The sequence below is a fragment of the Sphingobium sp. TB-6 genome, assembly GCF_012927365.1.
In the GTDB taxonomy this organism is placed as follows: Bacteria; Pseudomonadota; Alphaproteobacteria; order Sphingomonadales; family Sphingomonadaceae; genus Sphingobium.
In genome coordinates this window covers 1-57671 of the sequence record NZ_JABBGL010000001.1, presented here as the reverse complement: position 1 = coordinate 57671, position 57671 = coordinate 1, and the positions used below count along the sequence as shown (strand labels likewise).

Genomic DNA, 57671 nt, shown 5'->3' with positions numbered 1-57671 from the left:
CACGAACATCTATCTGAGCAACGCGCCCGCCAACGCCAGCTTCGCCCTGACCGGCCTTGGCATGGACGGGCTGGCCAAGTCGGTGGCGGTGACTGTCGTCGACGGAGAGATCGCGATCACGCAGGCGATCCTCGATCAATTTTCCATCGACCATCGCCTGTCGCTGACGGTCTCTGGCCTGACGAGCGGGCAAACCGTCAGCGCCAGCATCTATGCCGAGGAAGTGCAGCAATATGATCCGGCGGCGGTGCTGCAACAGGTCAGCGTCAGCCGGCAGGTCGCAGGAAACGGCGTGGGCACGATCGTGCTGCCGGCCAGCAATGCCGAAGCCTTCCATATCGACAGCAGTTCCGGCCCGGCGAGCGGCGTCACCTTGCTGCTGACGCCCAGCGGCGGCGCCTTCATCGACCTGACGGGCATCGCCAACGCGACCCGGCTGGCCAGCGGCATCATCGTCATCACCAATATGGCGGCGGATGCAGGCGGCAATTATGCCGTGCCGCAGGCGTTGCTCGATCAGTTGGCGGGGCATGATTATCAGGCGTCGCTGAATGTCGCGGGCCTGACCGCCGGTTCCACCATCACCGGCACGGTCAGCGCGCGCACGCCGCATCTGCTGCCCGAGGGGCTGTTCGTCCAGACCTTCGACGCCAATGGCGTGGCCGGGGTCGATACCGGCCAGCGGCTGGACGGTCCGGACAGCCGGATTTCGGGCGATGACGAGGATAATCCGCTGCGCGTCACGCCCCTGACCGGCGGGGGCTTTGCCGTCAGTTGGGTGGTCGATGTCGATGGCGACGATCAGGCCGATGGCTTGGCGGTGCAGCGCTTCGCCGCCGACGGCAGCAAATCGGGCGGCGTCGTGCATCTGCAGGGCATCGCGTCGCAGCTTAGCGACGCCGACGGCGATGCCGTTTCCTTCGACCTTCAGGCGCTCGACAATGGCGGCTATGCGCTCAGCTATGTGCTGGAACCCGAGGAGGTCGGACGCCAGATCATCTTCACGCCCCAGCTCGCCAGCACCGCGATCGTCGGGCAGCCGGTCGATCTCTATGTCGGGTCGGCCCCCGCCAATGCCAGCTTCGCGCTGGTGGGCCAGGGCAATGACGGATTGTCGAAGACGATCGCCCTGACCGTTGTGGACGGCACCGTCCAGATCGATCAGGCGATCCTCGACCAGTTCGCGCTGGACAACCGCCTGACGCTGACGGTCAGCGGCCTCACCACCGGGCAGAATGCGACCGTCTATGCCTATGCGCTGGAGGATCAGCGCTATGACCCCACGGCAGGGCTGCATGATGTGGCGAGCAGCCTTCAGGTCGGGCCGGGCGGCTTCGGGGTCATCGCGACCGGCGCCGGTCATGCCGAGACGTTCCACATCGACTCCATCGCCGGTACGCCGACCACGCTGTTGCTGCAGGTGACGCCCAACGGCGCGACATCGATCGACCTGAGCGGCATCGCCAATGCGACCACCCTGCCCACGGGCGCGATCAACATCAGCGGGCTGACGGCGGACGCCAGCGGCCTCTATCATGTGCCGCAGGCGCTGCTCGACCAGTTGGCGGGGCATGACTATCAGGCGATCCTGATCGTCGGCGGCCTCACCGCCGGGTCCACCATCACCGGCACGATCAGCGTGCGGGAGCCGGTGGACGTGCCCAAAGGCGTGTTCGTCCAGACCTTCGACGCCAATGGCGTGGCGATCAGCGCCGACCTGCACCTGACCGGCACGGCGGGGAACGACCTGTTGCTGGGCGATGTCGGCAATGACGTGCTGAACGGGCTGGACGGCAATGACCTGCTGGACGGCGGCGCGGGCACCGACACGCTGACCGGCGGGGCCGGAGCCGACCTGTTCATCCTGGAAGCGCCCCATGGCCAGACGCTGTCGGCGGCCGACCTGATCACCGATTTCCAGGCCGGGGTCGATCATCTGCGGCTGCCCGACAGCGTGACCTTCGCCAGCCTCCAGATCGTGCAGGGTGACCCCACGGCCAATGGCGGCGGCAGCAGCGAAAGCCTGATCATCGACGGCGGCAGCGGCGACATATTGGCGCGGCTGGCCAATGTGGATGCGGCCGCGATCACCCAGGCATCCTTCGCCTGACCGGGACCGGCCCGCAGCGTCCCGGCGCTGCGGGCTGGCGCATATTGGGTCCGGCTGTAACCGTCATGGGCAAATGGTCGGGGCAGCCGGACCCGGAAATCGCGCCATGGGGGGATGGCGCGATGCCGCCGCCTCCCCGAACGGTCAGCGGCGGCGCCATCCTAACCCGGCGGCCCGCGCCCGGCATCTGCGCAACATGCTGATCCGCCAGCGATTCAGGGCAAGGGCCGATGCCCCTTTGGAGGCATTGACGAACGCCTTCGCCCGCGCATCGGCCTGGCCCCATGACGATTGGTTATCGGCGCTAAATCTGCTATTCCTTGTCCATTGGATGGCATTGGCCAGACCCGCCGCCCGCCCCAGTGCCGGCATCCTTTTCCGGCACCGCGCCTGACGCCCGGCTGACCATGTCTTCAGGCGTAGGCCGATGGAGGATGTCATGGCGATTTCCCAAAGATTGCGCGGCTATCTGGACCGCTGCGGCACGCGATTCGACGAATGGCCGCATGAGCCGGCCACCGAAATGGCCCGGGCGGCGCAGGCGGCGCATGTCCCCGGAAGACAGGTCGCCAAAGCCGTGCTGGTGCAGGCGGGCGACGAATATATGCTGGCGGTGCTGCCCTCCTCCAAGCATGTGAGCTTCAACTTCCTGCAGCAATGGCTGGCGCGCGACGTGGCGCTGGCGGAGGAGCATACGGCGGCGGCTCTGTTCCCGGACTGCGAGCTGGGCGCGATCCCGCCGGTGGGCGCGGCCTTCGGATTGAAGACGATCATCGACGACGACATGCTGATGGATCAGGATGTCTGGTTCGAGGGCGGCGATCATCACACGCTGGTGCATATGAATGCGGAAAATTGGCGGCGGCTGCAAAAGGGCGCCGGGCATTTCGCGTTCAGTATTTAGTTTGCTTCCTGATCCTCCCCCGCCGAGCGTGGGGAGGATCGGGCGTTCCTCTCATGCAATAAATTCCACACTGTTATCGGAAAAATAACATGGCCTGCCATGTTCCCCCCTCGCCGGGCATGGCCTAGAATCCCGGTCCCGGAGAAGCTGAAAGGAATCGTGCAATGGACGCAAAGACGAGCAATGATCCGCTGGCCTGCCCGATGAAGGAACCGGCCGCGCTGCGATCCCTGCTGGGACGCACCAATCGCGACTGGTGGCCCAATCAGCTCTCGCTCGACATCCTTCAGCAGAACGGCCTGTCGGGCAATCCGCTGGGCGACGATTTCGACTATGCGGCGGCGTTCAAATCGCTCGATTACGACGCGGTGAAGAAAGACCTGACGGCGCTGATGACCGACAGCCAGCCCTGGTGGCCGGCGGATTATGGCCATTATGGCCCCTTCTTCATCCGCATGGCCTGGCACTCGGCGGGCACCTACCGCACCGGCGACGGGCGCGGCGGCGCCTCTTCCGGCTCGCAGCGCTTCGCGCCACTCAATAGCTGGCCGGACAATGCCAATCTGGACAAGGCGCGCCGGCTGCTCTGGCCGGTGAAGCAGAAATATGGCCAGGCGCTGAGCTGGGCGGATTTGATGATCCTGGCGGGCAATGTCGCCATCGAGTCGATGGGCGGCCCGGTCTTCGGCTTCGGCGGCGGCCGCGCCGACGTGTTCGAGCCGGAAAAGGACGTCTATTGGGGCACGGAGGAGCTTTGGGTCAACCAACCCGGCAACCAGACCCGCATCCAGCCCGACAGGAACATGGTGCTGGAAAGCCCGCTCGCCGCTATCCAGATGGGCCTCATCTACGTCAATCCGGAAGGGCCGGGCGGCAATCCCGATCCGCTGCAATCGGCGCGGGACATTCGCGAAACCTTCCTGCGCATGGGCATGAACGATGAGGAGACCGTCGCGCTGACGGCGGGCGGCCATACTTTCGGCAAGGCCCATGGCGCGGGCGACGCATCGAAGATCGGCAGAGAACCGGAGGGCGCCGACATCGCGCAGCAGGGGCTGGGCTGGCAGAGCGGCTATGAAAGCGGCGTGGGCGATCACACCATCACCAGCGGCATCGAAGGCGCGTGGACGCCGACGCCCCGGACCTGGGACCACAGCTTCTTCCACATGCTGCTCGACTATGAATATGAACTCGTCAGGAGCCCGGCGGGCGCCCAGCAGTGGCAGCCGGTGAACCAGAAGCCGGAGGACATGGCGCCGGGCGCGCACAGCCCCGACAGGCGTGTGCCGACGATGATGACGACGGCCGACATGGCGTTCAAGATGGACCCGGAATATCGCAAGATCTCCGAGCGGTTCCGCAACGATCCGGCGGCGTTCGAGGATGCCTTCGCCCGCGCCTGGTTCAAGCTGTGCCATCGCGACATGGGGCCGAAGGCGCGCTATCTCGGCCCCGAAGTCCCTGCCGAAGACCTGATCTGGCAGGATCCGATTCCCGCGGTCGACCATCCTCTGGTCGATGCGGCGGACATCGCCTCGCTCAAGCAGAAGATACTGGCGTCCGGCCTTGGCGTCGCGGAGCTGGTGACGACCGCATGGGCGTCGGCCTCGACCTATCGCGGGTCGGACCATCGCGGCGGCGCCAATGGCGGGCGCATCCGCCTTGCCCCGCAAAAGGACTGGGACGTGAACCAGCCCGAGCAGCTTGGCCGGGTGCTGGGTGCGCTGGAGAAGATCAAGGCCGAGTTCGACGACGCGGGGGCGAAGAAGATTTCGCTGGCCGACCTCATCGTGCTGGCCGGATCGGCGGCGATCGAAAAGGCGGCGAAGGACGGCGGGCGCAGCATCGAGGTGCCCTTCACTCCGGGCCGCACCGACGCGTCGCAGGCACAGACGGACGTGCAGAATTTCGAGCCGCTGGAGCCGAAAGTCGACGGCTTCCGCAACTATCTGCCCGTACCGTTCAACGTTCCGGTCGAAGAACTGCTGCTCGACCGCGCCCAATTGCTGACGCTGAGCGCGCCGGAAATGACGGTGCTGGTCGGCGGCCTGCGCGTGCTGGGCGCCAATCATGGCGGGTCGCAGCATGGCGTGTTCACCGACAGGCCGGGGACGCTCAGCAACGACTTCTTCGTCAACCTGCTCGACATGGGCACGGCGTGGAAGGAAGTGGAGGGGCAGAAGGATCTGTTCACCGGCACCTGCCGCGATACCAACCAGCAGAAATGGACCGGCACGCGGGTCGATCTGGTCTTCGGGTCGAATTCGCAGCTCCGCGCCTTGTCGGAGGTCTACGCCTCCGCCGATGCGGGCGGCAAGTTCGTGAAGGACTTCGTCGCGGCCTGGACCAAGGTGATGGACGCCGACCGCTTCGACCTGGCGGCCTGATGGTTGGGAAGGCCGCTCCTTCGGGGGCGGCCTTTGCCAATCGGACTAGAACTTTCCGCTTAATTGAGCTTGCGTAACTTTCATGCGACACTGCCGCCCGCAGTGATGCGGGAGATTCGCTGTGCATGATCATCTGAAAGACGCTGCCGAAGCGGCCAATCTGACGGACGAACAGCTCGTCGCGATCCGCCGCAAGATCGGTGATCCGAAACATCCGACCGGGTTCGAACAGGCCGTGCTGGACGAAATGGAACGGCGGCATCTGGCCCCTTCCTAACCCTTCCTGCGCTACGCGTGGGGAGGATTCAACTGTTGCCAACCCCCGCACATCCTATTTCAACATCGTCCGCAGCAGCGCGCGCAATTGGGCAGGCTTGACCGGCTTGCCCAGCAGGGGAATGCCCCAACCGTCCAGCTTCGCCTTCAATTCCTCGCCCCGGTCGGCGGAGATCATCACCGACGGCACCACCCGCGCGAAATGGCCGTGCAGCCGCTCGATCACGGTATCGCCCGTCTCGCCGTCGTTCAGATGATAGTCGACCAGGATGACGTCGGGCGCCTCGTCCCCGGCGAAGGTGGCCACCGCCTCATCGAAACCCGCCGCCGTCGTCACCGTGCAGCCCCAGCCGCCCAGCAGGGTGGACATGCCGGTCTGGATCGCCCGCTCATTGTCGATCACCAGCACCTTGAGGCCGCGCATCGACCGATCGCTGCGCGGCAGGCTGCCCCCCTCCCCCTCTTCCACCACCGCCTCGCCCGGCGGCACGCGGATGGAAAAGGTCGCGCCCTGCCCCGGCACTGATTCCAGCGTCACTTCATGGCGCAGCATGTCGCTCGCGCGGCGGACGATGGCGAGGCCCAGCCCCTTGCCCGCCGTCCGGCTATCGAGTCGGCGGAATTCCTCGAAAATCAGTTGCTGCTTGTCGAAGGGGATGCCGGGGCCGCTGTCGGTGACGCTCAGACGAATGCCTTCCGGCCCAGGCGCGCAGATGACGCGCACCGATCCGCGCTGGGTATAACGCAGCGCGTTGGACAGGAAATTCTGGAGGATGCGACGCAGCAGGCGGATGTCGGACCGGACCCAGACCTGCTCCGTCTCCACCGTCAGCGTCAGGCCCGATGAGCGGGCCATCGGCGCGAATTCCGTCCGCAGCGTGCCGAGCAGCCGGTCGATGCGGAAATCGCTGATCTCCGGCTGGATCGCGCCCGCATCGAGGCGGCTGATCTCCAGCAGCGCCTCCAGCAAATCCTCCACCGAATCCAGCGCGGTGGAGGTCTGGTTGACCAGCGCCCGCGTCGGCAGCGCCAGCCGCCGGTCGCCCAGCGCCGCGACGAACAGCCGCGCCGCGTTCAAAGGCTGCAACAGGTCATGGCTGGCGGCGGCCAGGAAGCTGGTCTTGGACAGATTGGCCTTTTCCGCCGCCGTTTTCGCGTCCATCAACTGCGCCTCGATCTGGCGCCGCTCGGCCACCTCCGCCTCCAGTTCGGACGTGCGCTCCGCCACGCGCCGCTCCAGCGTCTCCGCCGTCTCGCGCAGCGCCGCCTGGGCGCGCAACATGTCAGTGACGTCGGTGAAGCCGATCACCTGCCCCCCGCGTTCCATGGCGTTGCTGCGTATCTCGAAGCGCCGTTCGCCCGCCTGCACCAGTTCGCTGCGATAGCGCGCCCCACCCCGGTCGAGGCAGCCTTTGTCGTCCATGCCCAGCGTGCCCCGGCACCAATCCAGCAGCGCCTCATGGGTGCCCCGTCCCTGCGCCCAATCCTCCGGCAATCCCAGCAGACGTTGCAACGCCTCGTTCCACGCCGCCAGCCGCCCCTCCGCATCGAACAGGCACACGCCTTCGGAAAGGTTATCGAGCGTCGCCTGGAGCACGATGTTGCGCTCGGCCAGTTCCCGCGCCCGGTCGCGAGCATCCTCCGCCTTCACCTCGGTTATGTCGGTATAAATGCCGACGATGCCGCCCTCGCTGGTGCGCAGTTCGTTGATCTGCACCCAGCGCCCATCGGACAGCGCCTGCACATGCCCGCCCTCCGCCACGCTATGCCGCGCAAGACGATCCGACACCCATCGGTCCTGCCCGACCGGGCGATGATGGGCGGCGGCGAGCTTGGCGATCTCGTCAAAGGCCATGCCCTCGCGGATGTGATCCGCAATCTCGGGCCAGAAACCCAGATAGGCCTCATTATAGAGGACCAGCCGGTCCTCCGCGTCGAACAGGACGAAGCCCTCGTTGATGGAGTCGATCGCATCGCGCAGCCGCATCCGCGCCGCGTCCGCCAGCGCATGAGCAGAAGCGAGATCAGCATTAGCCTCCGCCAACTTGGCCAGCGCGTCTTCGAGCTGCACCGTCCGCTCGCGCACCATGGCTTCGAGGGAAATCGCCGTCTCGAACATCGAAAAGGCGTTACCTGCCATGTCGCTCGATCGTTCGACGCGATCAATCAGCGCCGCGTTGATCTTACGCAGCTTGCGGTTCTCATGCCTGAGCGCCTCGATTTCGGCGGAAAAGAGGGCTGCGTCGCTCATCGCCCGATGGCTAATCCACTGAAGGTCTGGTTGACGTGCAGCGCATGATATTGCTCGCCATAGGTGTTGAAGCCGATCACCCGATGCCGCCCGTAAAGCGCCGACACGTCCCGGCTGATCTGCCGCTGTTCGGCATCGATGCGGTTGAGCACGCAATCGAAGGCGATGATCCGGTCGACCTGCCCGACATGCGCGGCGATATCCGCAAACAGCGCCTCCATGCCCGCAATCCTGTCCACCGGCTCGCCCACCGTCATCACGATCCCCTCATCGATGGCACAGTAGAAGGTGAGGCTGCCGTCGGGGTTCGCACTCTGGATCGACCGCACATGATAATCGCCTCCCGCCCGCACCATCAGCGGATGCGCGGCATAAAAGGCGACGCCCAGCGCCTCGCCCGCATGGCCCGCGAGCCTCAGATATTCCTGCGCGGCGGGTTCCGCATTGATCTCGGTCACGATCCGGTCCTGCGGGATGGCGCCGGTGACGACCATCTTCGCCTCGCTCGGCCGGTAATGCTGGGCCTTGAACACATGAATGGGGCGCGGCGTCGACAGGATCGCCACCACCGCCGCTCGCGGCTGAAAGCGGCCTCCGTCGAAAATCGCCGTTTCGCGGAACGCCATGCCATCGCCCGACGATCCGCCGATCAGCGCGATGTCGCCCAGCGCATCCTGGATCGTCATGGTCAGCAATTCCTCCCGGTGCGACAGACCGTCGACCAGGAACAAGGCGACGTGATTGACCCTGTCGCCCAGATGGCGGCTTTCCCGTTCGGCGCGGGCGGCAAGGCTGCGCACCGCCTGGCGCGCGGCGGCGGGGTTGAAATTCTCGATATCGTCGAAGCAAAGCGAACTCATGTGAAAGGCGGAAGCGGGAAAGCCGATGACGCTCAAACTGTCCTCATCATAGCCATTTTCGGTGAGCTCTCCGGAACTGGTGCAGCCAATCGCCACCACGCCATCGCCCCCCATATTCTCCTTCTGCCGGTTGACCGCTCGGGCCAACGCCTCCCGGTCGAAGCGATGCGAGCAGAAAAGCAGCATCCCGGCCAGCGGCTCGCCTCCCAATTGCCCGGCCACGTCCGCCATGGCCTTGGCCGGATCGCCCGCATGGCTCGACGCAAAGGCGATTTCCGATGCCAGCACCGTCATGTTCCTCTCCCGCAGATTCTCCTGTTCTTATCTATGCGTAATCAGCCGCCGCGCAAAGGTTCGCCCGCTGCGGCGAGCGCTTCCACCTCCTCGTCGGTAAACACCCGCGAGCGGACGATGAAGCGCATCCCCTCCGGACTTTCCAGCGACATGCCCGCGCCGCGCCCCGGCACGACGTCGATCGTGACCTGGGTATGGCGCCAATATTCGAACTGCGCCGCGCCAATCCACACCGGGATATCGCCCGCGACATGGCCCAGCAGCACGTCCTGCCCTCCGACCTTGAACTCGCCACGGGGGAAGCACATCGGCGCGGAGCCATCGCAACAACCGCCGGACTGATGGAACATCAAGGGGCCGTGGCGCGCGGTCAGCCGGGCGATCAAGGCTTCGGCTTCTAACGTGGCAAGGATGCGGGGTGGAAGGTTCATAGGGTTCACTCCTACCCCTTTCCCTTGAGGGAGAAGGATAAACAAAAAACGGGCGCCCGTTCCCAGGCGCCCGCCGAAAGCCGAAGGCGTGAAAGAGGAGAGGCCCGCCTTCGGCATTGCGACCCGCCGCTCGCCTCAGAAGAACCCAAGCGCCTTGGTCGAATAGCTCACCAGCAGGTTCTTCGTCTGCTGATAATGATCGAGCATCATCTTGTGGGTTTCGCGGCCGATGCCCGACTGCTTGTAACCGCCAAAGGCCGCATGGGCCGGATAGGCATGGTAGCAATTGGTCCACACGCGCCCGGCCTGGATATTGCGGCCCATGCGATAGGCGGTGTTGCCGTTGCGGCTCCACACGCCCGCGCCCAGACCGTAAAGCGTGTCGTTGGCGATGTGGAGCGCGTCCGCCTCATCCTTGAAGGTCGTGACCGACAGCACCGGGCCGAAGATTTCTTCCTGGAAGATGCGCATCTTGTTATGCCCTTCCAGCACGGTCGGCGTCACATAATAGCCCTGCTCCAGCTCGCCGCCCAGATGCGCCCGCGTACCGCCGGTCAGCACCTTCGCGCCTTCATCCCTGCCGATGTCGATATAGGAAAGGATCTTCTCCAACTGATCGTTCGACGCCTGCGCCCCGATCATCGTCGCGGGATCGAGCGGGCTGCCCTGCACGATCTTCTGCACGCGGGCGACGGCGCGCTCGATGAACTTCTCGTAGATGCTCTCCTGCACCAGCGCGCGGCTCGGACAGGTGCAAACCTCGCCCTGGTTGAGCGCAAACATCGCAAACCCCTCAAGGCATTTGTCGAAATAATCGTCGTCCGCGTCCATCACGTCGGCAAAGAAGATGTTGGGCGATTTGCCGCCCAACTCCAGCGTCACCGGAATGAGATTTTCCGACGCATATTGCATGATCAGCCGCCCGGTGGTGGTCTCGCCGGTAAAGGCGATCTTGCTGATCCGCTTGTTGGTGGCAAGCGGCTTGCCCGCCTCGACGCCAAAGCCGTTGACGACGTTCAGCACGCCTTCGGGGATCAGGTCGCCCACCAGATCCATCAGCACCATGATCGACATGGGCGTCTGCTCGGCGGGCTTGAGCACCACGCAATTGCCCGCCGCCAGCGCCGGAGCGAGCTTCCACGCCGCCATCAGGATCGGGAAGTTCCACGGAATGATCTGCCCGACCACGCCCAACGGCTCATGGAAATGATAGGCGACCGTGTCATGGTCGATCTCGGCAATCGACCCCTCCTGCGAGCGAACGCAGGCCGCGAAATAGCGGAAATGGTCGATGGCGAGCGGAATGTCGGCGGCGGTCGTCTCGCGGATCGGCTTGCCGTTGTCGATCGTCTCGGCCATGGCGAGCAGGTCGAGATTCTCCTCCATCCGCTGCGCGATGCGATTGAGCACATTGGCCCGCTCGGTGGCGGAGCGATGACCCCAGCTTTCCTTCGCCTTGTGCGCGGCGTCGAGCGCCAGCTCGATATCCTCGGCGGTCGAACGCGCGATCTTGCACACGCTCTGGCCGGTCACTGGCGAGATATTGTCGAAATAGTCGCCACGGGTCGGCGCCACCCACTGGCCGCCGATGAAATTCTCATATTTATCGCGGATCAGCGTCTTGCCCGCGAACCGCGCCATTGCCTGCTGTAACATCTATCCTCTCCCGGACTCGTCTGAAACTTGAGGGACAGGATGAACCTTTCGGGAGAATGGACAATTAGACCTTGGGTCGGGTCAGCGCACGCCGCCGCTCATCGCGGACGGCAGGCGCCCCCGCGGGACAAGCCTCCAAAGGGTGGCGCAAGCTGCCCGGAAGCGGCTATGAAAGCGCCCCGAAGCATCAGGAGCGCGAACATGCCGAACCCCAGTCCCTGGCAACATCATCGTCAACCCGGCCTGGCCGACGACATCGATTTCGAGATCAAGGGCCAGGAATTGCAATTTCTGGAGATCGAACTCGATCCGGGCGAAAGCGCCGTGGCGGAGGCCGGCGCCCTGGTCTGGAAGGATGCGGCGATCGGCATGACCACCGTCTTCGGTGACGGCAGCGGCGGCAGCGACGGCAGTTTCATGGGCAAGCTGCTGGGCGCGGGAAAGCGGCTCATCACCGGAGAGAGCCTGTTCACCACGGTCTTCACGCATAACGGCCATGGCAAGGCGCGGGTCGCCTTCGCCTCCCCCACGCCGGGCGCGATCCTCCCCATCCGGCTCGACCAATATGGCGGCCGGCTGATCTGTCAGAAGGACAGTTTCCTGGCCGCGGCGAAGGGCGTGTCGATCGGCGTCCATTTCCAGCAGCGGATCATGACCGGCCTGTTCGGCGGCGAAGGCTTCATCATGCAGAAGCTGGAAGGCGACGGCTGGGTGTTCGTCCAGATGGGCGGCACAATCGTGGAGCGCGAACTGGCGCCCGGTGAGCAGCTTCACGTCGATACCGGCTGCGTCGCGGCCTATACCGACACGGTGGATTTCGATCTGGAGCGGGCGGGTGGCGTGCGCAGCATCCTGTTCGGCGGCGAAGGCCTGTTCTTCGCGCGGCTGACCGGGCCGGGCAAGGTGTGGATTCAGTCCCTGCCCTTCTCCCGCCTGGCCGGCCGCATGCTCGCGGCGGCGGGAAGCCGGGGCGGACAGAATCGCGGCGAAGGCTCCGTGCTCGGCGGCCTGGGGGATCTGATCGGCGGCAATAATTAAAGGGGTTCGCGGCTGATCGACCGTCATGGCCCCATGCGTTCTACGGTGGGATCGGGAATGGTCTCGGTGAAACTGGGCGGGACTTGCGGTTCCCCTTGGCGGGTTCCGGCATCTGCGCTAGGCCGAGCGCATGCAACTCTGAAGTGTCTCGCGATCGGGGAACGATCGTCGCGACAATGCCCATTCCATGGGAACAGCCACGATAAAGGGGAAAGTCATGACAAGATCGGTTATCGTCACCGGAGGATTTGGCGCGCTGGGCCGCGTTGCCGCTGACGCCTTCATCAAACAGGGTTATGCGGTTGCCTGCATCGACTATGCTCCGGCGGCCAGGTCTGCCTTGCCGGGCGCGCTGGACATTGGCGGGATTGACCTGACGGACGGCGAGAAGACGACAAACGCTCTGGCGCAGGTTGTCGCCGCCCATGGTGGCATTGATGTCCTGGTCAATGTCGCAGGGGGTTTCGTCTGGGACAAGCTGGCGGGTGGCGATCTGGGCAACTGGTCCCGGATGCAGGCGATGAACCTGACGACGGCCGCGACGATCACGCAATTGGCCTTGCCGCACCTGACCGCGGCCCGCGAGGGGCGGATCGTCAATATCGGGGCCGGCGCCGCGATCAAGGCGGGTGCCGGAATGGGCGCCTATGCGGCGGCAAAATCGGGGGTACATCGCTTGACGGAGGCGTTGGCGGAGGAGCTTGTCGGCACCAGCGTGACGGTGAATGCGATCCTGCCCAGCATTATCGACACGCCGACCAACCGCGCCGACATGCCGGATGCGGACTTCGCGCAGTGGGTTCAACCTTCGACGATCGCCGACGTGATCCTATTCCTGGCCTCCAAGGCCTCTCGCGGCATATCAGGTGCGCTCATCCCGGTCACAAGAAACGGGTGAATCGCCCTGGAAGCAATGTCAGTCCTGAGCCGATGCCAATCCAGGCGGTGATGGAAAGCGTTGCGAAAGACATCTGCTGACTCGGAAAACGCGGCAAAACAAAGGTCTAGAGCAGCCGATCCGATGCAATCGGGTCGGATTCTGCTCTAGAACACGGTTTGTACAATTCGCCTGCGCCTTTGAGCAATCCAGTCAACTGAGGACGGTAAAGACAAGGAATATGCCGGTTGCGGCGAACATGACGATAGTGGCGCCCCAGCCCATGACGGTCGGACCGAAGGGGAGGCACAATCGTCCCATGGCGCGACGATTACGGGCGATGAGCATCATGACCACCATGAGGGGCGCAGCCAGAATGCCGTTGACGACAGCGGCCCAATAAAGTGCGCGGACCGGATCGATGCCAATTCCGTTTAGAGATGCGCCCCCGAGCGTCGTGGCAGCGATAGTTCCATAGAACAGACGCGCCGACAGCGGCTTGGCGTCGAGGCTGCCGCTTAACCCTGCCATCTCGGTCACCGCATAGGCTGCCGATCCTGCCAGCACAGGAACAGCAAGCAGGCCCGTCCCGATAATGCCCAGGGCAAACATGGCGAAGGCGAATTTTCCAGCGATCGGACGCAGCGCTTCGGCGGCCTGTGATGAGGTCGCAATGTCATAAATGCCGTGAGCGTGGAGCGTGGCGGCTGTAGCGAAGACAATTGCGAGCGAGACCAAGGTGCTGAACGCCATCCCCGTCAATGTATCGAAGCGAATGCGCGCCAGCTCGCGGCCGGCCGACTGCGGGGCGATGCAAAGCGGCTTGGCGTGATGGCGATGCTGCTCCTCAATCTCCTGCCCGGCCTGCCAAAAAAAGAGATAGGGGCTGATCGTCGTGCCCAAGATCGCCACGAGGGCCGTTGCGTAAGCGGCATTCCACTGAATTTCCGGCACGACGAGGGATCGGAGCGCGTGCGCCCACGGAACCTGCGCAACCATGACTACGGCGAAATAGGTGAAGAGCGAGAGTGTCGTCCATTTCAATATGGATGCATAACGGGGGTAGCTCAGGCCCACCTCAGCCAGGATACAGACGATTCCAAATGACAGGGTGTAAAAGGTGGAATTTCCCCCCGCCAAAAGAGATAGCGCTGCGCCCATGGCGCTCAGATCGGCGCCCAGATTGACAATATTGGCAATCAGCAGAAGGGCCACGACCGTCCAGAGCAAGGGACGCGGATAGTGACGGCGCAGATTGCGCGCGATCCCGGCACCGGTCACCCTTCCAATTTCGGCCGCCACCTGCTGGATTGCGACCATGAGGGGAAAGCTGAGGACGAAAGTCCATGCAAGACCATATCCGAACTGCGCTCCGACCTGGCTGTGCGTGCCAATCCCGCTTGGGTCGTCGTCCGCCGCGCCGGTGATGAGCCCCGGCCCAAGACGGCGCAACATGGCTCTCAAGCCGGGCGTCCCGGATCTTTCTCCCCTTCCCGGAGCGGCTGCCGTATCTTCCATCATCTCGTCCATCTCCCCGATATTTCAGTGACCGAAGGATGAAACGATCCGTATTAGTACGTGACGAGAGAAACAAGATAATCGCTTGAGAGTCTGTTTGGAAATGCGCCTTTGGGGGCATAGCCGCACCAGCCCTCTCCCCCACCCGGCCACCCATAGAATACTGCGGTTGGGTGGCCGGGTGGGGGAGAGGGCTGGTGCGGCGCCGAAATGCGCTCTTCCGCGCATTTCCAAACAGACTCTGAGCTCAAAACCGCAGGTCAAGGGCAATTCCACCGCCCGCTGTCTCTGCCCAGGGGACGATCCGTACGCCGTTGTCTCTTCGCGAAGTCATGAGAAACCCTGAAGCCTCACCGATAACCATTCCCGCTGCGGCATCCCCCCAATGGTGCTTCCTGGCTTTCACCCGCGCAACGCCCACAAACGCCGCGACGAGTTGTGCTGGAAGCCCAATCTTCCAGCCATAGCGATTTTGCAGGGAAGCGGCAGCGGCGAAGGAGGTCGCGGCATGTGTCGACGGGAAGGATCGCCGGTCGGTTCCGTCCGGCCTCATCTCTGGAATGAGCTCCTTCAATCCTTTGGATAGCAGAAAGGCGGAGCCGACGCTTGCTCCTGCCTGTAACGCTCCATCCCAGTCTTCCTGTACGCTGGGGACGCCCAAGGCGGTTGCGACGATTGCCGCTCTGGCGATGTTGCTCGCCCTGGACCAATCCCTCGCGCCTGCGATCGCTTGCGTGGAACAGAATAAGAGAATGGATCCCGACGCCAAGCATGCCGCCGCCCTTTTCATGTCCTCTCTCCCGACTGTGCGTTTTCGAGCGAAATCTCGCTGGCCAATTGATTTGGGGGAAATGGAATTCTGCCGCTTATTGTCGAAGGATGCAATCGAAGCGAAGTGGCGTTCGCGCCGATCCAGGCTGGCTACCCCGCGCGCCCGACCGCCGCGAAAAGACCACCTTCCCAGCCGATCCGGCCGATCCAGCCGATCTGCGCCAGCAGGTCTTCCAGCCACCATTCATCTTCCTCGGCGTCGGTCAACTTCATGTCCTCCATCTGGCCGAGCAACGCGCTGGGGAAGGTCCGGACATAGGCGACGCCATTGTCCGCGAACCAGCGGCGGAGCTGCGCCAATGTGTGGCTATGTTCTTCGGGATGATGATATTGATCGCGCAGCCAGGCCCGATACCGGCCCGGCTGCAGCCGACGGCTGGCGAGCACCGGATCGCCCGGAACCCAGCGTCCGCCGCTCAGCATCGCGACCCCCCGCCTCAATCTGTGCGGCAGCCGCGCATAGCGGTTGTAGAGACCGATGACGATCAGGCCGCCGGGGCGAACCAGCCGGGCCACATGACCGAACGCGGCGCCGGGATCGGGCGTGTGATGCAGCACGCCCGAGCAATAGACGATATCGAAGGCACCCTCACGCAGCCCCGGATGATGCAGGTCGGTTTCGACGAATTCGACCTGGCCGATGCCGAGCCGCCGGGCCGCCGCCCGGCCGAGCGCCAGCGATGCGCGGCAGAGATCTGCGGCAATCACCATCCGCTCACCGCGCGCGAGATAGAGGCTCATCTGGCCGGTGCCGCAACCCATCTCCACGATCCGCGCATCATAGGGGATCGCCGCATCGAGCAGCCGGGCGAACGGGCTACGCTCCGCCCGGGCGCGCAGCCAGTCGATGCTGTCGCGGGGCGGATAGCCGGGGAATGGCGCCGCCTCATAGAAATTCCTGACCAACTCGGTTCGCGCGGCGCCGGGCAGGCGCAGCTCGGCTATGCCGTCGGCCTGCCGGTAGTCTGCGTCGCATTCGCGACAGCATAGCGCCTCATCCAGCCGCCCGCCGCACCGGGGACAGGCGAGCAGCGACAGGGCGCGCGCATCCATCCCTAGAAGATCGAGTAGATGAACGGCGCCAGCGCCTCAACGCCGGCCGCCAGCGTCAATATCACCCCCACGGAGCAGAAGAAGATCACCGGCGGGATCATCCAGCGCCGCCCGCCGGGCGCCCGCCACAGACCCCGCACCAAATCCGCGATGGTCCCGGATGCACTGCCGACGATGATGAGCTGGCGCCGCAAGCGCCCCTTGCGCGGGATCATGCCACTGCCTCCAGTTCATGGTCCTGCCGCGCATGATCGCGGCGGACCATCAGATTATCCGCGATCAGCACGTCCATGCCAGCGCGGCGGAATGTCGAATAGCCTTCCGCGGCGCTGGTCACGATCGGATCGCCAGCCAGGTTGAAGGATGTGTTGAGCAGGACGGGAGAGCCGTGACGCTGCCCATAGGCCATGAGCAGCGCGTGCAGGCGAGGCGCCATGGCCCGCTCCACGATCTGCACGCGTGCGGTGCCGTCGACATGGGTGACGGCGCGCAGTCGATTCCGCCATTCAGGCCGGACCGGGAAAACGCCCGACATGAACCGGCCCAGACGTGCGCCGCCCGCGGGCAACTCGAAATAGGTCGCTGCATGTTCGGCGGGCACCACCGGCGCAAAGGGGCGGAAGGATTCGCGAAATTTGATGTCGCGGTTGATCCGGTCGCGCATCGCCGCATCGCCCGGATCGGCAAGGATGCTGCGGTGGCCGAGCGCGCGCGGCCCGAACTCCGCCGCGCCCTCCATCCATCCGACGATCGCGCCGTGCCCGATCGCATCGACCAGCCGGTCGATCAGCGCCGCATCCCCCACTCGTTCGAAGGGCAACCCGTCCTCAGCGGCCAGCCGCGCCAGATCGTCGGCCTCGACCGCGGGCCCCCAGAAGGGATGATCGGGGCAATCGCGATGCGGCTGGCCGAACAGGATGCGGTCGGCCCAGAGCGCCGCCCCCAAGGCGCAGCCCGCATCACCCGGCGCGGAGGGCACGAACAGCCGCTCATAGCCCGCTTCGCGCAGGATGCGGGCATTGGCGACCCCGTTCAGCGCCACGCCGCCGCCCAGGCAGAGATCGGGAAGGCCGGTTTCCTTCTGAAGCGCGGCGGCGATGTCGACGATCACCTCCTCCAGCACAAGCTGCGCGCTCGCCGCGACATCGGCTTGATGCTGCCCCAGCGGCGTCGCAAGGTCGATCGGCTCGAACCGGTCGCGGGGCGGGCCGAACAGTTCGACAAAGCGGCGGGAATAGGCGGCGTCGACCGCCTGATGAAAATCGAAATAGCGAAGGTCCAGCGCAAAGGCTCCATCGGGCGTCCGTTGCAGGATGCGCCGCACCTCCCCGGCGAAGCGCGGCGTGCCATAAGCGGCAAGCCCCATGACCTTATATTCCCCCTCATTGACCTGAAATCCCAGCCAGGCGGTGAAGGCGGAATAGAAAAGGCCGAGCGAATGGGGAAAGCGCACTTCCCGCCGCAGGCTGATTTCCGTCGGCCCGCCCACCTGCTTGCGCGCCTGCCCCACCGTCAGCGTCGCCCATTCGCCCACGCCGTCGGCGCTCAGGATCGCCGCCTGTTCGGTCGGGGCGGTCAGGAAGGCGGCGGCTGCGTGCGAGAGATGGTGGTCGGTAAAATGAACACGCTTTACCGGGATTCCCAACTGCGCGCTGATGATGCCGCGCACCCATAATTTTTCCCCCACCATATTCTTCATCGCCCTGGGGAAGATGCGCCAGCTATGCGGAAAGCCGCGCAGCAACGTCGTCAGCACCCGGTCGAACTTGAGCGCGGGCCGTTCGTAGAAGATCACCGCGTCCAGATCGTCCGGCTCCACCGCTGCCTGGTCGAGGCACCATTGGATGGCGCGCAGGGGAAAGGCCGGGTCGTTCTTGGATCGCGACAGGCGCTCCTCCTGCACGGCGGCAACGGGCAGCCCGTCGATCGTCAGCGCGGCGGCCGCATCATGGTAGAAGGCTGAAATGCCGAGGATCTTCATCAATATTGCCCTCCGCCATCGTCGCGCGGCTGATCCGTGCACATGTGCCAGCCGGACGCCTCCCGCCGGGCCGCCCGCTTCGCCATCCAGGCGAAAGGCGCCAGCAGCAGGAAATAGAGCAGGGTCAGCATGACCCGCGAGATCATGTCGGCCAGGATCAGCGCCAGCCGTAAATAGGCCCGCCAGAGCCGGCGCAGGCGTGCGCCCCACACCGCCCGGCGGCCGCGATCCGGCGCCAGACGAGCGAGTTCGTCGTGCGAATAGCGCATATGCCCCTCCTCGTCGCGGGCGATCCGCGCGATCACCGCCTGCGTCTCCGGATCGTGGTCCAGCGCCGCGCCATAGGCGGCAAAGGCGTGCGCCGCGGCCCGTTCCGACAGATGGATAAAGGCCAGCAGCGCGACCATGCTTTCTCTCTCGACCTCCAGCCGGTCGAAGCCGCGCTCGCCGGGAATCAGCCCGTCGCCCCATGCGCGATCGGGGCCGGGATCGGCCAGCGTCCGCCGCAGCGCGAGTCCCCGCTCGCGGAATAAAGCGGCGTGGCGCACCTCGTCCCTTCCATGGGCGAAGAGGCGGCGGCGCAGCAAAGGATCGCGCGCGATTTCTGCCATGCGGAAAAGGTCGCGCGCGCCCTGCGCCTCGACCTCCGCAAATTGCAGCAGCTTGCGCGCCCGACGGCGCGGGTCGCCCCACACCATCCGGTCGATCGGCGCGCGCCAGCCCATCATTGCACCACGATCCGCCCGGTCATCCCCAACATGCTGTGCATGAAATGGGTGCAGCGTATCTTGTAGCGGCCCGGCGACGGCGCGATCAAATGGATGTCGACGCTTTCCCCGCCGCTAAGTTCGACCCGGCCTCCGCTGATCCTGGCCGCATCCTCGGGCCTGATCCGCGCCTGGGCGAAAAATTCCTTCCCGGCAAAATCATGCCCTCCCGACGCATTGTTGACGAAATGCAGCCGGTACGGCTGGCCATGTTCCAGCACTATGTCCGCCGGCTCGAACCGGAAGCTCGACAGTTGGATGGTAACGAGCCGGGCGCCGCTCCAACTGTCGGCCTCGGGCTGCGCCCCGGCGGTCGATGCCAGAATGAGAGCGGCCAGAACCGCAGACCATCGCGCATGAGACATGTCATGCCTCCTTCCTCAATAGCCCTGAGTGGCGCGGGCCGAAGCGGCCGGTTCATGGCCCCCTGCAAAATATTTTTGAACCGCCGCGCCAGCGGGCGCACACTCATGCAGCGAAGGAGTCGCTCTTGGAGACAGTCGGGAAGGCAGGCCGAACGGAAGCGAGCGCGCATGCGCGCGCCGAGGAGGATCTGTATCTGCTCGCGCGGGTCAAGCGGCGCGATCTCAAGGCGTTCGAGGCGCTCTATCGCCATTATCAGCCGCGCCTCGCGCGGTTCCTGACGAACATCCTGCGCCGCCCGCATCTGGTCGAAGAGGTGCTGGACGATACGTTGCTGGTGCTGTGGGACCGGCCTGACAGTTTTTCCGGCAGGTCGAAACTGTCGACCTGGCTGTTCACCATCGGCTGGCGCAAGGCGATGAAGGCGCTACGCAAACAGGACGATCCGGTGGAGGACCGGTTCATCGAAGAACGGATCAACCCCGATCGCTCGCCCGAACAATGCGCCGGCGACAACAGGATACGCGCCGCGCTGCTCCAGGCGCTGGCGAACCTTTCGCCGGAGCAGCGGGCAGTCGTCGACCTCAGCTATTTTCACGAGATCGGCTATCGCGACATCGCGGAGATCATGGATTGCCCGGTCGACACGGTGAAGACGCGGATGTTCCATGCCCGGCGGCACTTGCGGCGCGCCCTGCCGGGCGATTTTGGCGACTGGATCTGACAGGTCATGGCCGACATTCTCTCCTTTCGCGGCGATCCGCACCGGGCGACGGAAATGCTGCTGCCCTGGTATGTCACGGCGCAGTTGGACGCCGATGACCAGGCGCTGGTGGAAGCGCATCTGCATGACTGCGGCCAATGCCGGACGGCCCTGGACCGGGAAAAACGGTTAAAGGCGACCATAGCAGGGCTGCCGATCGGAACCGATCTGGGCTGGGAAAAGTTGCAACGCCACCTGGCGCCGACCCAAAGGGCCGAACGCGTGACCCCGCCTCGGGAAACGTTCGCATGGCCGGTGCTGGCGGCCTTCGCCGCGATGCCGGCCTTGATGCTCTGCGGGGCCGTCCTCCTTTTCCGCCCGGCGGCGCAGCAGGCCGATTATCGCACGCTGGGCGCACCGGCGGCGCGGGGCGACGGCAACATGCTCGTCATCTTCCGGCCCGATACGCCTGAACGGGAATTGCGCTTCACGATCGAACGCGCCGGAGCGAGGCTGGTCGACGGTCCGACCGCCGCCGGCGCCTATGTGCTGGATGTCGCGCCGGCCCGGCGGGATGCGGCGCTGGCCGATCTGCGCACGCGGCGCAGCATCATGCTCGCCCAGCCGATCGAGCCCGCGCCATGATCCCGGCGCTGTTCCGCCTGCGCGCGACGATCGCATTGCTGATCGCGGCACTGGCCGCGCCCGCCCCCGCGCACCCGGCCAAGGGGGAGCAGATATTGGTGATGCTCCATCTTCCGCCGGCTCATTTCCGGGCGGGCGGCGACTATGACGGCGACTATGGCGACGGCATTCGCCGCGCCCAGATGCTGCACGCGGCGCAGCGCATCGCCCGCGATCATCATCTGACGCTGGTGACGGACTGGATGATGCCGGTCATCGGCCTCGACTGTTTCGTGATGCGCGTGCCGGACGGGGCATCTGCGGAAACGATGATGCAGGAGCTGGCGAAGGACAGCCATATCGCCTGGTCGCAGCCAATGCATGACTATCAGACCCTCGGCGGCGCTCAAGGTCATGATGACCCGCTCTACCCCGCCCAACCCGCACGAACCCTCTGGCATCTGGACGCGGTCCACCGGCTGGCGACGGGGCGCGGCGTCACGGTGGCGGTGATCGACAGCGGCATCGACGCGCGCCACCCCGATCTGGCGGGGCAGGTGCGGGCCAATGTCAATCTCGTCACGGGCAGGGCTTTCGCGGCCGAAGCGCATGGCACGGCGATCGCCGGCATCATCGCGGCGCGGGCCCACAACCGGATCGGCATGGTGGGGGTGGCGCCGGACGCGCAACTGCTGGGCTTGCGCGCCTGCTGGCAGGCGGGCAGTCCCGGGTCGATCGCATTGTGCGACAGCCTCAGCCTGGCCCGGGCGATCCATTATGCCATCGATCATAAGGCAGCGGTCATCAACATGAGCCTGGGCGGGCCGCCGGACCGCTTGCTTTCCACGCTGCTGGACGCGGCCATGGCGCGCAACACGGCAGTCGTGGCCGCCTATGACCCGCATCGGCCGGACGGCGGTTTCCCCGCCTCCTGGCCGGGGGTCATCGCCGTCTCCGGCAGTCCGGTATCAGGCAGGCACGCGCCCGTCCAGATCGCGCCGGCGACGGGCATCCCGGCGACCGAGCCCGGCGGCAAGTGGAGCCTGGTGGACGGCACATCCTATGCGGCGGCGCATGTCAGCGGCCTCATCGCCTTGATCGATCAGGCGCGGGGGCATAGGCAGGGACGCTTCATGTTCGTGATGTCGGCAGGAGGGGTGATCGATGCGCTCGCCACGGTGCAAGGCAGGGCCGCAGGGTGCGACGGCGCCTGCGCGGTGGCCGTGGCATCGGCGGGCCGCGACTAGGGGTTGCGCCCTGCTGCTGACCGCCCATCTTTTCGCCACCCCCGCCGCCGCGCAACTGGGTGGCAGCCTGACCCTTTCCAGCCAGACCCGGCTGCGCGGGCAGCCGATCAGCGATCATCGGCCCGTCGCGGAGCTGGAAATGGTGCATGACGGTGACGGAGGCTTCTATCTCGGCGCCGCGGCGGCGCTGGTCGCGACGCGCGACGAAGGGCTGAAGCCATTGTCCTTCCGGCCCTATGCCGGATTTGCAAAGCGCCTGTCGGATGCGGCGACGATCGATGTCGGCATCGTCCACAACCGCTACAGCAGCTATTCCGCCATCAACGGCGGCGGCAGTTATACCGAAGCCTATGTCGGCATCGCCGGTCGGCATGTTTCCGGCCGCCTTTACCTGTCACCCGCCTATTTCCGCAGGGACGCGCCGACGCTCTACATGGAACTGAACGGCCATCTGGGCCTTGCCCGCAATTGGACGCTGGTCGGCCATGCCGGGCGGCTGACCTTTTTGAAGGATCGGCCGGACAGCTATGCGGGGGACGCCACCGACTGGCGTTTGGGCCTGCGCCGCCGCCTTGGCCGGGCCGATCTTGACGTCGCCTGGACCGGTCAGGATGGGCAGCATGGCGCAGAAGGCGCGCTGGTGATCGCGCTGGCCTTCGCCCTTTGAACCACCGGCGGCGGCAGCGGCACAAAGGCTTGCCATGCCCGCCCATGCCGCCCGTCCGACAATGATTCCGCTTTTCCGGCGTATCCGCATGAGCCAGGCGCTGCGCTCAGGCGCCATGCTGTGCGTCGGCGCCGCCGCGCTGCTGCTGGGCGGGCTGGCGATCGGCATGACCCGTGCCTGGGTCGACCGCCATCTGCTCCCCGACATTCTCGTGCCCAGCGACCGGCTGATGACGATCGTTCAGATCGAGCGGCTCATCCTGATGGCGCTCGCCCTTGTCCTGATGCTCGCGCTGCGCTGGATCAGGGCCGGACGCGGCGACAGAGTATGGCGCGGGATCGTCATAGGCATGGCCATATTGCTGGCCTTGCCCGCGAGCGAGGTGATCCTGCAATGGAACTCCGGGCGGAAAGGCCGGCCATGGACTCCGGGCGATGAGCCGCTGCGCCGGGTCGATCCGCTGCTCGGCTGGGTCTATGTTCCGTCACGCCGCGTGGCCGACCCCGAATATGCGTGGCGGCCGCTCTATCAGATCGACAGCCATGGCTATCGGGTCGCTCCCGGCGCGCCGCCGCTCGACCTGACAGCACCCTCGATCCTGTTTGTCGGGGAATCGATCATGTTCGGCAAGGGACTGAACTGGCGGGATACGCTGGCGGGAAAAGTGCAAGGGTCGAGCGGTATCCAGAGCGCCAATCTGGCGGTCAACGCCTATTCCGTCAGCCAGAGCTTTCTGCATCTCCAGCGCGAACTCCCGCGCTTCCGGAATCCCAGGGCGGTGGTCTTCCTGTTCTCGCCCAGCCTGATGGTGCGCGACCTCGACCATAACCGGCCATGGATCGACAGCGCGGGGCGTTGGCACGCGGCAGAGCCGAGCTGGGCGCTCGGCCATCTGGGACGGGTGCTCTTTCCCTATCATGGCGCGGCCGCCATCAATGAAGCCATCGCCAGCGACCGCCGCCTGTTAAAGGCCGCGGTCGCGATGGCGCGGGCGCGCGGCGCCCGGCCGCTGATCCTGGTGCCCGTATTCCAGCCCGAAGGCGCGCGCGAACTCGCCCTTGGGAGGGCGATTTTCGGCAACGGCGCCATTCCGCATCTTATGGTGCCGCTCGCTCCGGACTGGCGGCTGCCGCGCGATTCCCATCCTGACGCCAGGGGCCACGCCGCGATGGCCCGTGCGATTCTTTACGAGTTTGAAGGGCCGGAATCCCTGACTGCCCCGGCCGTTCACCGGCAATCTCAAACCACCCTCGGGCGCGGATCCGATCCTCTCACTGGAGCGCGACGGATAAGTCCGTGAGCGCCACTCGACCATTTGGCATTATCCCTAAGCCGCCGGGTGATCCGCGTTTGGAACCGCCTCGCCCCTCCGGTTCGACATAAAAGCGCTGTCCTCCTCCCGGGCTTTCGTCCTTCAGGCCAAGATGCGCACCGGCTCTTCCACCAGGGCGCGCAGTGCCTGCATGAACCGAGCCGCGACCGCGCCATCGATGGCGCGATGATCGAAGCTGGCAGTCGCGGCGACTATGGTTGCAAGGCCGATCTTCCCATCGACCTTCCATGGCTGCTCGACGCCCGCGCCAACGCCGAGAATTAACGCCTGTGGCGGATTGATGACGGGAAATATCTCATCGATCCCGAACATGCCGAGATTGGAGATGGACGCGGTGCCGCCCTGATATTCCTCCGGCAGCAACTTCCCGTCGCGCGCCTTGATGGCGAGCATCTTGCTGGCCGTTGCGATGGCGGAAAGCGAGAGCGTGTCCGCACCTTGGATCACCGGCGTGACGAGACCGCCATCGATCGCCACAGCCATCGAAATGTCGACGCGACCGAAGCGATGCAGTTCATCGCCGCCGAACTGTACGTTCGCATCCGGCACCTCGACGAGCGCGAGCGCCATGGCCTTTATCAGCATGTCGTTGACGCTGAGCTTGACGCCGCGTGAGGCAAGGCCGGCGTTCAGTTCACCCCGCAGTTTCAGCAGCGGATCGAGATTGCAACGCGCCGTCAGGTAAAAATGCGGAACGGTCTGCTTGGCTTCGGTGAGCCGCCGCGCGATCGTCTTGCGCATCGAGCTGAGCTTGACCGATTGCGCCGGGACGCCTGCAGGGGGGCTCGCGATCGCGGGCGCCGGTTGAACGGCGATCGCCTGGGGAACGGCGTCGGGTCGTGACGTAACGAGTGACCCGATGCCAAGGTCCGCTCGAACAATGCGGCCATTGGGGCCCGTCCCGCTAATGCCGTCAAGGTTGATTCCCTTGGCCCCGGCGATGCGAAGGGCAAGCGGGCTGACCTTGACCCGTTCGGCAGGCGACAGGCGGGCACGCGGCGCGGCCACTTCCGGCGCATGCCTGGGCTGGACAGGAGCTTGAGCGGGCATGGACGCCACTGGGGTGGCCTCGACGGGCCCGGCAGCGGCAGGAACCGGAACCGCCTGCTCGAACAGGGGCTCCGGAACGGCGTCGCCGGATTCGGCGATCAAGGCTATGACCGTCCCGACCGCGACGTCGTCTGTGCCTTCGGCGATGACGAGACTTGCGATGCGACCTCCATCGGCTGCCTCAATCTCCATCGTCGCCTTGTCGGTTTCGACTTCGGCGACAGGATCGCCGGGCTTCACCATGTCGCCTTCGGCCACCAGCCATCTTGCGAGCGTGCCTTTTTCCATCGTCGGCGACAGCGCCGGCATCTTGAGTTCGATCGGCATGTCAGTTCCCCAGAAAGAGTTCGGCAGCAGCTTCGACGATGGCGTCGCTGTCCAACCGATAGGCATGATAGAGGTCCGGCAAGTCGCCGGTCTGGCCAAAGCTATCCGTGCCGAGCGGGCTGACCCGCATCCCCTTGACGCCGCCTAGCCAAGAAAGGGCGCCGGGCGATCCGTCCAGGACCGTCACAAGCCCAGCCCCCGGCGCGAGCGCGGAAAGGAGCATTTCGGCATGGCAAGGCGTTACCGCCCCTCCCGACCAGCGCGCCGCACGGCGTGCCGACCAACCACGATGCAGCAGGTCGGGCGAGGTGACGTTGAGCAGGCCTATGCCGGGGATGTCCTCGGCGAGTTGCTCCCACGCCGCCATCGCCTCTGGCGCGACCACCCCGGTGAAGACGACAGCGGCCTCCGCGCCCTCGGCGGGCCGTCGCAGCCAGTAGCCGCCCTTCAGCGCATCGACTTCCCAGCCATCATCGTGACGCACGATCTGCGGGATCGACCGGGTCGAAAGGCGCAGATAGACGGAACTGCCGTCGGGCTGCTGCATATGATCGAAGGCCCAGCGCATCATCGCCGCCAGTTCGTCCGCGAAAGCCGGTTCGAAATAGGTCAGATTGGGCTGGCCCATGCCGATGAGCGGCGTGTTGATCGACTGGTGCGCGCCCCCTTCGGCCGCCAGCGTGAGCCCGGACGGCGTGCCGACCAGCAGAAAGCGCGAATCCGAATAGCAACCATAGTTGAGCGCATCGAGGCCGCGCGCGATGAACGGATCATAGACGGTGCCGACCGGCAGCAGCCGTGTGCCAAAATGTGGCGCGGCCAGCCCCAGCGAGGCGAGCATGATGAAGAAATTATTCTCCGCTATGCCCAGTTCGATGTGCTGGCCGGCGGCATGCTGCGTCCATTTCTGCGCGGAGGGAATCTTCGCCTTGTGAAACACATCGGCCAGTTCCTGGCGGCGGAACAATCCCCGTTGATTGACGAAGGCGCCCAGATTGGTCGTCTGGGTGACGTCAGGCGCGGTGGTCACGATGCGGTCCGCCAGTTCCTCGCCGGACTTGGCGAGATCGAGGAGGATGCGGCCAAACGCCGCCTGCGTCGACTGGTCGGCGCCCTCGGGCGTCGGCAGGCGCGCGGGAACAGGAACGGCAGGCGCGACCGGCTCCGGCTTCACCTTCGCGACCGGACTTCCGGCCACGAACGCCTTGAGTTCGGCTGACGCATTGTCGCCAAGGCCGCCCCACGGCTCCCATTCCTCGCCTTCCTTTATGCCCAGGCTGGCGCGGAATTGATCCATCTGCGACGGGTTCATCATCCCGCTATGATTGTCCTTATGGCCCGCCAGCGGCAGCCCATGGCCCTTGACCGTATAGGCGATGAAAAGCGTCGGCCTGTCGTCCTGGGCGCCGTCGAACGCATCGATCAGCGTCTCGATGCAATGCCCGCCAAGGTTCGTCATCAGCCGGGCCAGCGCCTCATCGTCGAAACTGTCGAGCAGCTTCCTGACGTTCGGCTTCTTACCGATGTCGGCGGTCAACCGCTCGCGCCAGGCCGCGCCGCCCTGATAGGTCAACGCCGCGAACTCGGCATTGGGGCAATTGTCGATCCATTCCTCGAGCGCCCTGCCACCGGGACGGGCAAAAGCCGCCTGCTGCATCTTGCCATATTTGAGCGTGACGACCCGCCAGCCGCAGGTCTCGAAAATATCATCGAAGCGGCGGAACATGCGGTCCGCCGTCGTGGCGTCGAGCGACTGGCGATTATAGTCGACGATCCACCAGCAATTGCGAAGATCGTGCTTATACCCCTCGATCAGGCACTCATAGATATTGCCCTCGTCAAGCTCAGCATCGCCCATGAGGGCGATCATCCGCCCGGCATTCTCCTCCTTCACCTGCCCATGCGCGATCAGATAATCCTGAACCAGGCTGGAGAAGGCGGTCACGGCGACGCCGAGACCAACCGATCCGGTCGAGAAATCGACGGGGATCTTGTCCTTGGTGCGGGAAGGATAACTTTGGACACCATTAAGCCCACGAAATTTCTGCATGCGCTCGAGGGTCTGATTGCCGAGCAGATAGTGGATGGCGTGCAGGACCGGCCCGGCATGCGGCTTGACTGCAACCTTGTCCTGCGGACGCAGCGCATAAAAATAGAGCGCCGTCATGACCGCGGTCAGCGACGAACAGCTCGCCTGATGGCCGCCTACCTTCAATCCGTCGCGCTTGGGGCGGATGTGATTGGCATTGTGGATCATCCAGGACGACAGCCAGAGAAGGCGCGTCTCCAAATGCTCCAGAGCGCTGACCGTGTCATGCCGTGAATGGGAAATTGTCGAATCCATATGCTGTGCCCCGATGTGAGAGAAAAGGCATAGCGTAGGAAAACGGGGCATGTCCTTGCGAAGAATTGCTGTATCCGGAATCATTTTAGCTGATTATGCTTGTTTTCAGATTTTTGGAGACAGAATATGCCCTATGTGGAAATGGACGCGCTCGATTTCCGAATTCTCGCCGAACTCCAGGCCAACGGTCGCATGTCGAATCAGGAGCTGTCGGAAAAGGTGGGCCTTTCCCCCTCCCCTTGCTTGCGGCGGCTTCGGCACCTGGAGGATCGGGGTGTCATTTCGCGCTATGTTGCACTGGTGGATCCCGCTGCCGTCGGTTTGTCGGTCACGGCGTTCGTCCGCGTTCGCCTCGACCGGCAAGATGACAAGCACCTCGAAATTTTCGAGAATATGGTCTCGGGTTTTCCGGAAGTCATGGAATGTTACCTGATGTCCGGAGACGCCGATTATCATCTGCGCGTACTGGTAGGATCTTTGAGCGAGTTCGAAACATTCCTCAGGGCCAAGCTTACCAAGATCGCGGGTGTGGCCGAAGTCAAGACAAGCTTTGGCTTGCGCCAGGTGGTTTATCGAACGGAATTGCCGGCGCAGGTTTAACAGTCTCTTTGGGTCGGAACATCTCCCGATACAAGATCCTGTTCGCACATGGCATACCCGGCTCCGGCAGCCGTCGCGCCATCAGAACTGGTCGAAAATCGACCCCATGCGCGGACTGAAAAGCCGGTCATAGGCTTTGAGCAAGGCGCCGTCGGTCATGCCCGCAATATAGTCGCAAATGACCCTGGGCACATCCTCCCCCGCCCGGACCAGCGCCAGTTGTTCGGCGGGCAGCAACGTCTCCGGCTCCGACGCCAAGGCCTCGAAGACCGAGACGACCATTTTCTGCCCCTTGAACTCCAGTTGCTGCACCCCCGCGCTCTGGATCACGGCCCGGTAGACCGCGTTCTTGAGCGCGCCCAGGAACCGCGCCGGCCCTTCCAGCATCCCGGCCCGATAGCGGATCAGCGGTTCCTCAAATTCCTCCAGCGTTTCGATGCGGCAATGGGTGATTAGATGGTGGACCATCCGGCTGATGCAGCGCTTGCGTTCGCCGCCCTCGCCAAAGAGCGTCCCGACCAGCTTTTCATAGACATTATTCTCGGACTCGCCGGGATATTTCTGCTTCAGATGGACGAGGAAGGAGGCGCATTCCTCCTCCGGCACCAGCGAGCGGAAGGCCTCTTCGCTGATCAGGCGCAGCGCCAGCGCATCCTCCAGGTCATGGACGCCGAAACCGATATCGTCGGCCACATCCATGATGCTGCAATCGAAGGATTTATGGATGGCCTTGTGATGCTGGCCGGTCTGCGGCTGCAACGCGGTGAACGCCTCCCGGTCGGCGCTCGACAGGGGCGCCAATATCCATTGCACCACTTGCCTCTCGCTATCGAGATAGCATTTGGGCGGCTTCGATGCGGCGCGGTCGATGATGCGGATGGCGGTGGGCTTGTCGTTGAGCCGCGGCGCGCAGGCGGGATTATAGGCCTGCGAGAAGGGAACGGGATATTTGAGAACCCCCAGCAGCGTCCGCCGCATGAGATTGGCCCCCGCCCCGGCGGAGAATTTCTCGAGCCGGGAAAGGATGCGCAGGGTCTGGCCATTGCCCTCGAACCCGCCCGCCTGCCGCATGCAGTAATTGAGCGCGACCTCGCCGCCATGGCCGAAGGGCGGATGGCCCAGATCATGGGTGATGCCGATCACCTGGATCAAACTATGGTCGGGCAGGTGAGGAATGGCCGGATGGTCCGCGAAATCCTGCCGGAACTGCCGGGCGATCCCGCCCGCGATCTGCGCGACCTCCAGCGAATGGGTCAGCCGCGTCCGGTAGAAATCGCTGTCCCCCAGGTTGAGGATCTGGGTCTTGCCCTGCAATCGGCGGAAGGATGCGGAATGAATGACCCGCGCATAATCGATGTCCGCTTCGTTGCGGGCATCCTCGCTCTGCGCCTTCCAATTTTCCTGCCGATCGTACCAGCTCATATGGTGTCGTTCTCCGACGAATCCGTCTGCCGGTCACGCATAGCCCGAACGCGGCCCCTTGTCCCGGTTCGCCGGCAGAAAATGGCTTCATTATCCACCCTCGGCCCCGATCCGCATCTCAAATCCCCCTCATTTGCCAATTTGAAGGATTTATGGCACATCAATCCGGAACAAGCTTCAACTTCGCGCGTGAGGGCACAAATGAACGCAGTGGTAACCCAGATCGGGGATCTGGCGGAGGCCGGCGAAAAGATGGTCGAACGCCTGCGCCGCAAGGCTTTTCTGCCGGATAGCCGCAAGGAACTCAATATCCGCTTCGGCATTGCGGAGGCGGCGCAACTGCTTGGCTGCTCGACGAATCGGATCCGCATGGCGGAGGAGGATGGCCGCCTGCCCCCTGCCCCGCCGACCGAAAATGGCCGCCGCCCGGGTTACAAGGTGGAAGAACTGCTGAACATGCGGCAGGTGCTGGGCGCTTCGCCCGAACGCGCCCCGATGGACGTGCCCGCGATCATCGCGGTCCAGAATTTCAAGGGCGGCGTCGGCAAGTCGACCGTCACCACCCATCTCGCCCATTATTTCGCGGTCCAGGGCTATCGCGTGCTGGTGGTCGACTGCGACAGCCAGGCGACGACCACCACGCTGTTCGGCTTCAACCCGCATTTCAACATCCAGCGGGAAGAGACGCTTTACCCCTATCTGTCGATCGACCCGACGCAGGTCGACCTGCTCTATGCGGTCAAGCATACCGCCTGGCCCAATGTCGACCTGATCCCGTCCAACCTGGAACTGTTCGACGTGGAATATGAGCTGGCGGCGGCGGGCAGCGACGGCGGGTCCGTCCTGGCGGCGCGCTTCCGCAAGCTGAAGCAGGGGCTCATGGACCTCGCCCGCCATTATGACGTGGTGCTGCTCGACCCGCCGCCAGCGCTCGGCACGATCAGCCTGGCGGTGATGCAGGCGGCAAACGCCCTGCTGGTGCCGCTGGCGGCGACCACGCCCGATTTCTGCTCGACCGTCCAGTTCCTCTCGATGATGGATCAGGTGATCGGCCAGCTCCAGCAGGCGGGGATCGAGGTCGACTATCATTTCGTCCGCCTGCTCTGCTCGAAATTCGACAGCAACGATCCCAGCCATTCGATGGTCCGCGCCATCATGGAACAGAGCTTCGGCCCTGCCCTCCTTCCCATCCCGATCCTCGACAGCGCGGAGATCAGCCATGCGGCGCTGCGCATGATGACGGTCTATGAGCTGGAAAAGCCGATCGGCACGCCGCGCACGCACAAGCGCTGCCGCGCCAATCTGGACGAAGCCATGGGCCAGATCGAGGCGCTGGTGCGCCAGGGCTGGGGCCGCGTCGCCCCAGCGCGGGAGGAGGACATTGTCAATGCGGCATAAAAGTCTGTCCTACACGCATATGTTCACCATATGTTCCCGATTCGGGAAAGGGGAATGTCATGGCGCGTAAACAATCCGATTATCTGGCGGCGCTTCTGTCGGACGAGCCGGAGGCGGCCACGCCCGCGCCCGCCGAGCCGGAAACGGCCCAGACGCCCGTGCCGCCCCCCTCCCCTGCCCCGGCTGCGCCCCGCCAGGACCGCGCTCGCGGCACGACCTTGCTCGGCCGCGAATCCGCCCTCGCCCGCCTCGCTTCCGGCGAAGTGCGCCAGGTCACGCAATTGCTGCTCGATCCGGCCAGGGTGCGCATCTGGCGCGGCAATGCCCGCCTTTACGCGCATCTCAATGAGGAAAATTGCCGCGAACTGATCGATTCGATCATCGCGGAAGGCGGGCAGAAGGTGCCCGCCGTGGTCCGCCGGATCGAGGATGACCCGGATCATGATTATGAAGTAATCGCTGGCACCCGCCGCCACTGGTCGATCAGTTGGCTGCGCGCCAACAGCTATTCGGACATGATGTTCGTGGCGCAGGTCGCGCAACTGGACGATGAAGCGGCCTTCCGCCTTGCCGACCTCGAAAACCGCGCGCGCAAGGACGTGTCGGACCTGGAACGCGCGCGCAACTATGCCGAGGCGCTCAAGGCCCATTATGGCAGTCATCTGACCCGCATGGCCGAGCGGTTGAAGCTTTCCAAGGGGTGGCTCAGCAAGATGATCAAGGTGGCGGGCATAGAGGACGCGGTCATCGACGCCTTCGCCTCCCCTGCCGACGTGCAGTTGAAGCCGGCCTATGCGCTGGCCCAGGCTCTGGACGATCAGAAGGCGGCGCCTGCCATCAATGCCGAGGCAGGACGCCTCGCCTCCGAGCAGCGCGCCCTGCGAGTAGCGGGCGCGTCCCCGATTCCGGCGGCGGAAGTGCTCAAGCGTCTGCTCGACGCCCCTCGCGTCGCGCAATCCGCGCCCAAGGACGAGCCCTTCACCTGGAACACCCGCTATGGCCGCCCGGCGCTGACGGTGCAGTCGGTCAACCGCCAGGGCATCACCATCCGCCTTCATGCAGGGTCGGGCGCGGATATGGAGACGCTGGCGACCGCCTTGCGCGACACGCTCGAACATCTCGAACGCCAGGGCATAGGGCTTCAGCGCTGATGGAAAGCGGGGGGAAGGATAGAGACAGGGGGAAGGATAGAGGGCCGGTCGGGCTGACTGCCTTTCCCCTGCCCTTTGTTTCCCCGGGGAAACAGCTCTCCCGCACCCGCTTCTCCCCCCAGGAAACCTCTCTCCCGTTTCCCCGGGGAAACACCCACCCCCGCTCGATCGCTCTGCCAAACAAAACCGCCCCCTCCACAAAAATGGCGCGGCGGAACCCGCCCGCCCTGGCGCAAAGCCCCTGCCCTTCCCACTTCCTTTCCACCCCACCAACTCGTTCACGGTATCGCCCCGCCGACACCGATCCGCTTGCCTCCACCCCATGCCATGGGCTGCCGCTCATCTTCAGGATCCGCCCATGACCCGCGCCGCCAAGACCGAGGTCACCGACCAGTTCGAACTCTTCCTCCCCTATATTGCGGACATGCCGCTGCGCGACCAGCGCGAGATGATGGAGCGCCCCTTCTTCAGCCTCGCCAAGTCGAAGCGGGTCAAGCCGATCGACTATACCTCCCCTGACGGCAAGGCCTGGGTCCATGTCTCGGCCAATCCGGACTATGGCATGGCGACCATCTGGGACGCCGACATATTGATCTATTGCGCCTCGGTCCTAGCGGACATGGCGCGCCGCGGGCTCAACGACATTCCGCGCAAGCTGCATCTCATGCCCTATGACCTGCTGCGCGCTATCCATCGCCCCACCACCGGGCGCGCCTATGAACTGCTCGGCCAGTCGCTCGATCGCCTCGTCTCCACTACGATCAAGACCAATATCCGCGCCGAAAACCGCCGCGAAGCCACCTTTAGCTGGCTCGACGGCTGGACCCAGTTGGTCGACGAACGCACCGAACGCTCGCGGGGCATGACCATCGAACTCAGCAACTGGTTCTACGAAGGCGTGCTGATGCAGGGCGGCGTGCTCAGCATCGACCGCGCTTATTTCGACCTGACCGGCGGCCGCGAACGCTGGCTCTACAAGGTGGCGCGCAAACATGCCGGCGGGGCAGGGGAGGGGGGGTTCGCCATCTCGATGCCGACCCTGTTCGAAAAGTCCGGGGCCGAAGGCGCCTATCGCCGCTTCAAGTTCGAGATCGCCAAGATAGCCGAACGCGATCCCCTGCCGGGCTATACGGTCGAACTGGAACAGGCCGACGGCAAGCGCGAGCCGTCGCTCCGCATGCGCCGTCGCCCACAGGCCGATCCCCTGCCCAACGCCACATCGGCCCCGCGAACAACGGCGGAGACGCGATCCATGAACAGCCGCAAAGCGACAGCCATATCAGCATCTTCCCCCGCTCCCGCCGGCAAGGAGCCCCTCGTCGATGCCGGCGACATGATCCGCCGGACCTTGGCCGGGCTTTCCACCAAAGCCAGTGCCGGGGAACTCACCAATGCGACACTGGCGACCTTGCGCGCCGAATATCCCGGCTGGGATTATCAGACGCTCCATCAGGAATTCCGCGACTGGCTGGACGCCGATCCCACCCGCACGCCAGTCAATTATCAAAAGGCGTTCATCGGCTTCGTTCGCCGCTTCCACGAAAAGAACCGGCACCGCCTCTAGTGTGGTGGATTTGAAATACGCCCCATTATAGCGGCCAGGTGGGGAGCGTATTTCAAATCCACCACACTAGAATCCTATATTTTCTAGTGACCCTGATGAATCTGAAGTTCGTTCAACGCCTACCCAACAGTGTGACGAACTTCAGATTCGGGTCACTAGGCCGTAAACACTTTGCTGTTCGCTGAAATAGCGGTCTCCCAAAATCAAGTCAGGTTTTCCTGAAACGCTCCGGCATTACGGCGTCGCTGGAACGATCGATATGCGTTCTCATGCTTGAGATTCAGACAGACCTCTGTTTCGGGTATTCATCAGCGCTCCGCCTATAAATCCATGGCTGATCCGCGCCTTCAAACCCGCTCGACGAATGCCGTAAGCGAGAAGCGTTCCTGAAGTGTCGGGTTGTACCGATAGCAAAGCCAACCCATGGCCCAGCCGCTCTCCACTCACTCCGCCTGCCGATGATTTTGAACCTCCTTTCCAACACCCTTGGCGAATATGATTCAATCTCCAGAACCCCGCCGGCGCAAAATGGCGTCCTTCGACATTCCGGGAACGGGGTTCGCTCCTTCAGGAACGTTTCCCCGACATTTCGGGAACGGCATCTTCGACATTTCGGGAACGAACCATCGACCTTATGGGAACGCACGCTGGAACCCGACTCGTGCGATTGCTGCGATTCGCGCGGGATAGTGCGACCTCTAACTCTTTAACTTAACTAGAAACCTTATAACTACAGGGAGATATATGTTCTGGAATTGAGCTGGATAGGCTCTTAATGGCCCGTTCGCTCTAACTGGCCTTCCTCAGCTTTTCGACCTGCGCCACCAGCTTCGTCGCACCTTGGTGGGAGATCCCCAGCAACCGGGCGACCGCCGTCTTGTTGAGGCCCGGATAGGCCAATTCCAGACGCATAAGTAAAGGCGCCTTGCTTCGCCGCGTCACCGTCAATTCGGCTGGCAGACGCGCCAGCTTCGCCTCCAGCCGGTCCAGTTCAGTCAACCCCTGTCCCGCTTGGCGAGCGACCATGGCAGCGATCTGCCCCGTCAATAGATCAGCATCATCCGGCAGGAACCGCGGCAAGGCGACCAACGAGGGCAAGCGGCGCAAGCTCAGCCCGGTCGCCGTAAATACGCCAGGAAGATGGCAAGCGAGAATCCATCCCATGTCGAACCGCCGCGGCTCGATACGCCATTGCCGTCCGTCCACGGTGGTCACCAGCTGGCCTTCGGTGACTGGCGTGTCGAGGCTCGCTCGAACATCGATCAGGCGCTGAGCGATCGCGTGAAAGGAAGCTGTAGGGTAGGGGGCTTCCAGCAGCATCTGGGCCATGCGCCAGGCAGGGCCGAAGCGCACCAAGTCCTCGGCTGCCCATAGATCGGCTTCCTTCCGGTCGTCGAGCAGGGTTCGGGATATATTGAGCGTTGCCCGAACGATCGGATCATCCCCATCCGTCGCGGAAAGGGCGAAATGGAACAAAGCCGCGATCGATAAAGGATCGTTCAGCCCCTCGCTATGCCGGGGCGGCGGCGTTCGTCCGCAAATCCAGTTTTGAAGGTCGGTAACCCCAATGGGAACGCTCGCAAAGCTAGCCAGGGCCGCCGCCCCCTTCAACCTGGCCCTGGCTAGCCAGATGTCCGCTGCCGGGCTGTTGCAGAGCCGTCCGTCGAGCCGGCCGAGGAGAAGCAGGGCGTGCTCCGTTGAGGAAGAAAAATCCCGCATTTTCCGAGCATAGCGTAAGAAGCTATACAACTAAAGAGCATGGTTGGTTGTATTGGCTATGAGTGTATCGGAGGGGAAGGGGAGGAGTATGGAAACTATGCCTCGGGCGTCCGGCAAGCGAATATCTCCATGCCATAATAATTCCGCCACAGCCAGCCTTTCAATTAACGCTAGATCAGGCCACGGACAGGGCGACTGCGGTTCTTTGCTAAAAGGATTGGCCGAGACCCGGTGATCGCGTCGTGAAGAGCCTCCTCTCTTAGGTAACAAAGGTGGGGAAGGGCGAGGAGAGCTATCTGCGCCCGGTCATGGAAGGAGAAACGAGGAATTGCCATATTTGCTCCTAGGAGGCTCGTCAGGCATCGACAGGTGTTTTTGGTATGCTGCTATGGAAACCTTTCCTTTTCCTTCTCAGGAAGCGTCTGGCGCTGCCTAATTTTTAGGCAATTATCTGCACGGTTGGGCGATCCGGATCGGATTGCCGTGAAAGCGGATAAATCGCTTAGCGGTTGGGGATGGGATAAAGGGTCTCCATCTCCTCAGAGGCCATGGCCGCCAGATGGCCACCCCATTCATTCGCGCCGAAACGCCTGTGCCTGACGTTGTCGCTCGATCAGGAAACGGCTGAGGGAGATAGCTGGCATTGTGCACCTTTGCATAAGCATAAGGGAAGGAAGGGGGCTTAATCAGCTATTCTGGCAGCCACGTCTGCGCCGTGGGCATATCGCGTTGCTTCACGGATATCGTCGGCTTCCGGTCTTATGCCTGTATACAGGATGAATTGCTCTACTGCCTGGAGGACGATGATCTCTCCGCCGGAGATTATGTTCTTTCGCGCGGCTCTGGCGGCGCGAACGAAGGGTGTGTTGATCGGCTGGGCAACGACATCGAAAGCGATGTTGCAGGCGGCTATCTGGTCTTTGTTGAAGGCCAGAGTGTCGCTGTCCTTGCCGTCCATGCCCAATGGCGTGACATTGATCAGCAGCGGCGCACTGTCCCGCGGTAGATCGGTGCGCCAGCGATAGCCATATTGGTCTGCGATCGCCTGCCCCGCCACTTCGTTACGCGCGATGATCGTGCCATCGGCGAAACCTGCATCTCTAAGCGCGGCAGCGACCGCCTTCGCCATTCCGCCGCTGCCCCGGAGCAGAAATGGTACCGGTTTATCGATGCGCCTCTCCAGAAGCCGGCGAACCGCTACATAATCAGTGTTGTAGCCGGTCAGCCGGCCGCCATCGTTGACGATGGTGTTGACGCTATCGATCACACGGGCCGAGGATTCGAGGTCATCCATCAGGGGAATGACCGCTTCCTTGAACGGCATGGAGATGGCGCAGCCGCGGATCTCCAATGCACGGATACCACCGATCGCGGCCGCCAGGTCCTGGGTGCTGAAACTTTTATAGACATAGTCCAGCCCCAGTATCTCGTAGAGGTAGTTATGGAAGCGCGATCCGGCGTTTCCAGGGCGACCTGACAGCGACATGCACAATCTAGTGTCCCGGCCGATTGGCGGTTTCATGTCCTCATTCCTCATTGCGTCCTGATGATGCGTCGGGCCGGATCGTGGATCCGCGTGCGATGAGCCGTCCACTCAGGACGACCTTGCGAGCGGCGGCGTTCGGGTGATCGAGCCGGTCGAGCAGCATAGCCATGGCAGTGCGCCCTATCTCCTCCACCGGCTGTTCGATGACGCTCAGCCCGTCCGCTGCAAATTCAGTCCAGGCATCATTGTCGAACCCGGCCAAGGCAAAGTCGCTGGGGACGCTCAGGCCCAGCGCACGCGCCGTTCGCAGCACCGACATCAGCATCACGCCATTGCTCGCGATGATGGCTTCGGGTCGATCGGGAGCCTGTAGCAGGGCGCCTACCAGCCTTTCCGCTTCACCCTCGCCATGCGGCACGGACAGGGATTGCGTGTGGATACCAATCGTGCGGGCGGCCTGTTCAAAGCCGGCGCGCCGTTCGGCGCCGGTGGTGCTGGCTGCGCCGAACAGGCCCGTAATCGATGCGAAGCCCTGTGCATGCAAATGGGCAACCAAGGCGCCTGCCATCGCTTCATTGTCGAGCACGACGCAGTCCGTCGTCGTCGCGGCCACGCGATCGATCAGGATGATGGGATGCTCGGCCTTTGCCCGCGACACCTTCTCCGCACCTTGCCGGGTAGGCGCCAGTATAACCCCCGTCACCCGTTCCTCCTGCATCAACTGGAGATACATCGCCTCTTTGGCGGGATCTTCATCCGTATTGCACAATATGACCCGCAGGCCCCGTTCATAGGCGATATCCTCGACCGTGCGCGACACGGCGGTGAAGAAGGGGTTGCGGATATCCGCCACGATGAGGCCGATAGTGTTGCTGTGGCGCGAACGTAGCCGGCGAGCTGCAAGATTGGGGCGGTAGCCTGTTGCCCTAACGGCCGCCAGCACCCTGTCGCGCATGGCTGGATCAACCGACCGCCCCGAAAGTACCCGGGAGACGGTGGCCGGCGATACCTCGGCGATTCGCGCAACGTCCTTGATACCGACCGTCATGGGAAAATCGTTTTCCTCATCCTCTCTCAATGATGCCGAGGATATGACTGATTATATAGGGACAATGCAAGTGTATTGACAGAATCGCGAGAAAACGTTTTCTTTAGCAAAAGAGAGGACGCTGAAGAGCTATGATTGCCGAACCCTTGAATGCGCTTCGCCATGAAGACCTGATCCGCATCGATGCGCAGGCATCCGACAAGGAGGCTGCGATCCTGCAGGCTGGCCAGATACTGGTTGCCGCGGGCTGTGTGGCGCCCGGTTACGAGCAGAGCATGATCCGCCGAGAGGCGGTGGCAAACACCTATCTGGGGTCGGGTGTCGCCATTCCGCACGGGCTGGGGGAAGACAAGGGGCTGGTGCGGCGCGACGGTATCGTGCTGTTGCAACTGCGCGAGGGGATCGAGTGGAACCCTGGTCAGCGCGCCCATCTCGTCGTCGGCATCGCCGCCAATTCCGATAGCCATATCTCAATTCTGCGTCGTCTGACCAGGCTCATCCAGGATGAGGCTCGACTGGCAACGCTGATCGCGACCGACGATGCGATGGAAATCGCTGTCGCCCTCCATCAGGATGCCGCCCCGAGCGAAGCCCGGCCCGCCGCACAGGATCTGTCCGAGAGCATCGAATGGATGGTCGACTATCCGGCCGGGCTACACGCCCGCCCAGCCTCGGTCTGGGCGGAAGCGGCCAAGGCAGTGGCTACCCCCATGCGCATCCGTCATGACGAGGATATGGCCGATCCGCGCAGCCTTGTCTCGCTGCTGCAACTGGGTCTGAAGGCAGGTGATTGCGCGACTATTTCGGCAAATGACCGACTGGCGCTGGACCAATTCATGCGCACCGTTACCAGCCTCACCGCCCGCGAAAGGGCGGATGCCGCCCGCGCCGCCGAAAAAGCGAAGGCACCGGTGCGCGGCTGGAAACCGAATGGCAATCCCGCCATGATCGCGGGCGTTGCGGCCAGTCCTGGCCTGGCAATCGGTCCGGTCCTTGTCCTGGCTGCGGCGGAACTGGATGTGCCGGACCAGCCGGTCGATCTCGTTACTGGCGGCGCGCTGCTCAACGATGCGCTGGTCCGCACCAGGGCGCAGATGAAGGCTCTGGTCGACGACACCACCCGGCGTCTGGGCGCGGGGGACGCCGCGATCTTTGCGGCGCAGACCGGGCTGCTGGACGATACCGACCTCATCACCCTGACTTGCCAGTTGATGGTGGAGGGCCATGGCGTAGCCTGGTCCTGGCATCAGGCGATCGACCGCATGGCAGGACAGCTTTCCGCACTGGGCAATCCGGTGCTGGCTGCACGCGCCGCCGACTTGCACGATGTCGGTCGGCGCGTGCTAGCCCATATCGATCCGGGCCTGAGCGTGGGCACATTGGCCGACCTGCCGGAACAGCCGTGCGTGCTGGTTGCGATGGACCTGTCGCCGTCGGATACCGCGACGCTCGACACCAGCCGGGTGGCCGGCATCGCCACCGCGCTGGGCGGTCCGACCTCGCACAGCGCGATCCTAGCCCGTACCCTCGGCTTGCCTTCGGTGGTGGCGGGCGGCGCCGATCTGCTGGGGCAGGCGGCCGGGACAACTGCCATCGTCGATGGCGACAGCGGGCGCATATGGCTCGATCCTTCGGCGGAGGATATCGCCTCTGCCCGCGCCTGGATCGATGACATTGCCGCCAGGCGCGCCGCCGAGGAGGCTGAACGCGCTCTGCCTGCACGCACGCGCGATGGTCATGAACTGGCCATTGGCGCCAATGTGAACCGGCCTGACCAAGTCGCCTTCGCGCTGGCACAAGGCGGGGAAGGGGTGGGGCTGATGCGCACCGAATTCCTGTTCCTCGAACGCGGTGACAGCCCGAGTGAAGAGGAGCAATGTGCCATTTATCGCGGGATGATCGACGCGCTCGACGATCGGCCGCTGATCGTTCGCGCGCTCGACATAGGCGGTGACAAGCAGGTGCCGCATCTCGATCTTCCCAAGGAGGAAAACCCCTTCCTCGGCGTGCGCGGTGCGCGCCTTCTGCTGCGCCGACCCGACCTGCTGGAGCCGCAACTGCGCGCCCTTTATCGTGCCGCGAAGTTGGGGGGGGATCTGTCGATCATGTTCCCGATGATCACATCCGCATCCGAACTGGTGATCCTGCGGGAACGCTGTGAGGCGGTCCGGGTGGAACTGGATGCGCCGGCGATTCCCATCGGCATCATGATCGAAGTGCCCGCCGCCGCCGTTCAGGCCCATGCGCTGGCGGCTCATGCTGATTTCTTCTCGATCGGCACCAATGACCTGACGCAATATGCGCTCGCCATCGACCGCCAGAATCCGGAACTGGCGAGCGAGGCCGACAGCCTGCATCCGGCTGTTTTGCGCCTGATCGCCATGACCGTGGAGGGCGCGCGCCGGCATGACCGCTGGGTGGGAGTGTGCGGTGGCATTGCCGGTGATCCTTTCGGGGCTGCGTTGCTGGCGGGGCTTGGCGTCCATGAATTGTCGATGACCCCGCGCGATATTCCCGCCGTGAAGGCGCGCATTCGCGCCAGCAGCCTTGGCGATCTTCAGTCGCTCGCAGCCCGCGCGCTTGATGCGGCAAGCGCCGCCGATGTACGCGCGCTGGATGGGGAGGAGGCATGATGGCCGTCTTCACCGTCACGCTTAACCCGGCGATCGACCAGACGGTCATGCTCGACCGCCTTGTTCCCGGTGAGGTGCATCGCGCGTGTTCCATCCGGCAGGATGCGGGCGGCAAGGGGATAAATGCGGCCAGTTGCTTGGCTGACTGGGATGTGCCCGTAACGGTCTTGGGGTTGTTGGGTGGCGCCAACGCTGCTCCCTTTGATGTGCTTTTTGCCGCCAAGTCGATCATCGACCGCTGCCAGCGCCATGCCGGCAGCACGCGCGTCAATCTGAAGCTGGTCGATCCTCATGGCACGACCGACATCAACATGGATGGCGTCGCCGCAACCGGGGCGAGCATCGATGCCGTCATTGCGACACTGGATGAACAGGTCGGGGCCGGCGACCTTGTCATCCTGTCGGGTAGCCTGCCGCCCGGATGTCCCGCGGATATCTACGCCTCCCTTACGGCCATGCTGCAGAGGCGGGGGGCGACTATTCTGCTCGACAGCAGCGGGCCGGCTCTGCGCCATGCGCTTGCCGGCCCGGTCCTGCCGACTGTCCTGAAGCCCAACCTGCATGAACTGGCCGAATGGCATGGTGGTCCGATCGATGCGCCCCATCAGATCGTCGACGTCGCACATAAGCTGCTGGATCGTGGTGTCGACCTGATCGCCGTGTCGATGGGGGCACAGGGCGCGCTGTTCCTGACCCGATCGGAGGCGCTGCGCGCGCGTCTGACGGCGCAAAGCGTGGAAAGCACGGTCGGTGCAGGCGATGCCATGGTTGCCGGTCTGGCTGCGGCCCTGATCGAAGGGGCGGGGCTGGATCGTATCGCCCGCCTGTCGACCGCTTTTGCCGTCGGCAAGCTGGGCTGTGCTGGGCCCCATCTGCCTGCAAGGAACGAGATCGAAGCCCTGGCGGCCTGCGTGGAGACGGACATTCTGATGGGAGAGACGCGATGAGCAGGATTTTCGCGGTGGTCGATGCCGGCGAATCCGGTGTTGCCGGTGTCCTGGTCGGCGAAGCGCTGCGCAAGGCTGCACAGGCCAATGGGCAGACTATCGAAATCGAATTGCGTACCGCTCAGGGCATCGTCAATCCATTGCCGGGCGACGCTGAAGGCGATCTTCTCTTGATCGTTCCGGAAGGGACCGACGGCCCATCGGAAAGCCGCCCGCACCGCCGTCTGACGCTGGAGGCTGTCCTTGCCGATCCCGTTGCGGCGCTGCGCGGGGCCAAGACAGCGGGCACGTCGCCGACAACGCTGCGCATCGTCGCCATCACCTCCTGCCCGACCGGCATCGCCCATACGTTCATGGCGGCCGAGGGGCTGACGGAAGGCGCGCGCCAGCTTGGCTATGCCATTCGCGTCGAAACGCAGGGATCTGTCGGTGCGGGTAATCCCCTGACCGCGGAGGAAATCGCGGCCGCCGACATCGTGCTGATCGCCGCTGACCGAGAGGTCGATCGCGCTCGCTTTGCGGGCAAGCGCGTATTTGCCGGCAATACCAAGCCTGCCATCACTGGCGGCGCGCGGTTGATCGAGCGGGCGCTGGCGGAAGCGACCGTGCAGGGCGGTAAAGGGGCTGCATCGCAACCGGCCGATTCCGCCGCCGCTACATCGGGTGCGAAGCGCGCTGGCCCATATAAGCATCTGATGACTGGCGTGTCCTTCATGCTGCCGTTCGTGGTGGCAGGGGGGCTTCTGATCGCGCTCGCCTTCGCGCTGGGGGGCATCCACGCCAATGACGCGGCGGCCGAAGGCACGTTGGCGCATGCCCTGTTCGAAATCGGTGCGAAGGCTGGTTTCGTGCTGATGGTGCCGGCGCTGGCGGGATATATTGCCTATTCGGTTGCGGATCGTCCCGGCATCGCACCGGGCATGATCGGCGGCCTGCTGGCCGCCAATCTGGGCGCGGGCTTCCTGGGTGGCATCGTTGCGGGCTTCATTGCGGGCTATGGCGTCGATTGGCTCAACCGGTTGATTCAGCTTCCCAAGAATTTGCAGGGGTTAAAGCCGGTCTTGATCCTGCCACTTCTCGGCACGCTGGTGACCGGGTTGCTTATGCTCTATGCCGTGGGCACGCCCGTTGCCGCTGCGTTGGCGTTCCTCACCGACTGGCTGCGTAGCATGCAGGGCTCGAGCGCGCTCATGTTGGGACTTATCCTGGGCGCCATGTCGGCATTCGACATGGGGGGGCCGGTCAATAAGGCGGGTTATGCCTTTTCGGTCGGCCTGATCGCCAGCCAGGTCTACACGCCGATGGCAGCGACCATGGCCGCCGGGATGACGCCGCCCCTTGCGGTCGCTCTCGCCACCCGCCTGTTCCGCAACCGCTTCTCCTATGAGGAACGCGAAGCGGGGGCCGCCGCAGCAGTGCTGGGACTGGCATTCATAACCGAAGGCGCAATTCCCTTCGCGGCGCGTGATCCGCTGCGTGTCATCCCTGCGCTCATGGCTGGTTCCGCCGTTACGGGCGCGATATCGATGGCGATGGCGGTCGAACTGAAGGTGCCCCATGGGGGCCTGTTCGTGCTGCCGATCCCCGGCGCCGTCACCCATGTAGGTGTCTATGCGCTGGCCATATTGGTCGGAACCGTCGTGAGCGCGCTGCTCGTCGGAATGTTCAAGCGTCCCGCAATGAAATGAAGGTTTGACGCGTAAGCGACAGCATAATCGGAGAGAGTTTCGATGTATTTCGGGAAGATGGGTGCCGCCTGTGTGGCGGGTGCCGTAGCCTTTGCCACGCCTGTCGCACTGGCACAGGATCAGGCGGTCGCCGATAGTGATCGGCCAGCTGCCCAATCGGAGGCTCCAGTCTCATGGCAGCCGATTGAGAAGGAAGGTGTTACGCTATCGCTCAGCTACACCGGCGAGGCGGCGACTAATGTCTCGGGCGGTCTTCGCCGTGATGCCGCCCATGCCGGCCAGGTCTATGTCGGCGCTGACCTTGATCTTGACCGGATGTTCGGCATTGGCGGGGGGGAGCTTCATTTTGCCGTGACCAACCGCCACGGCAAAAATCTGGCCGCCATTGCCATCGGCAACAATACGTCGGTGCAGGAAATTTATGGCACGCAGAATACGCATCTCGCCATCCTGACATGGCAGCAGACTCTGTTCGACGGGCGTCTGGATATCGAAGCCGGGCGCAGCCAAGCGAATATCCATTTTCTCAACTCTCCGCTCTATTGCCATTTCCAGACCAACTCCGCCTGCGGCAATCCGACCTTCGTCTTCAAAAACAGCAACTTCACCTATTTCCCGGCATCGAGTTGGATGGCCCATGCCAAGCTGCATGTGACGCCGCAGGTCATGCTGCATGCGGGCGTTTACGAAGTGAACCCCGACCGCAAGCGTGCGAGCGACCATGGTTTCAATTTCAGCACGAAAAATGCGACCGGGGTGATCGTGCCCTGGGAACTGAGCTATGGCCGGGATTCTGCCAATGATCGCCTGCCTGGCCACTATATTCTGGGCGGCTGGTTCGATCGCGGCGACTATGCCGATCCGCTGCGTGATGATCAGGGTGATATCGCGATCCTGACCGGGCGACCGGCGGCGACGCGGAACGGTCGGTCAGGCCTCTATGTCCGCTTCGATCAGATGCTCACCCGCCCTGATCCGGCCTCGCAGCGGGGGCTCAGCATCTTTGGCGTGGCGATGACCAACCTGTCCGGCCGGGTCGAGGAAAGCCGCTATCTGGGCATAGGGATCGTACAGACCGGCACGTTCGCCAGGCGCGATCAGGATACGTTCGGCTTCGCCATCAACGATCAGCGTTTCAGCGATCTGGCGATGCAGAGGATGAACGCCGCGCGGGTTGCCGCGGGTGGGCGCGCCGATATTCGCCGCCATCAATATATGATGGAACTGGCCTATGGATTTCAGGTCAATCCTGCGATCCGTCTGTCGCCAAACCTGCAGTATATCCTGCATCCTGATCAGACCGGGGCGCCAGATCGCACGAGGGACATCAAGGATGCCTTCATCCTGGGGTTCAAGTTCACGGTGGATGCGATGCGCTTGCTAGGGCGATAGAAGAGGTCTGGTTGCTACCAAGGGCGATGCGTTCAGCAATAGCTGTGCAGATAGTGCCTCTACCATATGGTTTATGAAGGACCGGAACCCGTGGTGGCAGTTGTCCACCGCCGACTGCCGCGCGACGATCAAGGGCTCTTCCGTACATTTGGTGCAGATAGAGAATTCACGCGCGACTCGTGAAAGTGCATAGCGTCGAGATTGAGGTCAGCGGGGGTATTCTCGGGTGTTCCCAAGTTCGACGTCGTCAGTTCCAGAAGGTTTGACCATTACCGGGCGAACCGATGCTGGGGCCAAGATCATTTTAAGCGTGAGCCCGTTCTTCATCTTATCGGAGGGCAACCAACCTTTCAGCAATCCAGACCCCGTGCCCTTTAGCCGGGATCCTCCGCGATTACGTCATGTTCGTTCAATCCGGGAATTCCCAAAGCCCGGCGGATGCTCTAGAACACGCGGTGCATGCTCCTTTCCTACGACTCTTGTGGTGGAAAACTCCTTGGCCGATCCTGACGCATGAAACCCCAAAATTTCAGAGCAGAAGCCATTGCCGGTCAAGCCTTTACGCGCAGCCTGATCACATTCAAGCGCGAGGCCCCCGATGCCCGTACAGGCATATCCCGGGCCTGGGTAGAGAATTACACCTCGAACACGCCCATGCATGGCATATTCAGTTCATCGCAACATGCTTATCTCGACCTCGCCTTTCGACGGCCGCGACCGTGCGGCGGCTCTTTCTATGAGAGGTGGGGATCGAGGCAATTGCAACCAATCGGAAAAGCTTTGTTTATCCCGCCAGGCGTTTCGCTGTTGGGTACGTGCCCGCCGGGGACTACGATCAAGCTTACCTGCCTGCTTGATGTCACTATTTTTGGAGATGCGCTGACAGGCCTGAGCGAACAGGCATTGGAACAGTGCCTAGACGTGCGCGCACCGAATGTGTTGCACAATCTACAGCAAGCCTATTTCGAATTGTTGCGGCCCAGGCTGGGGGCTACCCTTATGGTGGAAGCCCAGATCATTTCCGCCTGCGTGGAACTGGCGCGACATCTCCAGAAGCTCCCAACCGAAAAACGAGGAGGCCTTCCACGTTGGAAGCTCGGAATAATCGAAGAGAGATTGCGCGCGAACAAACCGCCACCGACCGTCATAGAGTTGGCGCAGTTATGCAATATGTCAACGCGCCATCTGTCACGCGCCTTCTCCCAGGAAAGCGGCTATTCCATCTCCGAACATGTGCGAGCGGCGTGCCTCGCCAGAGCGCAAGAGATGCTCGCCGAGGGTGATTTGTCCCTCAAGGAAATCGCCGAAAAGCTAGGCTTTAGGAGTCGCAGCACCTTTTCGCTGGCCTATCGGCGCCAGACCGGAAGAAGCCCCCTTCAAGACCATGCGCGTCGTCGGACCTACGGCGCTCTCAGGCGATCTGATTAGGCTCAGCATCTGTATTGCAGTCGCTCGGCGGTTGTCCCTTGAGGGTTTCAAGGATCTGTCTGTTGGTTATGGGATGGCCCGCCGCTTTTCCCTGACATCGGATATGATGTCGGTGCTGGAAGAGGAAAGGAACGGACTGATGTCTGTACATATTCTTGGCGTAGATCTGGGCAAGAATTTTTTGTAGCGTTGTTGGCGTGAGCATGGCGGGTGAGGTTGTGCTGCCGAGTTCATTCAGTTGCTGGCCGACACCAGCCCGAACATCATGTTCAGGCTCTTCATCGACATTCTTTACAATTACGCTCTGCGGAGCGGGACAATTAGTGTGCTGCATCATGACAGCGCCGTCAGGATCCCCCTGCACAATGCGCACCGCCGGGCGCTGGGAGAGGCAATCCTGGCGGGCGATGAGGCGCTGGCGCAGAAGCTCAATCGCGAGTCCGGGCGCATGATCCAAGTTGAGGTCAAATCTCAGAGCCAGCAAGCAGGTGCGATGGTGTGCAGGACACGTGACTTGCTTGTCCGGTAGCGCACGCAGCTCATCAACGCATTGCGCGGTCATCTTGCCGAGCATGGTATTGTCGCCCCGCAGGGGATAACAAACGTCTGGATACTCGAGGCCGCGATTGAGGAAACCGAAATCTCGATCGACCTGCTGATCGTGGAAACGGCACGACTTTACCTTGCACAGATCGCCTCTCTGAGTGAGCAGATCGCAACACTTGAGAAGGTTCTCCAGAAAGAAGCGGCCAAGGCGGCCACAACAACTCGGCTGCTGACCGTGCCGGGGCTCGGCCACATCACCGCTATGGCTATCGAAGCCTTCGCGCCTCCAATGGAAACCTTCCGACGCGGGAGGGATTTTGCTGCCTGGCTGGGCCTTGTGCCTCTCCAGCGATCTACCGGCGGTAAGCAGAAGCTAGGCAGGACGTCCAAGATGGGCCAGCGTGATATCCGGCGACTGCCGGTCACAGGTGCAATGACGATTGTGCGCTGGGCCGGTCGTAAAGCGCCACCGGAAGGATCATGGCTATTCCGAATGCTGGACCACAAGCCTCGAATGCTTGTGGCCATTGTTTTGGCGAACAAAATGGTCCGTTCCGTCTGGGCGATGCTGACCAAGGGTGAGGACTACAGAGATCCGTTGGCTGTCGCGGCCTGATCAAGCGATCGCGCGATCAGTTCCGGTGCGTCGGGCGTGTGAGAAGATCGAGGAACAGTAAGGGCAAAGTGATCGGACGTTCCACTGCCGCCGAAATGCCCTGAGCTCAACCCGGTAGAAAATATATGGCAGTTCACGCGCGATAACTGGCTATCCAACCGCATCTTCACATCCCACGACAACATCATCGACCTTTGCTGTGAAGCCGGGAACAGGCTGGTCGATCAGCCATGGCGCATCATGACAATCGGACGCCGCAAATGGGCGCGTGGGTCGTGATCAATACAGGTCGGTATTGTTCCGGCGCGATCTGGCTTTCGTAGTCTCTTCACATTCATGCCGCTCGCTCGAAGGCCCTCCTGAGAGCTTGCATCGTCGCCGCCTGAAGGCGCTTGGTGATCGCAGCCTGAGGGGCGATAAAGTCAAAGCCGTGAAAGGCGCCAGGGATTACGACAAGCTCTACCGGAACGCCGATTTCAAGCAGGCGCTGCGCATAGACGATGTCCTCTTCCAGAAAGAGGTCGATCGCCCCGACAACAATGAAGGTTTGCGGTAGCCCACCGAGATTCTCGATCCGCGACGGAACAGACCCTGGAGGAACCTCTTTCCCGCCGGCTGGCATTCCGAGAAATGCCGTCCACCCCGCACGATTCTGTTCCGCCGTCCACACCAAACTGCCGATGTGCGATGGAACCTGACGGGTAGTTCCGGTGCGGTCGTCCAGCATGGGGTAGATCAAGGCTTGAAATAATATAGGGATTTCACCCCGATCCCGCGCCGCGATCGCCAACATCGCCGCATGACCGCCGCCCGCGCTCTCACCCATGACCGCGATGCGCGACGAGTCCGCGCCCAACGCGGCCGCATTCTTATGGAGCCATTTTAGTGCAGCATAATTGTCCTCAAGCGAGCCGGGAAAGGGCGTTCCCGGCGCCAGGCGATAGTCCACTGTCATGATCATGCAATCGAGGGCCGCACCGATCAGGCTGAGTTGTGGCATCGACATAAGCGCTGATCCCATGGTGTAACCGCCGCCATGCATGTGCAGGATAGCAGGTCGAGCCGTTCCATTCGCCTTGCCTCCGTTGAGAATATAGACCCGCACATCGGGCGCGCCCGCCGGGCCGGGGATTTTACGTTCGACCCATTCGGGAGGAGATGCGTTCGCGATTGCGGGATTTTGCTGAAATGCCTGCAGAGCCCTCATCAATTCCGGATCGACGAAGGGCGTGGCAGAAGGAGAAGCGGCGGACGCCTGCGCGTCTGTCAAAACACCAAGTTTCAAGGAAGAAAGCATGGCTAACCCACTAATAGTCCCGAACTCACGGCGCGTAAATATTGTCATGGCAATAGCTCGCATGGGTTGTCAGGACGGCTAATAGAAATTCTGGCGATGCAGCACCGGGGTTGCGCGTCGCTTTCATCGCCCGAAAGACGAGATTCACTCTTTGGGACCACCCAGATTCTCGGCGAAATATCGTATCGTGCGCATCACCCCATAAGGCTCTCTGCCGCCGGTATGAGGAGAGTCGGGCATGATTACGTATCATAGACTTTGTTCGCCTTCTCAAAGGCTCTAAATGTCTGGAATGCGCTTTGAAAGGGCACATTTTCGTCCAATCCCGCAAAGATCAACAGCAACTTGCCCTGGAGCCGATCGGCTATACTTTCCATAGATATCCGTCGATAGTAGTCGATCGTCGCGGGGTCGGTCGGAACGCCCGCAATACCCTCGGTCGCTATGTCGATGCTAGAAATCATCCAATCCGCTGGGCTTTCGCCGGAAACGCCGACCTTGTAGAATTTGGGAAAGAGTAGCATGGATCGCGTGGTAGCATAACCGCCCATGGAATGGCCGGTTATGCCGACTCGGTCCAAATCCATATAGGGCCGGCTGGCTCCGGCCGCCTTGATGGCGGCCACATGATCGACCGCGCCCAATATGTCGTCCGAACCGACAAACGCCGTCCGGAATTTCTTCGACCGCAGCCCGCCGCCACGGCCATCCAGGGCAACGACGATCGCGCCAGCCTCCGCGAAGGCATAGGCGTTCAATGTCGTCCCGAGCTGGAAATTCTCGCGAAAGGTGGTGGGCGTCAGCTTCCCGCCCTGCCCGGGATAGGTGATCTCGATCACCGGGTATTTTTTCAGGGGGTCAAATGCCTGTGGCTTGATGATGATGCCATAGAGATCCGTCACGCCATCAGCAGCCTTGACGATAAACTGCTCGGGTGGTTGCCAGCCTGCCGCCGAAAGCTGTGATATATCGGCTTGAGCGACGTCAGCGATGGCCCGTCCGTCAATGGTTTTCAAGACCACCGTGTCCGGTTCACTGATGGTCGAATAACTATCAATGAAATAGCGTCCGCTCGGCGATATGCTGCCGCCGCCCGGCGCTGCGAAGACGAAACCGGTGGCGAAATCATGATCCGCATTTTCCGGGGTGAGCAGCTTAGGCTCTCCGCCGTCTAGCCCAACACTGTATAAGTGACGATAATAAGGGTTGCGTCCGCGCTCACGACCGGTCGCCGTGAAATAGAGGATCCTGCTGGCTTCATCTACGCGAAGCAGGTCCATCGCCTCGTAGAGATCGTCCTCATCGCAATCGGCGACGCCAAATTCCTTGGCCAGGGTCGACTGCCGCCACCAGCGGATCGTCGCCAGCTGGATGCCTCTACAAACAGGTAGCGTTTGACGGCTTGCGGTGATTCACTGCCGGTGCGCGACAGCGGAGGCAGGGATGGCAGTGCAGCCAGGTTTCTTTGATCTTTCGGACCGATATGAGGCGTTGAGCGTGGCGGGCGATCCGCTGGAACGGCTGTCAGCGGTAGTGGATTTCGAACTATTCCGGGGTCCGCTGGTGGCGGCGCTGCGACGCGGCCCCCGGAACAAGGGCGGACGCCCGCCGTTCGATCCAGTGCTCATGTTCAAAATCCTCGTCCTGCAAGCATTGTATTCGCTGTCCGACGAGGCGACGGAATTCCAGATCAAGGACCGGCTTTCGTTCCAGCGCTTCCTGGGAGTTGGGCTGGAAGGCACCGTGCCCGATGCCACCACGGTCTGGCTGTTCCGCAAGCGGCTGGTAAAGGCCAAGGCGATCGATCGGGTCCATGGACTGATCCGCACCTGGGATGCGAGCGCCGCCAATGCCCATGACGGGGCGCGACTGCCCGAATTGATCAGCAAGGAGAACACCGCCTCGGGCGTTTGGGCCGATACCGCCTATCGATCGAAGAAGACCGAAGCGTTCCTCGCCAGGGGCATGTTCACCAGCAATATCCACCAGAAGCGCCTGCCCAAGCGGCCGCTGCCCGAACGGATAGCCAGGGCCAATGCCAAGCGATCAAAGGCCCGTGCTGCGGTCGAACACGTCTTTGCCGGGCAAAAACACCGCATGGGCCTCGTCGTCCGCACCATCGGCATCGCTCGCGCCAGGATCAAGATCGGCAGGGCCAACCTCGTCTATAATTTCCAGCGCCTCGCATGGCTCGAAGCCCGAACTGCGCCCGCATGAAACGGTATCGGGCTTGCACAGCGCGGCCGATACAAAAATCACACCACCAAGATCGACGGAAAACCGCCTTCCGCCAGTTTCGCGCGCTCCTTGCTACGCCATCTGGCCAAAATTACCCGGTTCTTCAAGCCGTCCAGCTGGGTACCAACATGTGGGCGGAGGATGTCACCGACACGCTGGGTCTGGCCCTCAAAGCCTCGGGCTGCGACAGTGCCACCGTGCTGTACAGGCCCAGGCTTCTCAGCGACAATGGTCCCAGCTAAGGCATCGGCACGTTGAGAGGGATGGCCTCATCCTGAGCCTTGGCCGTGATCCACTCGCGAAATGCCAAAACCTTTGGCCAATCCTTTTTAGCGTCAGGTACAATTAGATAATATGGCATAGCGACCTTTGCCGAAAAATCGAACGGAACCATGAGTGCGCTCTTAGACAGCTCTTCTTCAAGGAAGCATTTCATGCCCATCCCGACACCCAATCCCTCTACCGCCGCGCGGAATATCAGATCAAAGGTCGAGAAATAGGAGCAATTCAGCCTGTATGCTTCGTGTATTCCTGCACTGCTAAGCCAAAATTTGCCATAAGTTATGTTCCGGATTTGGCAGCGCCGTCCTCCCCGGGCAAAGTAGCGTATAATCAACGATGTCAGCCAAATTCCGTGGCGGAGGCTTCCCATTCACCTTATACGGGCTGCAAATTGGGATAAGATCAAATTCAATGAGTTTGTGGGAGGTTGTTCCTGGCATCGGACTGGGGAAGGCCTCAATCGAAAGATCGACGTCATCGCGTTCGAAATCTACGGGGCGCCCAGATTGTACATAGCTTATATTTAGCGGGCCTCCCCCATATCATAGATCTGCGGAATGAGCCAGCGCAGGATGAAAGTCTGTATGCCCTTGATCTTGAGAGGAGTAACATCATTTCGTGCAGCGATCGCTAATGTAGCCGATTTCATCATATCGAAAGCTTGCTGGATCGAAAACAGATAATCCTTGGCTGAAGGAGTCAGTTCGATCGTGCGCGCGCCCCCTTATGAAAAGCTTCACTCCCAAGCTATCTTCCAGGATTGAGATGTGTCGGCTCACCGCGCCATGTGTCACGCAAAGTTCCTTGGCGGCGGCAGTGAAGCTTCCATGTCGCGCGACGGCGTCAAATGCGCGTAGCGCATTCAGCGACGGGAGCCTATGTGTCGTCATACCTCGGAACTCCGCTTTGAAATCCTCCATGGCGCCGAGCCTATCTAGTCCCGCGGCCGAAACCCACATTAAGCCCGAAATGATCGCCTCGATCAATCTAACACCTCTGGTGATGGTGACTCACGTGGGGGATTCCCAAAGGGACGAATTTTCTGAAGCTATAGCTTACCGGCCGCCGAACATGGCTGACGGATGGCGCCAATCCCCAACGATCAGCTTCGAATTACGCATGATTGAGATCGCGGCTTTCTTCCACGCCCCGGCTATAGTGACTCGGTGAGCATCCCATGACGCGCTTGAACGCCATGCTGAACGAACTTTCGGATTCATATCCAAGGTCGATGGCGATCGTGGAGAGGCGGTCGTCGGCATGCTCCAGCCGATCACAAGCCAGCAGCATCCGCCAGCGTGTCAGATATTGCATCGGGGTTTCGCCCATGACTGCACGGAAACGTTCGGCGAATACTGTGCGCGACATACCGGCTTCGGCGCCGAGATCCTTCAGGGTCCAGCGCCGGGCGGGATCGGCGTGGATGGCGTGGATCGCCATCCGTAACTGCTTGTTTGCCAGAGCAGAAAGCCAGCCGCGGTCGCCAGATGCCGGCTGGTTGAGATAGGCCCGCAGCGCCTGCAGCAACATCATATGAGCAAGATCCTGCGCCATCAGGCGCGCGCCGGGCAGGTTCTCGCGCAGTTCCTGCATCATGCGTTCGACCGACCAGTTCAACGCAGCTTTCTCAGACGCCGTCCGCAGATGAAGAATCGGCGGCAACAGGGTGCGCAACAGGCCCGATGGCCCGCCCGCAACCGCGAAGCGGGCACCGACCAGCGCGAATTCGCCGCCAGAGCCGAGACGCACTTGTCCGCCGGCCCGTGCAGGCGGAAACATCGACCCGGCCTCGACCGATTCGACAGAAAGATCGCTCGCCATTCGAAACGGCAAACCGCGCGGTAGTACGAACGCCTCGCCTTCGCATAGTCGGATCGGGGTCTCAAGCCCATCGATGGCAAGCCAGCATTCTCCCCGCAAAATGCTGTAGCATTTGATTTGCCCGGCCTGGTCGCCAAAGCGGACCGCCCACGAGCCCCCGGCGTCGAAGCCCGAGGAAATCGTGGCCGATGGTTTGAGCAGGGTGAGAAGGTCCGAGAGCGGATCCATCGGAAATCCGTACGATTGAAGAAGATGTGCGGACGATACAAGATGGATCGTCCGGATCGCAAGCTCTAATCCGTATTCAGAAGATGTGGACGGGCATGATCGCCCTGTCGTGTCGTTAGTCGAAAGGACACCTCGTGATTGTCATCACCGCCCCCACCAGCAGGATCGGACAGGATCTGCTTCCGATCCTCCTTGCCGCAACCGCGCCGGTCCGTGTCATCGTGCGCGACGCCACGAAGCTACCTAGGGATATTTTCAATCATATGGAGATCGTGGAGGGCAGCCATGACGATGCGGCGGTCGTTGACCGCGCCTTTGCCGGAGCGACGCATCTGTTCTGGCTCTGCCCCGCCGATGATCAGGCACCTTCCGTCGAGGAGGCCTATGTCGGCTTCACCCGCCCGGCGGCGGAGGCGATCAGCAGGCACCGCGTAGCGCGTGTCGTCGACATTACGGCCCTGGGACGTGGCACGCCTTACGCGGGCGAAGCCGGTTATGTGACAGCTTCTCTTGCCATGGACGATCTCCTGGCATCGACCGGTGCGCATCTGCGCTCGCTTGCCATGCCGTCCTTCATGGACAATCTGCTCTGGCAACTCCCTGTCATGCGCGAAAAGGGCATGTTCTTCATGCCAATCCCCGGCGATCTGGAACTGCCCGCCTGCTCGGTCGGCGATATCGCGGCGGCAGCGGCGCGCCTTCTGCTCGACGATAGCTGGACCGGACAGCAAGAAGTGCCCGTGCTTGGGCCGGAAAACATCTCCTTCAATCAGATGGCCGATATCATCAGCGAGGTCGGGGGGCGAAAAATCGTCTGCACGAATATGACCTTCGAGGCCTATGAGGACATGTTCATCAGGCGCGGTTTCACGCCAGCGATGGCGGCGGGGATGACCGACATGGCCCGGGCCAAGGCCAGAGGGCTCGATCTCGGCATTCCCCGCACCGCCGAGACAGCCAGCCCGACGAGCTTCCGGACGTGGTGCGAAACCATCCTCAAGCCGGCATTCGACGCCTGAGGCAAGGAACAAACCCATGAAAATGACAGGGAACACCGTCCTCATCACCGGGGCGACCAGCGGTATCGGCCGTGGCCTTGCGGAAGCTTTTCACGCGAGGGGCAACCGGGTCATCATCGCCGGACGGCGACAGGGTCGACTGGATCAGATCAGTGCAGAACATCCGGGCATGCGCGGCATCGTGCTCGACGTCCGCGATGCGGATGCGATCGCTGCACTGGCTTGCCGCCTCGCTACCGAGGAGCCCGATCTCAATGTCCTCATCAATAACGCTGGTATTTCGCGCCAGGAAAAGCTCGCTCCCGGTGAGGCCGATCTGGCGACGACCCGTGACATCATCGAAACCAACATCATGAGCGTGGTCAACGCCACGGCTGCCTTCCTGCCGCTCATCGCCGGAAAGCCGAACGCTGCGGTGCTGACCACCAGTTCCGGCCTTGCTTTCGTGCCGCGGAACAATTTTCCGACCTACTGCGCGTCGAAGGCGTTCCTGCATTCGTGGATACAGTCGCTGCGTGTTCAGCTTGAGCAGGCCGGGGTAGAGGTGCTGGAACTGGTGCCGCCTTATGTGCAAAGCGAACTGAGCGGGCCTGCCCAATTAGCCGATCCGCACGCCATGCCCCTCGACGCGTTCATTGCCGAGGTAATGTCCAACCTCGAAGCAGGGAACACGCCCGAAGGCGAAATCCTTGTCGAGCGCGTCAAGGGACACCGCTACGCCGAACGACGCGGCGAATATGCCAGACATTTCGACCTATTCAATCCGAGGTCAGCATGAGCAACGTCCGAAATCAGACCACGGCCGCCCGCAGACAATCTCGCGGGAAATTCATGCTCTGGACGGTGATCGCCTCGGTCGTGGCGGCCTTTGCCGCATGGGTCAGCGCGGCACTCACACTGGAAGTCTGGGTCATGTTCGCCGGATTTATAGCCTGGTTCACGCGTCCGACATCGCTGACCAACAGCCTGTCGGCCATGCTATGCCTGTGGTTTGGCCTTGCCATCGGTGCCGTATCCGGAGTTCTAACCGGGGCGCTCATATCGTGGCTCGGACAACTAGCCTTGCCGCTGGTCGTGTTTCTCGTGGCGCTCGTCATCGTCGGCCTGCGAACGAACCGCATCGCCGGAAACATGCTCGCCTGGTTCCTTGGCATGGTGATCTGGTTCGCTGCCGAATTCGACATCACCGGCGCGTCTTTCCTTCACCTTGCGGTTGCTACCTCCATCGGCGGATTTGCTGGCTACACTTGCCAAGCCCTCAACCGTCGCTGGGCAGAATGATTGCGGCTGATCCGGGGTGTACAGTTCGCAAATATGTGGCAAGGCGTGCACAGTCTGCCCCGCGGCAGCTTTCTGGCCGTTTTCCTTCAAACGGATACATCAAGCTATCGGAGTTCGGCCTCCAGCGCGTCGAATGCTTCGCGCACGAGTTCCACGAGGGCGCGCTTGCCGCCCTCACGGTTAAACGCCTCGAGCGAAAGGCGCATTGCCCCGATGGAAAGCATAGCAATCCATCTGAGGGCAGCCTCACGCTCCGGCTCCGGCCACTTTTCGCGTAGGACCGCGAACACGGTCTGCTCGTGTTGAATATATGTGGCTGCCTTCCGGGCCTGGACCGTCTCGCTGGAGCGCATCAATCGATCCAGGACAAGCAACTCGTTCGTCGGAATAGGCGCACAAACCCTCACGACCGCATCGCGCACCGCCTCCAGAGGCCGCTTATCAAGTGGCTCATCTCTCAGGATATCGGCAAGAATATCGCCCGTGCCGTTCTGCATGGTCAGCAGAATATCGTCCTTGGATTTGTAGTAGTAGAAGAATGTTCGCCGGGAAATGCCAGCCTCAACCGCGATGTCGTCGAGCGTGGTCGCGGCGTAGCCCTTCTCCATGAACAGGCGGATTCCAGCCTCTTTGATGCGCTTCGCGGTCTCGCGGCGTTTGCGCTCCCGATGTCCAACGGTGGGTGAACTGTCGCCACTCTCATACGTCATGAAATTTCCCTTGGTGCGAAATCACACTTAGTGTAATTCTAATCTTACACCAAGTGCGAATCTCTGCAAAGGTATCATTATGGCAAACTGGATGGCATCCGACATTCCCTCTCAAAAAGGCCGCTCGGCCATCGTCACCGGCACCGGCGGCCTCGGATATGAAGATGCCCTGGCGCTCGCGCGGGCTGGCGCTGAGGTCATCATCGCTGGGCGCAATCCCGGCAAAGGTGCGCAAGCGGTCGAAAACATCCGCGCGCAAGTCCCGGCAGCAAATGTCCGGTTTGAGCAGGTCGATCTGGCGAGCCTCAAATCGGTAGCGGAGTTCAGCGAGCGGCTGCGAGGGCAACGGGCTAGCCTCGATCTCCTCATCAACAATGCTGGCGTGATGAATCCGCCGGAGCGCCGCGAAACCAGCGACGGCTTCGAGCTTCAGTTCGGCACCAATTATCTCGGCCACTTCGCATTGACGGCCGGCCTTCTGCCGCTGCTGCGGAAGGGGAAGAAGCCGCGTGTCGTCACGCTGTCGAGCGTCGCCGCACGGGGCGGTGCGATCAACTTCGACGATCTGAATGCAGAAAATGGCTACAAACCGATGCCGGTTTATAGTCAGTCGAAGCTCGCCTGCCTCATGTTCGCCTTCGAGCTACAGCGGCGGAGCGAGGCCGGTGGATGGGGCATCGCCAGTCTCGCCGCGCATCCCGGCGTCACCGCCACCGATCTGATTGTGAATGGGGCGGGTCGGCAGAGCATGAACGGAAGGCTCCGCCGCTTCCTGCCGTTCCTTTTTTCACCTGCGTGGCAGGGCGCGTTGCCGACGCTTTACGCCGCGACATCGCCAGAGGCGAAGCCCGGCACTTATTACGGGCCGGATCGGATGGGCGAAATGCGCGGTTATCCCGCTGTGGCGAAAGCACCTCCGCAGGCACTGGATACACTCGCTGCTGCAAGGCTGTGGGCGGAGTCCGAGCGGCTAACGGGTGGGGTCTTTGCCTCAGCCGGGCAATTGGAGCACTCATGAAAGCCATGCTGATAATTGGCTGCCCATCCGGGTTCGGCCTGGACGGAGTGACATGGCTACCAGCAGCTTTCGTTCTGTAATGGTCATCATTGCGAGCGCTGTTGTCTGCCGATCCACGTCTAGAGTATCCGTGATGGTCAAGCGAGTGATTTGCGCCAGATGCGATCTGCCTTGAGCAGGGCATTTGCGGTGACGATGAGCTTTCTCATGACGGCAGTGATGGCGAGTTTTGGTGGTTTTCCGCCGG

At 62.8% G+C, this 57671-nt stretch carries 48 protein-coding genes and 2 pseudogenes (1 of these 50 running past the window's edge); 27 read left to right on the top strand and 23 right to left on the bottom strand.

Features of this window, described 5'->3' with window-relative positions; translation table 11 throughout:
• The 4 genes from HHL26_RS24445 to HHL26_RS00235 all read left to right on the top strand — a co-directional run.
• Positions 1 to 2110 carry the end of an Ig-like domain-containing protein gene (locus HHL26_RS24445; protein WP_169575629.1) on the top strand. Its footprint begins 4055 nt before the window's first position, so only the last 2110 of its 6165 coding nucleotides appear in the window; the start codon falls outside the window, past its left edge; its stop codon occupies positions 2108 to 2110.
• A 439-nt stretch (positions 2111 to 2549) separates the two neighbouring features.
• Positions 2550 to 3014: a YbaK/EbsC family protein gene (locus tag HHL26_RS00245; protein ID WP_066564000.1), complete on the top strand. Its 465-nt coding sequence runs from the start codon at positions 2550 to 2552 to the stop codon at positions 3012 to 3014.
• A gap of 164 nt (positions 3015 to 3178) precedes the next feature.
• A complete protein-coding gene (gene katG, locus HHL26_RS00240) occupies positions 3179 to 5401 on the top strand; it encodes a catalase/peroxidase HPI (RefSeq protein ID WP_169575628.1) in 2223 nt (740 codons plus the stop codon).
• Between the two features lie 121 nt (positions 5402 to 5522).
• The gene (locus tag HHL26_RS00235; RefSeq protein ID WP_169575627.1) at positions 5523 to 5678 is read left to right on the top strand and encodes a hypothetical protein; all 156 of its coding nucleotides are present in this window, start codon (positions 5523 to 5525) and stop codon (positions 5676 to 5678) included.
• 54 nt (positions 5679 to 5732) lie between these two features.
• Here HHL26_RS00235 and HHL26_RS00230 read toward each other — a convergent pair whose 3' ends face one another.
• The 4 genes from HHL26_RS00230 to adh all read right to left on the bottom strand — a co-directional run bounded on the left by HHL26_RS00230 (position 5733) and on the right by adh (position 11169).
• Entirely contained in the window at positions 5733 to 7928 is a 2196-nt protein-coding gene (locus HHL26_RS00230) for a NahK/ErcS family hybrid sensor histidine kinase/response regulator (protein ID WP_169575626.1), read from the bottom strand.
• Positions 7925 to 9082, bottom strand: coding sequence for an FIST N-terminal domain-containing protein (locus HHL26_RS00225; protein ID WP_169575625.1), 1158 nt, complete (start codon positions 9080 to 9082; stop codon positions 7925 to 7927). Before HHL26_RS00225 ends, HHL26_RS00230 begins: the two co-directional genes overlap by 4 nt.
• A gap of 41 nt (positions 9083 to 9123) precedes the next feature.
• Positions 9124 to 9513 (bottom strand): DUF779 domain-containing protein, encoded by a 390-nt coding sequence (locus HHL26_RS00220; protein ID WP_169575624.1) that lies wholly within the window; start codon positions 9511 to 9513, stop codon positions 9124 to 9126.
• 135 nt (positions 9514 to 9648) lie between these two features.
• Entirely contained in the window at positions 9649 to 11169 is a 1521-nt protein-coding gene (gene adh, locus HHL26_RS00215) for an aldehyde dehydrogenase (protein ID WP_169575623.1), read from the bottom strand.
• A 201-nt stretch (positions 11170 to 11370) separates the two neighbouring features.
• Here adh and HHL26_RS00210 point away from each other — a divergent pair, with 201 nt between their 5' ends.
• Complete coding sequence (locus HHL26_RS00210; RefSeq protein ID WP_169575622.1) at positions 11371 to 12207, top strand: TIGR00266 family protein; 837 nt, start codon at positions 11371 to 11373, stop codon at positions 12205 to 12207.
• A 217-nt stretch (positions 12208 to 12424) separates the two neighbouring features.
• Positions 12425 to 13105, top strand: coding sequence for an SDR family NAD(P)-dependent oxidoreductase (locus HHL26_RS00205; RefSeq protein ID WP_169575621.1), 681 nt, complete (start codon positions 12425 to 12427; stop codon positions 13103 to 13105).
• A gap of 192 nt (positions 13106 to 13297) precedes the next feature.
• Here HHL26_RS00205 and HHL26_RS00200 read toward each other — a convergent pair whose 3' ends face one another.
• The 7 genes from HHL26_RS00200 to HHL26_RS00170 form a co-directional block, all read right to left on the bottom strand.
• Positions 13298 to 14539 carry a divalent metal cation transporter gene (locus tag HHL26_RS00200; RefSeq protein WP_240962239.1) on the bottom strand — a complete coding sequence of 414 codons (1242 nt, stop codon included), beginning with the start codon at positions 14537 to 14539 and terminating at the stop codon, positions 13298 to 13300.
• Positions 14540 to 14849: 310 nt separating this feature from the next.
• Positions 14850 to 15155: a phosphatase PAP2 family protein gene (locus tag HHL26_RS24115; RefSeq protein ID WP_240962282.1), complete on the bottom strand. Its 306-nt coding sequence runs from the start codon at positions 15153 to 15155 to the stop codon at positions 14850 to 14852.
• 368 nt (positions 15156 to 15523) lie between these two features.
• Positions 15524 to 16486, bottom strand: coding sequence for a methyltransferase domain-containing protein (locus tag HHL26_RS00190; protein WP_169575620.1), 963 nt, complete (start codon positions 16484 to 16486; stop codon positions 15524 to 15526).
• A 2-nt stretch (positions 16487 to 16488) separates the two neighbouring features.
• Complete coding sequence (locus tag HHL26_RS00185) at positions 16489 to 16701, bottom strand: DUF5989 family protein (RefSeq protein WP_066563640.1); 213 nt, start codon at positions 16699 to 16701, stop codon at positions 16489 to 16491.
• The gene (locus HHL26_RS00180) at positions 16698 to 18467 is read right to left on the bottom strand and encodes a carbamoyltransferase N-terminal domain-containing protein (protein ID WP_169575806.1); all 1770 of its coding nucleotides are present in this window, start codon (positions 18465 to 18467) and stop codon (positions 16698 to 16700) included. The genes HHL26_RS00185 and HHL26_RS00180 overlap by 4 nt, the downstream gene beginning before the upstream one ends.
• Complete coding sequence (locus HHL26_RS00175) at positions 18467 to 19195, bottom strand: ferritin-like domain-containing protein (RefSeq protein ID WP_087575727.1); 729 nt, start codon at positions 19193 to 19195, stop codon at positions 18467 to 18469. The genes HHL26_RS00180 and HHL26_RS00175 overlap by 1 nt, the downstream gene beginning before the upstream one ends.
• On the bottom strand, positions 19192 to 19599 hold the full coding sequence (locus HHL26_RS00170) for a cupredoxin domain-containing protein (RefSeq protein WP_066563645.1): 408 nt from the start codon (positions 19597 to 19599) through the stop codon (positions 19192 to 19194). Before HHL26_RS00170 ends, HHL26_RS00175 begins: the two co-directional genes overlap by 4 nt.
• A gap of 125 nt (positions 19600 to 19724) precedes the next feature.
• Between HHL26_RS00170 and HHL26_RS00165 the strand changes: the two genes are divergently transcribed.
• From HHL26_RS00165 to HHL26_RS00145, 5 genes are all read left to right on the top strand, one after another.
• The gene (locus HHL26_RS00165; protein WP_087575725.1) at positions 19725 to 20321 is read left to right on the top strand and encodes a sigma-70 family RNA polymerase sigma factor; all 597 of its coding nucleotides are present in this window, start codon (positions 19725 to 19727) and stop codon (positions 20319 to 20321) included.
• Positions 20322 to 20327: 6 nt separating this feature from the next.
• Positions 20328 to 20945, top strand: coding sequence for a zf-HC2 domain-containing protein (locus tag HHL26_RS00160; RefSeq protein WP_087575724.1), 618 nt, complete (start codon positions 20328 to 20330; stop codon positions 20943 to 20945).
• Entirely contained in the window at positions 20942 to 22171 is a 1230-nt protein-coding gene (locus HHL26_RS00155; protein WP_240962238.1) for a S8 family serine peptidase, read from the top strand. Before HHL26_RS00160 ends, HHL26_RS00155 begins: the two co-directional genes overlap by 4 nt.
• The gene (locus HHL26_RS00150) at positions 22089 to 22838 is read left to right on the top strand and encodes a TorF family putative porin (RefSeq protein WP_169575619.1); all 750 of its coding nucleotides are present in this window, start codon (positions 22089 to 22091) and stop codon (positions 22836 to 22838) included. Before HHL26_RS00155 ends, HHL26_RS00150 begins: the two co-directional genes overlap by 83 nt.
• Positions 22839 to 22926: 88 nt before the next feature.
• Positions 22927 to 24138 (top strand): hypothetical protein, encoded by a 1212-nt coding sequence (locus HHL26_RS00145; protein ID WP_169575618.1) that lies wholly within the window; start codon positions 22927 to 22929, stop codon positions 24136 to 24138.
• Positions 24139 to 24252: 114 nt separating this feature from the next.
• Here the strand turns inward: HHL26_RS00145 and HHL26_RS00140 are convergent, their stop codons facing one another.
• On the bottom strand, positions 24253 to 25548 hold the full coding sequence (locus HHL26_RS00140) for a dihydrolipoamide acetyltransferase family protein (RefSeq protein ID WP_169575617.1): 1296 nt from the start codon (positions 25546 to 25548) through the stop codon (positions 24253 to 24255).
• Position 25549: 1 nt separating this feature from the next.
• Positions 25550 to 27892 (bottom strand): transketolase, encoded by a 2343-nt coding sequence (locus HHL26_RS00135; protein WP_169575616.1) that lies wholly within the window; start codon positions 27890 to 27892, stop codon positions 25550 to 25552.
• A 126-nt stretch (positions 27893 to 28018) separates the two neighbouring features.
• Between HHL26_RS00135 and HHL26_RS00130 the strand changes: the two genes are divergently transcribed.
• Positions 28019 to 28492, top strand: coding sequence for an Lrp/AsnC family transcriptional regulator (locus HHL26_RS00130; RefSeq protein ID WP_087576095.1), 474 nt, complete (start codon positions 28019 to 28021; stop codon positions 28490 to 28492).
• A gap of 81 nt (positions 28493 to 28573) precedes the next feature.
• Here the strand turns inward: HHL26_RS00130 and HHL26_RS00125 are convergent, their stop codons facing one another.
• Positions 28574 to 29914: an anti-phage deoxyguanosine triphosphatase gene (locus tag HHL26_RS00125; RefSeq protein WP_169575615.1), complete on the bottom strand. Its 1341-nt coding sequence runs from the start codon at positions 29912 to 29914 to the stop codon at positions 28574 to 28576.
• Positions 29915 to 30115: 201 nt separating this feature from the next.
• Here HHL26_RS00125 and HHL26_RS00120 point away from each other — a divergent pair, with 201 nt between their 5' ends.
• The 3 genes from HHL26_RS00120 to HHL26_RS00110 all read left to right on the top strand — a co-directional run bounded on the left by HHL26_RS00120 (position 30116) and on the right by HHL26_RS00110 (position 34027).
• Positions 30116 to 31312, top strand: coding sequence for an AAA family ATPase (locus tag HHL26_RS00120; RefSeq protein WP_066563674.1), 1197 nt, complete (start codon positions 30116 to 30118; stop codon positions 31310 to 31312).
• 59 nt (positions 31313 to 31371) lie between these two features.
• On the top strand, positions 31372 to 32463 hold the full coding sequence (locus tag HHL26_RS00115) for a ParB/RepB/Spo0J family partition protein (protein ID WP_169575614.1): 1092 nt from the start codon (positions 31372 to 31374) through the stop codon (positions 32461 to 32463).
• A gap of 358 nt (positions 32464 to 32821) precedes the next feature.
• Positions 32822 to 34027, top strand: a complete 1206-nt coding sequence (locus tag HHL26_RS00110; protein ID WP_087576098.1) for a replication initiator protein A — start codon at positions 32822 to 32824, stop codon at positions 34025 to 34027.
• A 789-nt stretch (positions 34028 to 34816) separates the two neighbouring features.
• Here the strand turns inward: HHL26_RS00110 and HHL26_RS00105 are convergent.
• The 3 genes from HHL26_RS00105 to HHL26_RS00095 all read right to left on the bottom strand — a co-directional run bounded on the left by HHL26_RS00105 (position 34817) and on the right by HHL26_RS00095 (position 38280).
• On the bottom strand, positions 34817 to 35746 hold the full coding sequence (locus HHL26_RS00105; protein WP_169575613.1) for a hypothetical protein: 930 nt from the start codon (positions 35744 to 35746) through the stop codon (positions 34817 to 34819).
• A gap of 682 nt (positions 35747 to 36428) precedes the next feature.
• Positions 36429 to 37268, bottom strand: coding sequence for a shikimate 5-dehydrogenase (locus tag HHL26_RS00100; RefSeq protein ID WP_169575612.1), 840 nt, complete (start codon positions 37266 to 37268; stop codon positions 36429 to 36431).
• A gap of 4 nt (positions 37269 to 37272) precedes the next feature.
• Positions 37273 to 38280, bottom strand: coding sequence for a LacI family DNA-binding transcriptional regulator (locus tag HHL26_RS00095; protein WP_169575611.1), 1008 nt, complete (start codon positions 38278 to 38280; stop codon positions 37273 to 37275).
• Positions 38281 to 38411: 131 nt separating this feature from the next.
• Between HHL26_RS00095 and ptsP the strand changes: the two genes are divergently transcribed.
• The 5 genes from ptsP (at position 38412) to HHL26_RS00070 (ending at position 46368) form a co-directional block, all read left to right on the top strand.
• Complete coding sequence (gene ptsP / locus HHL26_RS00090; protein WP_169575610.1) at positions 38412 to 40913, top strand: phosphoenolpyruvate--protein phosphotransferase; 2502 nt, start codon at positions 38412 to 38414, stop codon at positions 40911 to 40913.
• Positions 40910 to 41860, top strand: coding sequence for a 1-phosphofructokinase family hexose kinase (locus HHL26_RS00085; protein WP_240962237.1), 951 nt, complete (start codon positions 40910 to 40912; stop codon positions 41858 to 41860). Before ptsP ends, HHL26_RS00085 begins: the two co-directional genes overlap by 4 nt.
• A complete protein-coding gene (locus HHL26_RS00080; RefSeq protein ID WP_169575609.1) occupies positions 41857 to 43548 on the top strand; it encodes a fructose-specific PTS transporter subunit EIIC in 1692 nt (563 codons plus the stop codon). Before HHL26_RS00085 ends, HHL26_RS00080 begins: the two co-directional genes overlap by 4 nt.
• Before the next feature lie 42 nt (positions 43549 to 43590).
• Positions 43591 to 44940, top strand: coding sequence for a carbohydrate porin (locus HHL26_RS00075; protein ID WP_176392478.1), 1350 nt, complete (start codon positions 43591 to 43593; stop codon positions 44938 to 44940).
• 513 nt (positions 44941 to 45453) lie between these two features.
• Positions 45454 to 46368 (top strand): AraC family transcriptional regulator, encoded by a 915-nt coding sequence (locus HHL26_RS00070; protein ID WP_169575608.1) that lies wholly within the window; start codon positions 45454 to 45456, stop codon positions 46366 to 46368.
• Here HHL26_RS00070 and HHL26_RS24110 read toward each other — a convergent pair.
• Positions 46352 to 46705, bottom strand: coding sequence for a hypothetical protein (locus tag HHL26_RS24110; RefSeq protein WP_240962236.1), 354 nt, complete (start codon positions 46703 to 46705; stop codon positions 46352 to 46354). The genes HHL26_RS00070 and HHL26_RS24110 overlap by 17 nt on opposite strands.
• 72 nt (positions 46706 to 46777) lie before the next feature.
• On the opposite strand from HHL26_RS24110, the pseudogene HHL26_RS00060 reads away from it, so the two are divergent.
• Positions 46778 to 47530, top strand: a pseudogene (locus tag HHL26_RS00060) (IS110 family transposase); the annotation flags it as partial.
• Positions 47531 to 47602: 72 nt separating this feature from the next.
• Positions 47603 to 47809 (top strand): annotated as a pseudogene (locus HHL26_RS00055) (transposase); the annotation flags it as partial.
• A 55-nt stretch (positions 47810 to 47864) separates the two neighbouring features.
• Here HHL26_RS00055 and HHL26_RS00050 read toward each other — a convergent pair.
• Together HHL26_RS00050 and HHL26_RS00045 are read right to left on the bottom strand one after the other, a co-directional pair.
• Positions 47865 to 48827, bottom strand: a complete 963-nt coding sequence (locus tag HHL26_RS00050) for an alpha/beta hydrolase (RefSeq protein WP_240962235.1) — start codon at positions 48825 to 48827, stop codon at positions 47865 to 47867.
• Positions 48828 to 49069: 242 nt separating this feature from the next.
• Positions 49070 to 50107: a prolyl oligopeptidase family serine peptidase gene (locus HHL26_RS00045; protein ID WP_169575606.1), complete on the bottom strand. Its 1038-nt coding sequence runs from the start codon at positions 50105 to 50107 to the stop codon at positions 49070 to 49072.
• 163 nt (positions 50108 to 50270) lie between these two features.
• Here HHL26_RS00045 and HHL26_RS00040 point away from each other — a divergent pair, with 163 nt between their 5' ends.
• Positions 50271 to 51044, top strand: a complete 774-nt coding sequence (locus tag HHL26_RS00040; RefSeq protein ID WP_169575605.1) for a transposase — start codon at positions 50271 to 50273, stop codon at positions 51042 to 51044.
• 914 nt (positions 51045 to 51958) lie between these two features.
• Here the strand turns inward: HHL26_RS00040 and HHL26_RS24440 are convergent.
• Both HHL26_RS24440 and HHL26_RS00030 read right to left on the bottom strand, forming a co-directional pair.
• Complete coding sequence (locus HHL26_RS24440; protein WP_277349328.1) at positions 51959 to 52333, bottom strand: LysR family transcriptional regulator; 375 nt, start codon at positions 52331 to 52333, stop codon at positions 51959 to 51961.
• Between the two features lie 127 nt (positions 52334 to 52460).
• On the bottom strand, positions 52461 to 53396 hold the full coding sequence (locus HHL26_RS00030) for an AraC family transcriptional regulator (protein ID WP_169575604.1): 936 nt from the start codon (positions 53394 to 53396) through the stop codon (positions 52461 to 52463).
• A 134-nt stretch (positions 53397 to 53530) separates the two neighbouring features.
• Here HHL26_RS00030 and HHL26_RS00025 point away from each other — a divergent pair, with 134 nt between their 5' ends.
• The 3 genes from HHL26_RS00025 to HHL26_RS00015 are packed head-to-tail and all read left to right on the top strand — an operon-like array spanning position 53531 to position 55696.
• Positions 53531 to 54415 (top strand): NAD(P)H-binding protein, encoded by an 885-nt coding sequence (locus HHL26_RS00025; RefSeq protein WP_169575603.1) that lies wholly within the window; start codon positions 53531 to 53533, stop codon positions 54413 to 54415.
• A gap of 22 nt (positions 54416 to 54437) precedes the next feature.
• Complete coding sequence (locus HHL26_RS00020; protein WP_346765552.1) at positions 54438 to 55193, top strand: SDR family NAD(P)-dependent oxidoreductase; 756 nt, start codon at positions 54438 to 54440, stop codon at positions 55191 to 55193.
• Positions 55190 to 55696 (top strand): DUF1097 domain-containing protein, encoded by a 507-nt coding sequence (locus tag HHL26_RS00015; protein WP_169575601.1) that lies wholly within the window; start codon positions 55190 to 55192, stop codon positions 55694 to 55696. Before HHL26_RS00020 ends, HHL26_RS00015 begins: the two co-directional genes overlap by 4 nt.
• A gap of 104 nt (positions 55697 to 55800) precedes the next feature.
• On the opposite strand, the gene HHL26_RS00010 is transcribed toward HHL26_RS00015, so the two are convergent.
• Positions 55801 to 56406 carry a TetR/AcrR family transcriptional regulator gene (locus HHL26_RS00010; RefSeq protein WP_087576005.1) on the bottom strand — a complete coding sequence of 202 codons (606 nt, stop codon included), beginning with the start codon at positions 56404 to 56406 and terminating at the stop codon, positions 55801 to 55803.
• A 79-nt stretch (positions 56407 to 56485) separates the two neighbouring features.
• Here HHL26_RS00010 and HHL26_RS00005 point away from each other — a divergent pair, with 79 nt between their 5' ends.
• Positions 56486 to 57424, top strand: a complete 939-nt coding sequence (locus HHL26_RS00005) for an SDR family oxidoreductase (protein ID WP_087576006.1) — start codon at positions 56486 to 56488, stop codon at positions 57422 to 57424.
• Positions 57425 to 57671 lie beyond the last annotated feature (247 nt).

Bases quoted from the DNA above. Each gene is read 5' to 3' on its own strand.
- HHL26_RS00245 (WP_066564000.1), top strand. From the start codon at position 2,550: ATGGCGATTTCCCAAAGATTGCGCGGCTATCTGGACCGCTGCGGCACG.
- katG (WP_169575628.1), top strand. From the start codon at position 3,179: ATGGACGCAAAGACGAGCAATGATCCGCTGGCCTGCCCGATGAAGGAA.
- HHL26_RS00230 (WP_169575626.1), bottom strand. From the start codon at position 7,928: ATGAGCGACGCAGCCCTCTTTTCCGCCGAAATCGAGGCGCTCAGGCAT.
- HHL26_RS00225 (WP_169575625.1), bottom strand. From the start codon at position 9,082: ATGACGGTGCTGGCATCGGAAATCGCCTTTGCGTCGAGCCATGCGGGC.
- HHL26_RS00220 (WP_169575624.1), bottom strand. From the start codon at position 9,513: ATGAACCTTCCACCCCGCATCCTTGCCACGTTAGAAGCCGAAGCCTTG.
- adh (WP_169575623.1), bottom strand. From the start codon at position 11,169: ATGTTACAGCAGGCAATGGCGCGGTTCGCGGGCAAGACGCTGATCCGC.
- HHL26_RS00210 (WP_169575622.1), top strand. From the start codon at position 11,371: ATGCCGAACCCCAGTCCCTGGCAACATCATCGTCAACCCGGCCTGGCC.
- HHL26_RS00205 (WP_169575621.1), top strand. From the start codon at position 12,425: ATGACAAGATCGGTTATCGTCACCGGAGGATTTGGCGCGCTGGGCCGC.
- HHL26_RS00200 (WP_240962239.1), bottom strand. From the start codon at position 14,539: ATGTTGCGCCGTCTTGGGCCGGGGCTCATCACCGGCGCGGCGGACGAC.
- HHL26_RS24115 (WP_240962282.1), bottom strand. From the start codon at position 15,155: ATGAGGCCGGACGGAACCGACCGGCGATCCTTCCCGTCGACACATGCC.
- HHL26_RS00190 (WP_169575620.1), bottom strand. From the start codon at position 16,486: ATGGATGCGCGCGCCCTGTCGCTGCTCGCCTGTCCCCGGTGCGGCGGG.
- HHL26_RS00185 (WP_066563640.1), bottom strand. From the start codon at position 16,701: ATGATCCCGCGCAAGGGGCGCTTGCGGCGCCAGCTCATCATCGTCGGC.
- HHL26_RS00180 (WP_169575806.1), bottom strand. From the start codon at position 18,467: ATGAAGATCCTCGGCATTTCAGCCTTCTACCATGATGCGGCCGCCGCG.
- HHL26_RS00175 (WP_087575727.1), bottom strand. From the start codon at position 19,195: ATGATGGGCTGGCGCGCGCCGATCGACCGGATGGTGTGGGGCGACCCG.
- HHL26_RS00170 (WP_066563645.1), bottom strand. From the start codon at position 19,599: ATGTCTCATGCGCGATGGTCTGCGGTTCTGGCCGCTCTCATTCTGGCA.
- HHL26_RS00160 (WP_087575724.1), top strand. From the start codon at position 20,328: ATGGCCGACATTCTCTCCTTTCGCGGCGATCCGCACCGGGCGACGGAA.
- HHL26_RS00155 (WP_240962238.1), top strand. From the start codon at position 20,942: ATGATCCCGGCGCTGTTCCGCCTGCGCGCGACGATCGCATTGCTGATC.
- HHL26_RS00150 (WP_169575619.1), top strand. From the start codon at position 22,089: ATGCGCTCGCCACGGTGCAAGGCAGGGCCGCAGGGTGCGACGGCGCCT.
- HHL26_RS00145 (WP_169575618.1), top strand. From the start codon at position 22,927: ATGAGCCAGGCGCTGCGCTCAGGCGCCATGCTGTGCGTCGGCGCCGCC.
- HHL26_RS00140 (WP_169575617.1), bottom strand. From the start codon at position 25,548: ATGCCGATCGAACTCAAGATGCCGGCGCTGTCGCCGACGATGGAAAAA.
- HHL26_RS00135 (WP_169575616.1), bottom strand. From the start codon at position 27,892: ATGGATTCGACAATTTCCCATTCACGGCATGACACGGTCAGCGCTCTG.
- HHL26_RS00130 (WP_087576095.1), top strand. From the start codon at position 28,019: ATGCCCTATGTGGAAATGGACGCGCTCGATTTCCGAATTCTCGCCGAA.
- HHL26_RS00125 (WP_169575615.1), bottom strand. From the start codon at position 29,914: ATGAGCTGGTACGATCGGCAGGAAAATTGGAAGGCGCAGAGCGAGGAT.
- HHL26_RS00120 (WP_066563674.1), top strand. From the start codon at position 30,116: ATGAACGCAGTGGTAACCCAGATCGGGGATCTGGCGGAGGCCGGCGAA.
- HHL26_RS00115 (WP_169575614.1), top strand. From the start codon at position 31,372: ATGGCGCGTAAACAATCCGATTATCTGGCGGCGCTTCTGTCGGACGAG.
- HHL26_RS00110 (WP_087576098.1), top strand. From the start codon at position 32,822: ATGACCCGCGCCGCCAAGACCGAGGTCACCGACCAGTTCGAACTCTTC.
- HHL26_RS00105 (WP_169575613.1), bottom strand. From the start codon at position 35,746: ATGCGGGATTTTTCTTCCTCAACGGAGCACGCCCTGCTTCTCCTCGGC.
- HHL26_RS00100 (WP_169575612.1), bottom strand. From the start codon at position 37,268: ATGAAACCGCCAATCGGCCGGGACACTAGATTGTGCATGTCGCTGTCA.
- HHL26_RS00095 (WP_169575611.1), bottom strand. From the start codon at position 38,280: ATGACGGTCGGTATCAAGGACGTTGCGCGAATCGCCGAGGTATCGCCG.
- ptsP (WP_169575610.1), top strand. From the start codon at position 38,412: ATGATTGCCGAACCCTTGAATGCGCTTCGCCATGAAGACCTGATCCGC.
- HHL26_RS00085 (WP_240962237.1), top strand. From the start codon at position 40,910: ATGATGGCCGTCTTCACCGTCACGCTTAACCCGGCGATCGACCAGACG.
- HHL26_RS00080 (WP_169575609.1), top strand. From the start codon at position 41,857: ATGAGCAGGATTTTCGCGGTGGTCGATGCCGGCGAATCCGGTGTTGCC.
- HHL26_RS00075 (WP_176392478.1), top strand. From the start codon at position 43,591: ATGTATTTCGGGAAGATGGGTGCCGCCTGTGTGGCGGGTGCCGTAGCC.
- HHL26_RS00070 (WP_169575608.1), top strand. From the start codon at position 45,454: ATGAAACCCCAAAATTTCAGAGCAGAAGCCATTGCCGGTCAAGCCTTT.
- HHL26_RS24110 (WP_240962236.1), bottom strand. From the start codon at position 46,705: ATGATGCAGCACACTAATTGTCCCGCTCCGCAGAGCGTAATTGTAAAG.
- HHL26_RS00050 (WP_240962235.1), bottom strand. From the start codon at position 48,827: ATGCTTTCTTCCTTGAAACTTGGTGTTTTGACAGACGCGCAGGCGTCC.
- HHL26_RS00045 (WP_169575606.1), bottom strand. From the start codon at position 50,107: ATGGACCTGCTTCGCGTAGATGAAGCCAGCAGGATCCTCTATTTCACG.
- HHL26_RS00040 (WP_169575605.1), top strand. From the start codon at position 50,271: ATGGCAGTGCAGCCAGGTTTCTTTGATCTTTCGGACCGATATGAGGCG.
- HHL26_RS00030 (WP_169575604.1), bottom strand. From the start codon at position 53,396: ATGGATCCGCTCTCGGACCTTCTCACCCTGCTCAAACCATCGGCCACG.
- HHL26_RS00020 (WP_346765552.1), top strand. From the start codon at position 54,438: ATGACAGGGAACACCGTCCTCATCACCGGGGCGACCAGCGGTATCGGC.
- HHL26_RS00015 (WP_169575601.1), top strand. From the start codon at position 55,190: ATGAGCAACGTCCGAAATCAGACCACGGCCGCCCGCAGACAATCTCGC.
- HHL26_RS00010 (WP_087576005.1), bottom strand. From the start codon at position 56,406: ATGACGTATGAGAGTGGCGACAGTTCACCCACCGTTGGACATCGGGAG.
- HHL26_RS00005 (WP_087576006.1), top strand. From the start codon at position 56,486: ATGGCAAACTGGATGGCATCCGACATTCCCTCTCAAAAAGGCCGCTCG.